We start from the raw sequence: 57671 nt of genomic DNA, 5'->3' as shown, positions 1-57671 counted from the left end.
GTATATTATTTAAGCTTAATGCACCTAAAACAACAGACTGTGAGATTCCCTCTATAAGATAAAATAACGGGTTCAACATTAAAATATGAGAAATTACTGTTGAATTACTGGACGGAATATACACAATTGGTACGAGAAAAAACATAATGACTGATAATATATAAAATATGATATCTACATTATTTTTGGTAATAGTTAGTAAACCAAATACTGTAGAAATAACTACGACAAAGATAATTGACATTATAACAAAGTATATTGTCGATGGAATGGAACTCTCTATATTAACTGGTGTCATTAATATAATCATCATTAACGCAATAAACATTAATAAATTAGAAATAATAGCTATCATAATCGTTTGAAAAATTGGATTCAAATTAAAAACTTTAGCAGTAAAATACTCTTTTTTAAACAATTGATAACTTTGATAAATAGCTATCCAGATAAATGAAAAACTTATTAATGCTGCTAATCTAAAATAACCACGTGCTTGTTTTATTTCTTCTGTACCATTCACATTAAATATGAACATTAGCAGACATAATAACAGGATGCTAATAATAAATGGTATTACAAACCATTTCCATTGCCCCTTTAATCGATGGTACAAGTGTTTACTTAAAAATGGTGCATTCTTATAAAAATTAATTAAATTATCTATCATTTACTACACCTACAATTCAATATATATCCATTTATCATTTTTAAAATCTGCCATGAAATAACCATCACCTGATTTAGTAATCCAGAAGTTATTATCAATATTAAATTTCTCTTTTAACTTCGCTTTATCTTTCATCGGAATTGTAAACCCGGAAAGTTTATTTTGATCATTAAATATCATTGCAATCGGTTGTTGAACGATAGGTACAATAAAGCGATCATTTTTCCCTTCTTCTGGAACTAGTGAATCTGTCACAGTACCATGCTTTTTATGTAAGTGACTATTAAAAAATTCAAAATAATTACTATAATTTTTACTCATAAATGGCGCGAGTGCATCCCCACTATGTTCTTCAAATAAACCTGCTGGATCAAAATAACGAATATCTTTTTTTCCGACTTTATAAGACTGATTATCGACACTAACACGATAATTTTTTGTGTTTTCACCAGTAATGGTAAGCAAAGCGTACTTGTTAGGACTTAACTCTTTTCCTTTTTTTAGGTTCTTTAATTTAACTGAATCATCTAATACGATTCCGTATGATAGTTTAACTTCGTAAGGATTTTTAGGTTGGTTTTGAATAGTGGCTTGGTCTTCATTTTGTCCTATGTTAATTTTACCAATATCATTAAATATTAACACTGCTGTTAAAAGCACACCTAGCATACAAATAGTTATAAATGTCCAGAATCTAACTAGTACAACCGGTGGTTTAACGTGGTTATATCTTTCAATTCGTTTGAAATTATAAGTTAACTCAGGCGTACGCGCTCTACTTTTTTTCCAATCTAAATCAAAATTTCGTTTTTCTTCATCACTTTCTAAAGATGCTCTATCTCTCTCATGTTCATTAAATACAGGAATGACTTGTTTAATAGAACCTTCCATTCTAAGTTGACCATGCGAAACCCACGCTATATAATTACTTGCCTTACTAACTCTTTCAACATTGTCATCTATCATAACAATGGTTAAATTATTATTTATGTATTCATCTGATAGTTCAATTGCTTTTTCAAAATATTCATCCGTTAAATTTTGCAGTATTTTATTAAAAATAATAATACTTGCTTTAGATGTTCTGGCAAGTGAAAAAAGTATGCGGGCATATACTTCATCTGGTAATTCACATATAGGCTTATCACTTTGCGCTTCGACATGTGCATATTTTAGAACTTGTTCAACTTTATGCGTATTGACTTTGTATGGGAATAATGTAACTGCATTAGATATGTAATCTTCAACCGATATATTTTGAGCATATTTATCGTCTATATCTGCATAAAACAAATCTGTTTTGCGCACAACTCTTCCCTTATCAGGTTTAATTTCACCACTTAATATCCGACCTACAAGAGATTTTGAAGACGCAGGCTCACCGATGATGCCAAGTGATTCACCTTGATAGATATGTAGATTAATATTATTTAACTCTATGTTATCTGCATCATAACCAAAAGGCTGATACCACTTTTTTGATTTTTTATTTCTATAGTAATGTGTTACATTAAGTAACTTTAAAATAATTGAACTACCCATACTATCTTCATCCTTCTACAGTTTTAATAATGCTAAGGGCAAACCTTCTTCTGGCTCTGAACTATTGATTCTGAATCCCCATGCAAAAATACCTTTAAGTCGTTCTACCTTAAAATAACTTTTTGTACCATCATTCAGTTGATAAATTTTGCCAAGTTCTACTTTATTTCTATCTACTAAATAGCTTTCTGCTATGATTGCTTTACTTGCATATACGTCATACTCGTTATAAATACCATTCATTTCTGCTTTGCGCATTTGTTCTTTATACCCTTGAATTTCATGACGTAATTCTATTTCACTCATTTCACTCAATTTCTTCCGTTCCATTCTCAATTCCACTCTCTTCTAGTTTAGATTTTATTTTATCATATTGATAGCCTTTTCTCATAAGTGTTTCAATCGTTTTATTGACTAATTTTCTACCTGTATACTTTTTCGAACTCTTAGTATACGCTTTTTCTAAATCGTTTTGTAATAACATGTCTAATGATTCTTCTGATTGTGAAAAATCTAATTCTTCCATCACAATGTTAATCGTTTCAAATGTATAACCTTTTTGCATCAAAGATTGTTTCAACTTTTCTTCACGCTTTATTTGTGGTCCTTTTTTTTGTTTCAATATTTTATTTGCTAATTTTATAATCTTGTCTAAAGGTTGTTCTTCATTATATAAAAGCGCATATTCATCAATGATATTTTGCTCTATACCAGCTTCGCGTAATTTTTGTTTGAAAATTTCAGGTCCTTTATCCGTAGTTAAAATCATTGTGTTTTTTAAACTATTCGCGTAGTCTTTATGATCTATTAAATTTTGCTTATGGCAATAATCTAATACATCTGCAATAACACTTTCTGAAATATCTTTCTTTGCTAGATGCTGTGCCACTTCGTGCTCAGTTCTTTTTCTATATGACAGATATTGAATCGCTATATTAATCGCTTGTCTATATTGCTCATACTTTTGAATTTTTTCCATTTCAGCTGCTTCAACAAGTTGTCCCTTTTTAAGATTGAAATAGACAAAAGTATCAATATCAATACCCATCTCAAATTCATCATCTAAATATAAATTAAAACGTTCTTTATTGTTTTTTTGAACTTCTATTTTTGTGATTTTCGGCATTATCTTCACTCCACTTATAAGAATAACTTATATTGTTTATGAATGGAATTATAGTGATTTTTATTTGCAAACTTCAACTTCATTATTTTTATATACAAATTATATCATGGTTCAAGGTTTATTCCTTTCACAAAATGACATTGTTAATCTACAAATTTCAATATATTTTATAGTACTTAACAAGCATTTAAAAAAACTTCATTGCACAGTTGAAATTAATGTATTTTGTATTTTTAAAATATTTAAAAAAGCCCCTTCCAAGCATTCATTTTTTCATGACTACTAAGGCAGGGACTTCTCTTTGACAACTTATCTTATACTTCTCGTGATACTTGCTGATATTACTATAATCATACGCCTAATTCTAATAATGCATTTTTGTATTGTTCATCTGAAATAAATTCTTGTTGTTTCATTTTTTCTAAATCAGTTTTCACTCGATTTATGAAATTATCCGACATATCATCGATGTTATAAACACTAGGTGCATTAATTTTGCTTGCTAAAATGGCACTCTGTAAAACTGAAATTTGTGGCAACTCTTGATTATTTTTATCTGTCGTAACCCCAAAGTAATAATTTGCAGCTGATTCTACTGAATAATTATCACTACCGTAATAAATGTTATTCATATAAAAACTAAGTATTTCATCTTTACTGTAGTTTTTTTCAACGCGATGAGCTACAAACAATTCTTTAACTTTACGTGTAATAGACTGTTCATTATCATAAAAATAATTTTTTACTACCTGTTGCGTGATTGTACTTCCACCTTGTACATTTTTATCACTTAATGTCGAAAAAAGTGCCCTTGACGTTCCTTTTATATCAAATCCGTGATGCCTATAATAGCGTTCATCTTCCATAGCTATAAATGCACCTTTAGTATATTCTGGCATGTTTGAGACAGATACAAACGAATTCTTATTTTCTATTTTTTTTAATTCATCAATATCTGCGCGCGTACTCAAAGCATACATTATAGCAATAAATATTCCTAAAACAATTAAAATAGGAATAAGTAATTTGAAGAAAAGTCCTTTTCCTTTTTTCTGTTTTTTTGTTTTTGTTACTGGCTGAAAATAAGTATTATATTGAGGTTCGTTTACAGTATCAGCTTGAGATTTTTTGGTTGTTTGCTTATAACGATCGCTTCTTTTCATGCGGTAGCTCCTTTATATTGCTCTCATATCATTATAAGTGAGTTTATCAATTGTTGGAATTTTTATCTATAGTAAATCATAAAAATCGGTCCAAGGGTGTATATGTAACTCCTATCATGGCATTATGATCAAAGCTTTTAAAATTTATAATATCTCAATACCAAAATACGGTTTGAATTTAAAATTCAATGCTAATAAGAAACAAAAAAGTTGCCTATATTTTATAATGAACCACTTTAGCACATTCAAAGTAAATTCATCTAAAACATAGACAACTATTTCATTAATACCATTTTTTAAAATTGACGTACCACAAATGATTAGGCATTTAATTGATCTACGATTGCTTTATTAAAGTCATCTAAATCATCAGGTGTACGACTAGTTACAATATTCTTATCAACAACTACAGATTCGTCAACAACTTGTGCACCAGCGTTCGCTAAATCTTTACGAACATTTAGTACTGCAGTTACTGTTCTACCTGATAAGTCGTCTGTATCTATTAAAATTTGTGGTCCATGGCAAATTGCAAACGTTGGGACATCATTTTTGGTAAAGTATTTAGCAAATGTGCCGTATCTGCCTTCAGAATCACCACGTAGATGATCAGGTGAGAAACCACCTGGAATTAATAATCCATCATAATCTTCTGGTTTTGCATCAGCAATACTTACATCCACAGAAACTTTTTCACCATGTTTCCCAACAACTTCACTATTGGCTTCATCTCCAATAACAACAGTTTCGTGTCCTGCTTCTTCAATTGCTTCTTTAGGACTTGTTAATTCTACATCTTCAAATTCATTCGTTACAATAATTGCTACTTTTTTAGCCATGAATTATCACCTTTCCATATTTATGTTATATACTCTGTATAGACGAAACTAGAGTTTTTTAAACATAAAAACTTTCAATACTCCGAAATTTAATCTGATGATTTCGAAACTGATTTAACTTTTTCTTCTAATTGATCTAATAAGCCAATCCATTCGTCTATGTCTTCTACTTTAACTTCATTTGGGTTCACATGATCGATATCATTCATAAATTTTTCTAATCTCTTTTTTATTTGATCTATTGTTTGATTGTCATCCATTGTATTAGTAACTCCTTTTTTTCAGATATTATTATACTAACATGGATTTGACAAATTTTGCTAAAGTCTTAATAATTATAAACTGAAATAATTTAACAAAATTAGAATAATTTCTATATGTTTAACCATTTCATATATTTAAACCTAAACCAAGCTTTAATAAAAGGATGTTTTAAATGACATATCAAAAATCTATATTATCTAGTATTAAAAAAACTATATCTATATTTAATGATCCATGGGAAACCTATAATGATATTCAAGAACATAATGCATTAACTTTAAGTAATATTGAATTCACCACGACGAATCTCTGTAATATGCGTTGCAGTCATTGCGCGGTAGGATACACACTTCAAACTGCAGACCCTTCTCCTTTACCAATAGATTTAATTTATCGACGTTTGGATGAAATCCCAAATTTAAAAACGATGTCCATCACTGGTGGTGAACCTATGTTTTCAAAGAAATCTATTAAAAATGTTGTGAAACCACTATTGAAATACGCCTATGAACGCGGGATTTATGTTCAAATGAATTCAAATCTTACATTACCTATCGACAGATATTTAGATATAGCTGAATATATTGATGTAATGCATATTTCACATAATTGGGGAACGATAGATGAATTTACAGAAGTTGGATTTGGAGCAATGGAAAAACAGCCACCATTGAAAGCAAAATTGAGACTTTATGATCAAATGTTATCAAACGCTCAAACACTTTCTGAACAAGGCATGTTCATTTCTGCTGAAACAATGTTAAACAAAAGTACAAGACCTTATCTGAATAAAATACATAATGAAATTGTTAATGATATGAAATGTCAAAGACATGAAATTCATCCGATGTATCCTTCTGACTTTGCTAGTCAATTAGAGGTGTTATCATTAGCTGAAATCAAAGAAGCAATTCATCACTTACTAGATATTCGACATCCAGATATATGGATGCTTTTTGGAACATTACCCATTTACCCATGTATTTCCAACGAAGATGATCAAGCATTACTACATAGATTAAGAAATTCCAAAAATGTTACGATGCGAAATGATCCAGATGGTAGAAATAGATTAAATGTGAATGTGTTCTCTGGAAACATTATAGTGACTGATTTTGGTGATGAAAATGGTACTTTATCAAATATTAAAAATGATAAACTCACAGATGTTTTTGATGCATGGTTAAAGACACCTTTAGCACAATCATTAAACTGCCATTGCCCTAAGTTTAATTGCTTAGGACCAAATGTACTTGTGAAAAATATGTATTATCCTGATACAAATTTCAAACAAAATGAAATAGATATGCATCGACGTTATCCTATGCATTGATCATCTCTATTAAATTTGATAATTCAATCAAAAAGGAATGTCATTTTCAAATAAGATGAATATCCTTAGTCAAAACTAAGATTTCAATCATCATATTCGGAATAGACATTCCTTATCTTTATTCAATATGCTGCACACTAGCTAAAAACTCAATTGTTTCTTTACTTTCTTGTCTTCTTTCTTTACGGCGTTTAACCCTCGCTAATGCTGTTTCATGAAACCAGTTTTCAGTTTTTGATTCTGGATACACTTGTGGTACATTTGATGGTTTACCTTCATTGTCCAGTGCAACAAAAGTCAAAAAACTCAGTGCTGCTAGGTGCCTTTCATTTTTCAAAACATCCTCAATTGTAATTTGTACACATACTTCCATTGATGATGTACCTGCATATGACACCATTGCCTCATATGATACGATATCGCCCGTTTTAATTGGCTTTAAAAAATCAACAGAATCTGTAGATGCCGTAACAACTTGTGCGTTACTATGCTTCATTGCTGTAATTGCTGCTATTTCATCAATGTTAGCCATCAACATTCCACCGAACATCGTATGATGATGATTCGTATCTTGCGGAAATACTTGTCTTGCTTTAACACTTCTCGATTCAGACATCGATTTCATTTTAGTAGTTCCCATAATATATTCCTTCCCTTTTTTAAACTTAAGTAAATATAAATTAGGAGTGGGACAGAAACCTATTTTTATTAAAAAGATTTCGCCGTCCCACCCCGAAAATGATGATTTTAATTGGAAAATATCTAATGATTAAACTATTTTTATTTTAAAATGATTAATTAGCCCAATTACCATTTTCAAAAATCAGTTCTTGCTCGCCACTTGCTGTGATTCCATAAATCGTTAAATCAGAACTACCAATCATAAAGTCGACATGAACCAGTGAATCGTTTAATCCATGTGCTAATTTTTCTTCAGTAGTCATCGTTGTGCCACCCTCAATATTAAAGCCATAAGCTGAACCTAATGCAATATGACAAGAGGCATTTTCATCAAATAACGTGTTATAAAATATTGTATTCCGATTAGAAATTGGGGAATCGTCTGGTACTAAAGCCACTTCACCCAAGTGTTTGGCTCCTTCGTCTGTATTCAGTAAATCACGTAGCACTTCTTCACCTTGTTCGGCTTTAAAGTCTACTACTTCACCGTCTTTAAATGTAAGTGTAAATCCATCAATAATATTACCGTTATGGCTTAATGGTAATTTATTCGTTACATATCCATTCACTTTCAATCGATGCGGTGCGGTGAATACTTCTTCTGTCGGAATATTAGCAACAAATGCTTGACCATTCTCTGTATAACTCGTTGCATCTTCCCAAATATGCCCTTTTGGAAGTCCAATTTTTAAATCAGTTCCTTCAGAGATATAATGCAAAGCCTCATAGCTTTTATGTTGCAATTTATCTGCATGTTTACTTAAATTTGCAATATGCTTTTCCCAATTTACCACTGGATCATTTCCGTCTACACGTACAATGTCTAGGACTTCATCAATAAATTTTTCATATGCTGCTTCTACAGTTAATTCTGGGTATACACGTGCTGCCCACGCTTTTGATGGAAATGCAGCTACACACCAAGGAAATTGATTTTTCTGACTTGCTTCCATATAACCTTTATATGCTGTAGCGTATTGTCTTTGGAACGTGGCTAATTTATCACTATCTATACCATTTAATAAATCTGGATCCTGAGTAATTAATGCTAGATTTGCTGCACCACGGTTAACATAATCCATGCGTTTAGCTACCTCGTATGTCTTAACTTCATTTTTTTCAAAATGTTCAACTGTTTCATTTTCAAATTTAAGACGTGCTAAACGATCATCACTATACTCTACTTTCACATCTGAAGCCCCTCTTTTATATGCTGCTTCAACTATGTAATGTGTCAATTCTAAAGCATCTACGCTTGAACGGATGAATACTGGTTGGCCTTCTTGTACGTTCATGCCAATGCCTGCTAATAATTCAGCGTACTGTTTCATTTTATGTTGTAATTGCCCCATATTTAAACTCTCCCTTATTTACGAATTTGTCCAAGCGCATCTGCAATTGCTGAAGCTTCACTTGGCGTAAATGAGGCTTTCGAAGTTACATAATCATATACCTCTTTTACTTCTTGCGCATCAGCAGATTTATATTTTTCGGGATTGATTAAACTTTGATTAACTAGATTTAAACGATCACGAATTTCTTCAATCATTTCTTCGTTATTTTTAGTCACAACTCTCACCTCTTTTTAATTTATTTTATCAAATTTGCTAACCTTGTAAAACTTTTATCATAATTCCTCTTTAGAAATGATTAAAAAAACATTAAAATGGGAAATAGGATTATATAATTTGGAGGTCAATATATGATTACAGTTGCATTTGTTTGTTTAGGAAATATTTGTCGCTCACCTATGGCAGAAGCTATAATGCGCCAAAGATTAAAAGATAGAAGTATCGATGGTATAGAAGTCACTTCAAGAGGTACAGGTAAATGGAATCTTGGTCAATCACCTCACGAAGGGACACAAAAAATATTAACTGAACATCATATTCCATTTGATGGGATGATTAGTGAACTATTTGATTCTAACGACGACTTTGATTATATTATTGCTATGGATCAAAGCAACGTTGATGATATTCAAAGTATTAATCCAAATATTAAAGGAAAATTATTTAAATTGTTAGATTTCAGTGATATGACTGAAACTGATGTACCAGATCCTTATTATACAAACAATTTCGAAGGCGTGTATAAAATGGTACAATCGTCTTGTGATAATTTAATTGATTTCATTATTAAAGATGCTAATTTAAGAGAGGGGTAACAACATCATGCAAAACAAATTAATTCCAGGTATATTATTAGGTGCTGTAATAGGAGGCGCAGCAACACTTGCTGACAAATCTACACGCCAATCATTAAAACAATCAATTAAAGATATTAAAGAAGGTAATCGTTCACAAAAGCCTTCAGCATTTTCTAACATTAAAGATGAAGTTTCATATTGGAAAGATGCAATTGAAGAAATTAGACGTAATAATCCTGAGTTAGAACGTTCTTTAAAAGATGCAAAGGATACATTTGTTGAACGCAAAAATAATCGTTTGAAAAATTAAGGAACAGCTTTACTAATGAACATTATAAATGTTTATCTATTTCATATTTATAAATTGAAGTGAATCGTCAAAGATGACTAGCAGAAATATAACATAGTCAACTTAGCGGGGGTGGGAATTGGAAATCAACTTGTTAGTTATGATTTCTTTCCTACCCTCTTTATTTTTGATTTATTATCTGATATTTTATTTCTCAAAAGATACTTTATTTCAAAAGAATATGGCAACACATATTTACCTTTAATAGATTTTACAGTATATTAAACTGTATACGTAAAATATCAGTACACAAGGAGATTTGATATGTCTAAAAATGAAAAAACATCTTCTAATTTTCTGAATGAAACTAAAGAAGTTGAAGAACAAAAGAACAAAAAAGATAAGCACGAACAAATTGAACGTGATCGCATATACATAACACCAAATGAATTCAAATCGAAATCACCAAAAAAAGATAATCAAGAATTTTTTGTCTCACGTATCAATAAACCAGCAAAATATACTAAAGATTCAAATTTTTTCTCTTATTTAGTATATAGAATAGGAAAAGACGATGCATCAGGATTATCAGCACAATTATCCTATTATTTTATGCTATCACTATTTCCTATGTTACTTTTCTTGTTATCTATTGTGCCATATCTCGGTATTAAACAAGGTTCAATTAGAAGCATGATTAAGGAACATGTACCACAAGATTACGCACCACAAGTATCATCTATTATCGGTGATATTATGGACAATGCTAGTGGTGGCTTACTATCTATTGGGTTAATCGCAGCATTATGGTCTGCATCCAACGGTATGACTGCATTAATGAATTCGTTCAATGTCGCATATGATGTTGAAGATAGTAGAAACTTTGTAGTTTCTAAACTATATAGCGTGTTATTCACACTAGCAATGATAATCGTAATGCCAGTTGCGCTTGTTTTACCTACATTTGGTCAACAAATTGGCGATTTATTATTTGGGCCTATTGGACTTGGTGAACAAGTGAAATGGGTATTTGATACAGTACGTTTTGTATTGCCCGTTATTGTCGTTCTAATTGCATTTATGGTTTTATACACATTAGCGCCAAATGTTAAAATTAAAATGCTTTCAGTTATACCCGGTGCTATTTTTGCAACTATCGTATTTTTAGGCGGCTCTTATTTATTTGGTATTTATATTTCAAACTTTTCTAATTATTCTAAAACATATGGTAGTATTGCCGGTATCATTATATTAATGCTATGGCTTTATATCACTGGTTTTATCATCATCATTGGTGCTGAAATCAATGCTATTATGCATCAAAGAAAAGTTGTTGCAGGTAAGACACCAGAAGAAATTACCATTGATCAACTTGAAGAAGAAAAAAATAACGATGTAAATGAAACGACTTAATTTTCTATATATATAAATTTAAAAAGCTAAAACCTAGGCACACATTATTTGCTTAGGTTTTAGCTTTTTTTATTGTATTAAATTATGTTGAAATGCATAAATTACAGCTTGAGTTCTATCTTGTACTTCTAATTTACTCAACACGTTACTAACATGTGTTTTAACTGTTTTGATTGTAATATGTGAAGCACTAGCAATTTCCTGATTTGAGTAACCTTTAGCGATTAATAATAATATCTCCATCTCACGTTCAGTTAACATCTCATATAATTCAGCGCGTTGTTTCATACGATTCCTCATCTTAACCAACACTTCTGCTTCAAACACAGATTCATCACGATATGTTTTACGTATCGCTTCGGCGATATCGCTGGCGCTTGTCGTTTTTAAAATATAACTATCTACACCAGAATCTAAAGCACGGTATACTTCATTATCTTCAATATAACTGGTTAGCATAACAACTTTAATGTGTGGCAAATCTTTCTTGATTTGTTCTGTAGCTTCTACCCCATCCATATCATCCATGAGTAAGTCCATTAAAATTAAATCAGGCTTAAGTTCATGTGCTTTTTCAATTGCATCTTTCCCCGATTGCCCTTCTCCGACTACTTCTATATCTGGTTGAGTAGATAAATAACTAGAAATACCAATTCTGACCATTTCATGATCATCAACAAATAATACTTTAATCGGCATACGAATCCTCCTTATTTAATGGGGCTTTGACTTCAATCCGTGTTCCTGAATCTGGCAGTGATACTATATGAAATGTTGCGCCAATTTCAAGTGCTCGTTCACGCATATTTTTTAACCCATAGCTTTGTTCTACCTTATCATCAACGTTAAAGCCTTTACCATCATCTTGTATACGTAATAATAAATATTCTTCTCTATTAAACAATTCAATTGTAACTTTTGTACCTTTTGAATGTCTTAATGTATTTGAAATTGCTTCTTGTGTAATTCTAAACAAATGATCTTCAATGCCTTTAGGAACGTCGAAATCCTCAATATCATGTACGACTTTCATTGGCACTTTTTTCTGTAGATCAACTACTAAATCTTTGATACCTTGGCCAAGTGATTTATCCTTCAAGCCAATTGGTCTTAAATGTAATAGCAAGGCACGCATTTCTAATTGTGAATCTTGGACCATTTTTTCCAATACTGGAATTTGTTGATCTAAAGGTGCTTTCAAATCAGTTTCTTTAATGGCAGAGAGCATCATGCTTGCTGCAAATAGTTGCTGGCTAACGGAATCATGTAACTCACGAGCCAGTCTTTGCCTTTCATCTTCAATTATTTTTTTAACTTTCACATCGTTCATATTATATGATTCATTCGTTAAATTTTGTGTTTTTAAACGTAATTTATGAACTTCTTGATTGAGCGGTACAAGTGTCTGATATAATTCAATTGTTTCATTATATAATTCTATATTCTGGTCGTTGATACCAACTGTTTGTCCTTCAATAGAACGTTCAATTTGATCTTGTAACCAATGATTTTGTTGGTTGATTTTATATGCTAATACTGAGCCAACTATGATGCATAGTAATATAACTAATAAATTAATAAATAGTAAAACTGGAATACCAAAGATTTGTGTATAAATCATACCTTGAAAATATATAATATTCACAAATACTTTATCTATAAAAAACATAGCGAAAAATGTACTATAAACTAATATCAACATCGACCCTATTGCTCTTATGTAGTGATTCATTTATAAATCACCTCAACATCTCCTATGAATGTTGACAAATAGACATTAACAGCATAATTATCTTCTTTTGTTTCTTCAATAACTTTAATATTGTTGTTTTCAACTTTATATGATGTTTCATTGACGTATGCATTGCCATAAAGTGCTGAAAAATGTAATTTTATATTGTAATTTAAAGGCACAATAATTTGCACTTTACCTAAAAAATGTCTGATTACTACCGTATTATGTTCTCTAATATTAGCAGCTTTAGACATATCTATATGAATATCACCAATACCATGCTGTATTTGTAAATCTTCCCATTTATAAACATAAATAGGTGTACGTTGCTCACCAAACCACTTTTGTTTAATAAATTCTGGAGATTCTACTGCCTCTTCTGTCGCAATAATTTTCAACGGTTTAAATCTATAAAAGATATATCTCACTATTAACACAATTAAAAATATAAATAATATAATAATCGTGTATTTATTAGATAATAAGGTAAAAGCAATAAGTAATACCCCTATCCAAAATGATAATAAACCTCGTATTTTATGAAAATATAAATATCCTACATAAACCAATATACAGCCTAATAATAATACAAAAATAAAGCCAATTTTTTCAAAGAAAATATAGTAGAAATTAGCTATTATCATTAATGCTGTAAACACAATCAACATCTCAGTTGATATATATTTATGAGTCATGTTTCGCCACCTTTCTTCAAGCGACTAAACTAATTTGTTCGATTAAATCACATTCTGTTTCAACATTTACTTTTTCTTTAGCTTGTTGTGATAAATCGGCTACAATACGTGCGTAGTCTGCTTCCATTTCATTCAAATCATTTTTAATTTTTTCTATATCATAGTGCTCAATTTCCTGTGCACATTCAATATCAGATTCATCTAAAATGTCGATATATTTATTTTCTAAAGATAATGTTAAATGATCTATTAGCCTAGCTACATAAGTTTTTCTTTCAAACAGATAATTTATGTACATTTCTATACTTCTTAATTTTTTATCAAGATATTGTCTATACTCAATTAAGCTTGAATAAAAGGTTTGTTTGGTCATTTTTTCTAAATAAGTCGTAATATAATTCATAGAATCACCTCATGATTGATTAGATTCTATTATAAAAAATATCCGGAACCATTAGTATAGGCTCCGGAACCATCTTATATTAGGACTTTAGACCGAAACTTATTCTAATCTATTTTAGTAGTTAAAACTGGTCCTTCTTTCGTTACTATAACGGTATGTTCAATTTGAGCAACAAAGCTTTTATCTTGCGTTTCAAAAGCCCATTCATTTTTACCTTCTGTGACAAATGTTGCTTTTGAAGAAATAAATGGCTCAACAGCAATTACAGTGCCTTCTTTAAGCAATGTTTTATCTTTTGGATCATAATAATTCATCACATGACTTGGAGATTCATGTAATGACTGACCTACACCATGACCTGTTAAATTTTTAATCACAGTTAAATCATTTTTACGTGCCGTCGCGTGGACTGCTTTACCAATTTGACTTAGCTTCGCACCAGGCTTGATTTTGGTCATAGCTGCATCAAATGCTTCTAATGCAACATCACAAACTTTTTGTTTCAATGGATTATCCGCTTCACCAACTACAAATGAAATTCCTGTGTCCGCATAATAGCCATTTTTCAAGGCAGAAACATCAATATTTACTAAGTCGCCTTCACGAATTTTTCGTTTTCCAGGAATACCATGTGCCACTTCTTCATTTACGCTGATACAAGTTTGGCCTGGAAAGTTTTCGTCATGAATTGGCGCTGAAATAGCTCCATGTGCTTCAAATAAATCTTTTGCAATATCATCAAGTTCTTTTGTAGTAATACCAGGTTTAGTAGCTTCTTGCATTTTGTCTCTGACAAGTGCACAAATGTATCCAATATCTTTTAGTGCTGTTAATTCTTCTTCTGTTTTTACAATCATTTTATCCCGTTCCTTTTTGTAAATTATATTCCTTCTTATTATAGCAGACTTTTTTTGATATAATAAATTAGAAAATTTTTATCATATATAGTTTAACATTTTAACGAAGTAATGACATAACCAGTTTTACAATTCTGGTTAAATCATTAAACGTTTATTTATATAGGAGTTTTAATATGAATGATTCTTGGTATAAAAATATTGTTGGTGCACGTACAATAAAAACAGGTTTAGCTACATTTTTAACTGCTCTTTTTTGTTTAGCCTTAAATTTAAACCCAATTTTCGCTATATTAACAGCTATAGTCACAATTGAACCAACCGCTAAGGCTTCATTAATAAAAGGGTATAGAAGACTTCCTGCTACAATTATTGGTGCATTATTTGCCGTGATTTTCACTTTTATTTTTGGTGATCAATCTGCTTTTGCCTATGCATTTAGTGCAACATTCACCATTATTTTATGTACAAAATTGAACTTACAAGTTGGTACTACTGTAGCAACATTAACCGCAATGGCTATGATTCCTGGTATACATGATGCTTATTATTTTAATTTCTTTTCCAGACTATTAACAGCTATTATTGGATTAGTAACAGCTGGATTAGTAAACTTTATTGTCTTACCACCCAAATATTATGATCAACTGGATGATGCTATTAATTTAACAGAAGAAAAAATGTATGCACTATTTCATAAGCGTATACGCCAACTAGTTGTTGGTAAATTTTATAATGGATCGACCAATCAACAACTTGCCACTTTATTAAATTTAAATCAAAAAGTCGAAACGTTGCTTTCTTATCAAAAAGACGAACTCAGTTATCATAAACATCATCATTCAGAATGGATTCGTTTAAAGTCTTTAACTACACGTACACATACAAATCGATTATTCATAACACACCTATCTAACTTAGTTTATTTGCCAAAAGACACGCAGGTTACTTTTACTAAAGAAGAGCAACTTGCTATGCTGAATATTGCTGACAGTATAAATAATATACATAGTACCGGACATTTTGAACGTCATCCTGAATCAGCGTCATTACTTAAATCCACGGTCAAAGGTTTAGATGAGTTTGATAAAAACCAATTAAAAAGTCATATTGTCTATGAAATACTATTAATTTATAGAATTTTAAATAGTCGATTTGCTTAAAGAATAACATTAAATACGTAACATAAAAAATAGCCTAGGACCTTTGTCCTAGGCTATTTTTTATGTTTTAATAAAGTCGAAATTCTATTTTTTCTGTTGAGAAACGCGTTCAATAATGACTTTCTTAGCTGCTTCTTCCTCAGTATTATCTAATTCTTTCGGTTCGAATACAATGCCTTTGCGTTCACACGCTTTTTCTAATAGATAGTCTGTAATTTCATGGTTTTTAGGTAGTATGGGTCCATGTAAATACGTACCTAATAAATTCTTGTAATGAATACCTTCTTTGGCATCGTCATCATTATTACCAAAACCATGCGTAACTTCTCCCAAAGTCCCGAAATTATGATAAGTACGTCCCCCATGATTTTCAAATCCAACTATTGTACCAAAAGTATTACTTTCGATTACAATATCTCCTGTCAAACGATCTTTTTTAGATTCTGTATAAAAATCTAAAATATTTAAACCGTCTAATTCTGTACCATCTGGCGTAACGTATTTACGTCCTAAAAATTGGTAACCACCGCACACAGTTAGACCGGGTAAGCCATCTTCAATCGCATCTTTCAACTTGCTTTTAATTTTAGTTAATTCTTGTGTAGCTAATGCTTGTTCTCTGTCACTACCGCCACCAATAAAAAAGATATCACATTCATCGAAAGTAACATTTTCTGTCTGATTAATATCTACTACCTTTAGTTCGATATTACGGCGTTTAGCACGTTGTTTAAGTGCAATGATATTTCCTATATCACTATATAAATTTAATTTATCGGGCATAAAGTGATAGACCGTCAACTCATTCATTTTACTTTGTCCTCCTCAAAAGAGTGGTTCAATTGCTTTAACATAGGGGAAAGTGAAGTATAGTTAGGTATTGCTACAGTAAAGCTATTTGTATATTCCATTGTTTTCGCAGTCGCTTTGTAGATATCACTTTCTAATAAGATCGGTACATTAATCTCTGCAAGTTTTAATCTTAATTGTAGCTCTTCCGCTCGTGAACCTGTAACTATAATAGCTTCTATTTGTTGATTCACTAATTTTTCAAAATCAGCATCGTAAATCCAAGATGTGTCACGTCCGTCCGCAGCATAATCATTTAAACTGATAACATAAACTTTATTCCCTTCTATTCGATCACCGACCGAGAGACTTGCATTCATACCGGCAGGGTTTTTTGCTAGATTGATCATAGCTTCTTTGGTACCCTTTTTAAAATACTGCATTCTGCCATTATCAGAAGTATAAGTTTCAAACCCTTTTCGAATTGACGCATCATTTAATCCAAGTTCTCTGAGCACGGTATAAGCAGCAATTGCATTATATGCATTAAAATCGCCTGCAATTTTCATATTAAATGTTGTAGTACCAACATTTAAGTTAAGAAATGGAGTTAAATCAAATTGAGATACTTCATATTTTGTTTTTTCTCGTTTAAAACCACATTCACAATAATAATGGCCTAATTGGTTATAATGAATATAATCATAATGTAATAAACGACCACAATTAGGACAATATCTACTTTCATTCATAGAACTTTGTTCAAAATCATGCGCATGCTTTTTCATACCATAATAAGTAACAGTATCACTTGCTATCTTTAATCTACTAACAAAAGGATCGTCGGCATTTAATAATAATTTTATACCTTTATTATCAATTGCTTTTGCAATATTATTTACCATAATATCGATTTCCCCAAATCGATCCATTTGGTCACGAAAGAAATTAGTGACGACCATCATTGTAGGTGTAACTTCGTTTAGTACTCTTGGTATAGAACCTTCATCAATTTCAATAACTGCAACTTTAGTATTTTTTTTAAGTTGCAAAATAAAAGCTGATGTAATTCCAGCAGCCATATTTGCACCTTCATTATTATGTATGATTTCAATTTGGTTTGCTTTTAACGTATGACCTATTAAATTTGATGTAGTCGTTTTCCCATTTGTACCACTTATAAATACAATCTCATCAACATGAGATGCTAATTCTCTTAAAATATTTTTATCCACTCTTCTAGCGACTTGACCTGGTAAGTCTGTTCCTTTTTTTCCAACAGTACGACTTACTTGTCTTGCCAATCTCGCTAGGCGTGTTGCAGTCCATTGTCTCATCTACTTCCTCCTCTACTATTCACTCAAATATTATAACACGATTAAGTTGTATTCCAAACAATTCTCAATGCAAATATATATATCAACCTCCCAGATTAGAATAATTATTATTTACGAATGAGAATAAATTTGCTATACTTATAAAAAATGATACATGGAGGCTTTGACTTATGTTGAATAAAGAATTATTAGATGCATTAAATGAACAAATGAATCACGAATATTTTGCTGCACACGCCTATATGGCAATGGCTGCATATTGTGATAGCAAATCCTACGAAGGCTTTGCTAATTTCTATATCCAGCAAGCAAAAGAAGAAAGATTTCATGGTAAGAAAATTTATGATTACATCAATGATCGTGGTGAACAAGCAATCTTTAATTCGATACCAGCACCTAAATCTGAATTCACAAGTATCTTAGAAACCTTTGAAGATGGCTTAGCTCAAGAACAAGACGTAACACGCAGATTTTATAACTTATCTGATTTAGCTAATAAAGATAAAGATTATGCTACGATTTCATTTTTAAATTGGTTCCTAGATGAACAAGTCGAAGAAGAATCAATGTTTGATACACATATTGATTACTTAAAACGTATCGGTGATGATAGTAATACTCTATATTTATATGAGAAAGAATTAGCATCACGTTCATTTAATGAAGATGAAGCATAGAGTTAGTGTAGTAACTCACTACTTATTTCTATATAATTATTAATGACTATACAAAAGCATGCCAATAATGTTGGCATGCTTTTTAAGTATTTATGAGTCAGCAAGACTAGCAGATGCAACTATTTGTTTCATTGAGTTTTACTCACTTGACTTCGAAAAGAGAATTATATAAAGTCATAACATATTCTATAAGAGAAAGGATTCTTGCTTGATGACAGCCAATGCTTATATTGCTTTAGATTTTGAAACTGCAAATGGAAAAAGAACGAGTATATGTTCAGTGGGAATGGTCAAAGTGATCAATCATCAAATTACAGAATCTTTTTACACACTAGTTAATCCAAATGACTATTTTTCAAAACAAAACATTGCAGTTCATGGTATTAATCCAAATGATGTGAAAGATGCGCCGACATTTGAATCAGTATATCCATATATGATGCAATTCATTGATGGTTTACCAGTAGTTGCTCATAACGCAGCCTTTGATATGAATGTGTTGTATGACAGCATTAAACAAATTGGACAAGAAACACCAACAATTACTTATTTTTGTTCACTACAACTGTCTAGAAAAACAATAAATAGTCATCGTTATGGGTTGAGCCACATGATGCATTATTACAATCTAGATTTTCATGGTCATCACGATGCTTTAAATGATGCGAAAGCATGTGCAATGATTACCTTTCGACTATTACAACACTATGATGATTTAAACAGTATGTTATCAATATTTGGTAAACAGTTAAAAGATAAAGATTAACGGATTTAAAATCAGTCTATATTTCCTTTGTATTTCACTTAAATATAGTCGTAAATTGTCATATTTTCATAGGTCGCCTTTTCTAGGTTACCCACTGTCACACCGACCAATCTAATTGGTGTTTCTGAATCTTTTAATTCAGTATATAAACTATAGGCGATGTTATAAATATCCGTCTCATTTCTTACTGGATCTCTCAAACTTCTTTGTTTTGACAAAGTTTCAAATTTAAAAGTTTTAATTTTAACAGTAACGGTTTTGCCAGATTTTTGAATTCTGGCTAAGCGTTCAGCTGTTTTATGACTTAATTCCCATATTTTTTGCAGAATTTGATCATCATCGTTAATATCAGTTGCAAAAGTACGTTCTGTGCCGACGGATTTTCTAATTCTTGTAGCTTTCACTTCATTATTGTCTATACCTCTTGCCTTATTGTACAATCCATAACCGCGTTTTCCAAAAAGACGAATTAATTCACGTTCACTTTGATTATACAAATCTTGACCATTATAAATTTTATGTTCATGCATTTTTTCTTTTGAAGCTTTACCCACCCCTGGAAAATCTCCAATATCTAATCCCATTAATATATTGTGTACATTTTTGTAATCAATAATAGTTAGACCATTAGGCTTATTCATACCACTCGCTAACTTCGCCAAAAATTTATTGTATGAGACACCTGCAGAGGATGTTAACTTAGTTGCTTCGTATATATCTCTGCGAATATATTGTGCAATCATAGACGCCGGTAAATCAGGTCGCACTAAATGCGTAATATCTAAATAAGCCTCATCTAATGACAATGGTTCGACAATTTCAGTATAACTTTTAAAAATATTCATAATTGTATTTGAAGCTTCTTTATAGGCTTCAAATCTAGGTGATACATAAAAACCATTCGGACATAATTTATGAGCTTGTGCGGTGGGCATTGCAGAATGAACACCATATTTTCTTGCCTCATAAGAAGCTGTTGACACCACGCCTCTACCACTTGCCTTTCCACCGACGATGACTGGCTTCCCTTCCAAATTTGGATTATCTCTTATTTCTACTTGAGCAAAGAAATAGTCCATATCTATATGAATAATCCTTCTTTCTGACAATGCACACACCTCCCTTTTAAAATTCATATTATGATGCTTTTATATTTATCTTACAATCTAAATGATTTTGTTACATAATATATGCTCATAACAAAAAGCATATAAAAAAAAGAGTTAGCTAACCACTTTTTTAACACGCAATGATCCATAAAAACAACTGCGTATATAGTAGTAATACTAACTCAGATTAATTATTTTTTATGATTTTGGTTCAGTTTGCAATTCATTTGAAGGGTTTTTTGTATAATATTTAATACCATCCTCAGTGTCTTCTATCACTTCAACTTTGTCATTTAATACGCCGGAAAGTAAATATAAATCCATAATACAATAGCCAATATGGAAACTTGCTATAAATATGATAGATGAATAAGGCGTAATAAAAAATACGATAAATAAAATGGATGATATAACAATTAAAGGGGCTAACATAATCAAGCTATATTGCCATTTTTTAAAATAAACTTGTGGCATATGTGACTTTACCAAACCATATTTAACTCGATAAATTGGTTTTTGACCTTTTGATAAAATGCGAAACATCAAGTTATGAATCAATTCATGTATGAAATAAACAATTGTAAAACCTAAAATACCATATATTAAATTAAATAAGATATTTTGCTCTATAACTGAAGCAAATAAATAAGCAAATTTATACGATAGCAATATACTGATCATTACTATTGTCAATTGGAATAGTAAAAATCCTTCTAATAACTTTTTATTAGAAAACAACTCAATTTTAAACATTAGCAACCCTCCAAATGCTTTGTTGTTACCTAGAGTATACAATGATTTTATCCACTTAGAAAGAGCTATTGAACAAAGTTAATGACTTGTAATTGAATTTTAACAAATCTTCTTAGAATGAAATAAACTGCAATACTGAGTAAATAACAAGTTAATTAACTTTACACAATGTTTATTGAATAACACTTATCTATTAAGCTATTTTTAAATACGGTTGAATTGTGCAACCGTTTCAACATGTGTTGTATGTGGAAACATATCTACTGGTGTAATTTTCGTTAGTTTGTAATGTTGCGCTAAATATTGCGCATCACGTTGCTGTGTAGATGGATTACATGAAATATAGACAATTTTTCTTGGATTTAATTCTAATAATGTTTGTAAAAATGTTTCATCACAGCCTTTTCTAGGTGGATCAACCATCACTACATCTGGTTTAATTCCTTGTGATTTCCATTTTAATATAACCTCTTCTGCCTTACCACAGACAAAAGTAGTATTTTCAAATTGGTTTATAGTCGCATTTTGTTGTGCATCTTCAATGGCTTCTGGCACGACTTCTACTCCATAAACATGTTTTGCTTTTGGTGCCATATATAAACCTATTGTTCCAATACCACAATATGTATCCAGGACAATATCATCTTGATTTAAGTTTGCATATTCAATCGCAAGCTGATACAATTTTTCAGTTTGTATCGAATTAATTTGATAAAAAGATTGATCGCTTATTTTAAAAGTAACGTCTGATAGTTTATCATTAATTGTTGTCTCACCATATAAGGTATTAGACTCGGCTCCTAATATCACATTGGAATGTGTATTGTTGATATTATGTTTAATACTCGTGATTTCAGGAAATGTATCAATTAATTTTTGTACAAGTAAATCACTTTGTTTAAACTTCCTGCCATTTGTCACAAAAATAACCATTAATTCTCTTGAATGGTGTCCAGTACGTATAACAACATGTCTCATAAGCCCTTGTTTTTTTTGTTCATTATAAACACTAATATTTAATTCGTTAAACCAAACTTTAAGTCGGTTCATAACTTTTTGATGCAATTGATCTTGAATTAAACATGTTTCCATATCTATAATATCGTGACTTCTTTGTCTATAAAAACCTGAGATAATCTCTCCTTCTTTATTCTTTCCAACGGGTATTTGTGATTTATTTCGATAATACCAGGGGTTTTCCATACCAACTGTTTCATTAATTATCGTTTCTTTAAAATCTGCTTTTCGATGAAACAAATTAACCACTTGTTCTTTCTTCATATTCAATTGAGCTTGGTATGTCATATGTTGTAATTGACAGCCCCCGCATTTGTAATAATATACACAGGGTGGCTCGACACGTTCACTACTTTGTTCTTTAACTTCTATTAATTTACCTATCGCAAAATTCTTTTTTACTTTGATCACTTTAAATTTAATCGTTTCATCTATTAAACTATTAGGAACAAACACAGGATAACGGTCTAACTTTACAACGCCATGTCCTTCATGTGTTAAATCAATTACGCGTCCTTCTATAATTTCATTTTTTTGTATTATGCTCATTTTGTCACCCCATATAAAAGAGGTTAGGCTATATGTAGTTTTACCTAACCTCGTTGTCTATTAACATTTTGGAAGATTCATTTTATCTTATTCATTAATCTCGTTCACGATGATGCTTTATTTTAATATATTGTCTATTATTGCTCAACTAACTCCTCGTTTTTAATATCGTTTGGTGTATAGACTTCAATATGCTGTTTTAAATTCAAAAAGTTACCAGGCAACTTGCCACCATATTCACCATCCACATTTAATTGCAAATCTATAAATGAAGAAATATTAATCGATTTGGCTTTTTTATAATGTACTTTAGGATGTTTAATATGTTCACCTCGAGATGCAAGCGTCATAATATGTCCTAATTCTGCTAAATTAGCTTTTTCAACTATAATCAAGGTAAAATAGCCATCATCTAATTTGGCATCAGGCACTAACTTTTCAAATCCTGCCATAGAGTTGGTCAAACCTAATAAAAATAAGAGCGCCTCTCCTTGGAAAACCTCATCATCATATTCGATACGTAAATCAACAGCTTTCATCTGAGGCAACATTTCAAATCCTTTAATATAATATGCAAAAGGGCCGACAATTGATTTTAATCTACTTGGTGTCTCATAAGATACCTGTGTTAATTGTCCACCTGCAGCTAAATTAATGAAGTATCTACTGTTCATTTTCCCGATATCAACGCGTGTTGAATGACCTTCAATAATGACATCTATCGCGCTCATAATATCATTAGGTAAGTGCAAAGCACGCCCAAAATCATTTACAGTTCCCATTGGGATAATGCCAATCTTAGGTCTATTCGGATGTTCTGCTATGCCATTGATGACTTCATTGAGTGTCCCATCTCCACCTGCAGCTATTAAAACATCATAATCTTGTGTTAAACAACGCTTCGCCTCAGTGGTAGCATCTCCAATTTTTTCAGTCGCATAGGCACTCGTTTCAAAACCGGCCTTTTCTAATTTTATTAACACATCTGGTAATGTTCGCTTAAACAATTCTTTACCAGATGTTGGGTTATAAATGATTCTAGCTCGTTTTCTCATATTTTATCCCTCAACTTTTTATACTCAGTATATATATTAAATGATTTAGTTAAATGATAAAAGCATTTAGGCTATTTTTAAAAAGAAAATATAATATACTACTCAATATTAAAGTTCTTGAAACATCCATACCTATGCTTAAAACATAAGCATTAATCCATAATTAAGAATTGCTATCACATTAAAATTTTAAAGTTTTGATTGTGCTACATTTTACATGAATATACCTTATCCTCATTTGCTCCTTTTAAATGATCCTCTTGGCGTCAATAATTGCCAAAATCGCTGAAAAAAGATGATAATGATATATTCCTGAATGTTACACCAACAAAAAACGCCAATTCCTATATTTGTAATAGAAATTGACGTTTATTTTTTAATTTAAGATGCTTCAGTCTCAGGTTTTTCTTTAATTAGATTAAAACTGTTTAAAAATGAATGATGATGTTATCTTTTATCTAATTCTTGTTTTAATAATTGGTTCACTAATTGTGGGTTAGCTTGACCTTTGGAAGCTTTCATAATTTGACCAACTAAGAAGCCCATAGCTTTACCCTTACCATTTTGATAATCTTCAACGGATTGTGGATTGTTGTCTAACGCTTCATTTACAAATTTAAGCAGTGTTGCTTCATCAGAGATTTGAACTAAACCTTTATCTTCCATAATTTGTTTGGCATCTCCACCATTTTCAGCTAGTTCTGGGAAAACTTTTTTAGCGATTTTACTACTCATTGTGCCATCTTCAATCAACTTAATCATACCTGCAAGATTTTGTGGTGTAAGTTTAGTATCTAATAATTCTATTTGATGTTTATTTAAATACTCATTAACGCCACCCATTAACCAGTTTGAAGTTAATTTTACATCTGCACCTTCAGCTACTGCACCTTCAAAGAAATCAGACATTTCTTTTGTCAATGTAATCACATGTGCATCATATGCTGGTAAACCAAATTGATTGACGTATTTATCTTTTCTTTCATCAGGTAATTCAGGTATTGTTTGACGTACGCGTTCTTTCCATTCATCGTCAACATATAAAGGCACAATATCTGGTTCTGGGAAGTAACGGTAATCATCAGAACCTTCTTTTACACGCATAAGATTCGTTTTACCTGTAGCTTCATCAAAACGTCTCGTTTCTTGTAAAATCTCTCCGCCGTTCAATAATTCTTCTTCTTGACGTTTTTCTTCATATTCTAACCCTTTACGTACATAAGTAAATGAGTTTAAATTTTTCAATTCTGCTTTTGTTCCAAATTCTTCTTGACCATATGGTCGTAAAGAAATATTAGCATCACAACGCAATGATCCTTCTTCCATTTTACAATCAGAGACACCAGTATATTGTATGATTGAACGCAATTTTTCTAAGTATGCATACGCTTCTTGTGGTGAGCGAATATCTGGTTCAGATACAATTTCAATCAATGGTGTACCTTGTCTATTTAAGTCAACTAGTGAATAACCATCCTTATGTGTTGACTTACCAGCATCTTCTTCCATGTGTAAACGTGTGATACCTATACGTTTCGTTTCACCATCTACTTCAATATCAATATAACCATTTTCACCAATTGGCTGATCAAATTGTGAAATTTGATATGCTTTAGGATTATCTGGATAGAAATAGTTTTTACGATCAAATTTTGATTCTGTTGCAATATCCATATTTAATGCCATTGATGCTCTCATCGCCCAATCAACCGCACGTCTATTGACAACCGGTAATACACCAGGGTAAGCCAAATCAATGACGTTTGTGTTTGAGTTAGGTTTTGCTCCGAAATGTGCTGGTGATGGAGAAAACATTTTAGATTCTGTTTTTAACTCAACATGGACCTCTAGTCCAATAACTGTTTCAAAATGCATGATTTCCACTCCTTATAAATTTTCGTATTCATTATGCAAATTAAATTTTGTTTCATATTGGAAAGCGACACGATATAATGTTTTCTCATCAAATGGTTTACCAATAAATTGCAAACCAATTGGACGTCCATTCGCTTTTCCGCAAGGAATAGATATACCTGGCAAACCAGCTAAGTTAACTGGTGTTGTTAGTAAGTCATTCGCATACATTGTAAGTGGATCATCGATTTCTTCACCTATATTAAATGCAGTTGTTGGTGTTGTTGGTCCTACTACAACATCATAGTTATCAAAAATACGATCGAAATCATTTTTAATTAATGTTCTAACTTTTTGTGATTTTTTGTAGAACGCATCATAGTAACCCGAACTTAACGCAAATGTACCAAGGAAAATACGACGCTTAACTTCTTCACCAAATCCTTCACTTCTTGACATTTTATATAATTCTTCAAGTGAATTTGCTTCTGGTGAATGATAACCGTATCTGATACCATCAAAACGCGATAAATTTGATGATGCTTCAGATGATGCGATTACATAATAAGAAGGAATGCCATATTTTGTGTTTGGTAATGAAACTTCTTCTACTGTAGCACCTAGTTCTTTCAATGTTTCAACAGCGTTTTTCACAGATGCTTTCACTTCGTCAGATATACCTTCGCCAAGATATTCTTTTGGTAATGCTACTTTAAGTCCTTGAATATCTTTACCAATATCAGATGTAAAGTCTGCATCTTCTACTGGTGCACTTGTACTATCATTTTCATCTAAACCAGTGATTGCTTCTAATACTAAAGCATTGTCCTTAACATTGCGTGTTAACGGTCCGATTTGGTCTAATGAAGACGCAAATGCTACCAAACCAAAACGTGATACACGACCATAAGTTGGTTTTAAGCCTACGATTCCACAATAAGCTGCAGGTTGACGAATTGAACCACCAGTATCAGAGCCTAAACTAAAAGGAACTAATCCTGCTGCAACTGCTGCTGCAGAACCACCAGATGAACCACCAGGAACAGCTGTGTGATCAAATGGATTTAACGTTTTTTTAAAATAAGAAGTTTCTGTAGAACCTCCCATTGCAAATTCATCCATGTTTAATTTTCCAATTAAAACCGCTTGTTCGTTGCGTAATTTATTCATAACTGTGGATTCATAGATAGGTACAAATCCTTCTAGCATTTTACTAGCACATGTTGTTTCTACACCTTCAGTAATAATATTATCTTTAATTCCCATTGGAATACCAAAAAGTTTGCCTTCCATTTGGTCCTTGGCTTGTAACTCATCTAATTCTTGTGCTTTTTTAATAGCATTATCTTTATCTAATGCAAGAAATGATTTGATTGTTGGATCAGTTTCTTCAATTGCATCGTAGATATCGTTTACTACTTGTGAAGGTTTAATTTCTTTGTTTTTTATTAATGTAATTAAATTTTCCACAGATTCATAACGGATGGTCATCTTAAGCGTCCTCCTCATTCATGATAGATGGCACCTTGAATTGTCCATCTTCCGTCTCTTTAGCATTTTTTAATGCAAGCTCTTGAGGAATGCCCTCGATTGCTTTGTCTTCTCTTAACACGTTTTGTAAATCTAATACATGATAAGTTGGCTCAATTGAGCTAGTGTCTGCTGTATCTATATGATTAGCAAAATTTAAAATACTTTCTAATGTATCTTGCATTTCAATTGTTTCTTCTTCTGATATTTGAAGTCTAGCTAAATTAGCAATATGCTCTACCTCTTCACGTGTAACTTTAGCCATTAAATAAAAGCCTCCTTTTTACTCATTCATTATAAAATTGTATCAAAATTCCAAGCAAAAATCTAAACTTTTCACCAATAACAATAAATAACCCTGTTTATTTTAATTCCTTTTGCTCAACCTTTTGGAATTATGTGACTTAAATATATTTTGAATATAATCTACTTAAGTATCACAGCATTTATATCAATCATTGCATAATAAACCATATTTTTATAAATAGTGTAATATTAGTTCATTATATGTAAGCATTTTCATTTTTGTCATTGAGATAAACATTTTGAAAAACCAAAAAATATTTCTACTCTATTTATAAATTTCATTGTATAATAATTCATGTAACACAATTTAATATTCTGGGAATAAGGGAGTTGAAGTATTATGTTTATTCTAGGCACATCTTTAGCGAATCAAGTTCACGCTACTTGGCAAACGTATATCATGATTATTATTTATTTTATCATTTTATTAGTTATTGGCTATTACGGTTATAAGCAATCCACAGGTAATTTAAGTGAATTTATGCTTGGAGGTAGAAGTATTGGCCCTTATGTAACTGCCCTATCAGCAGGTGCATCTGATATGAGTGGATGGATGATTATGGGGCTTCCTGGATCTGTATATAGTACTGGATTATCTGCAATGTGGATTACAATTGGTTTATCGCTTGGCGCTTATGTTAACTATTTTGTAGTCGCACCTCGACTTCGTATTTATACTGAAATTGCAGGAGATGCTATTACCTTACCAGATTTTTTTAAAAATCGACTCAACGACCGCAAAAATTACATAAAAATAATTTCAGGTCTAATCATCGTTGTGTTTTTCACTTTATATACACATTCTGGGTTTGTATCTGGTGGTAAATTATTTGAAAGTGCTTTTGGCTTGAACTATCATTGGGGGCTTATCATTGTTGCAGCAATCGTTATTTTTTATACGTTTTTTGGTGGATATTTAGCTGTATCGATTACAGATTTCTTTCAAGGTGTAATTATGTTAATTGCTATGGTCATGGTCCCTATCGTAGCACTTATAAAACTCAACGGTTTGGATACATTTAGTGAGGTAGCAGCTATGAAACCTACCAATATGGACTTGTTTAAAGGGACTACATTTTTAGGTATTATTTCGTTATTTGCCTGGGGTTTAGGTTATTTTGGACAACCACATATCATCGTTCGTTTTATGTCCATTAAAACACATAAACTTTTACCAAAAGCTAGACGTTTAGGTATAAGCTGGATGGTTGTAGGGCTCTTAGGTGCAGTTGCTGTAGGGTTAACAGGTATCGCATTTATACCTCAATACCATATTAAAATGGAAGATCCAGAGACACTATTTATCATTATGAGCCAAATTTTATTCCATCCACTCGTTGGTGGATTCTTATTAGCAGCTATATTGGCAGCTATCATGAGCACAATTTCATCTCAGTTATTAGTAACTTCTAGTTCACTGACTGAAGATTTTTATAAACTTATTCGCGGTGAATCGAAAGCAAAAACACACGAAAAAGAGTTTGTAATGATAGGAAGACTATCTGTTTTACTAGTAGCAATTATTGCAATTTGGATTGCTTGGTCTCCAAATGATACAATTTTAAACCTTGTAGGTAATGCTTGGGCAGGGTTTGGCGCGGCATTTAGTCCGTTAGTAATCTTCTCACTTTACTGGAAGGGTTTGTCTCAGGCTGGTGCTTTGAGCGGTATGATTACCGGTGCTTTAGTCGTTATTGTATGGATTGCTTGGATTAAACCATTAGCATCAATAAATGAAATCTTCGGTATGTATGAAATAATTCCTGGTTTCCTAGCTAGTGTGATCGTTACTTATCTAGTAAGTAAAATTACGAAAAAGCCCGGTGAGTTTGTAAATAACGATTTAAATAAAGTAAAAGAGATTGTCAAAGAATAATCGTATAATAACTCTCTCACTATAAATTAACACATTAAAAGCCACACTTGTAATACATATCTTGATTACAAGTGTGGCTTTTAATGTGTATATGCTTATTAATTATTGTTTTTATAAATATGGACTTGTGGGTCTTTGTCATCTTTAGTTTTACTGATTAAAGCTTTTGCCTTGTTACCATCTTTTATACGAATTTCATATTCGTCAATATCATCAAAGTATTTCTCTGCTTGTTCAGTGATATATTGTGTGATACCAATTGTTTCTGCTTCGCCATAATAATCAATCGGTACATCAACAGTTAGTTGCTTCGCTTTTTTATTATCAAATTTAACTGTCCCTACTGCTTGAGTAAAGTTATTAAAATACGTCTGTAAATCATCATTAAATTGTTTGAAATTATTATTTAAATTTTCATCAATTTTACTTGCTTCATCAGAAGGTAACAATGCTGTTGTTTGATTAATATCTTTCCATTCATTAATACGTGTCTTACCATCTTCAACTGTCGTACCAGCAATAAACTCTCCTGGTACAATTGAATTTTCGCCAGTTTGTTTATAAATTGCAAAGTGTATAGGTATGTCTTTCAAAGCTTTATTTTCTCTGACTCTTGACAAAATTTCGCCTGCCATTTGCTTTCCTTGTTTCTTAATTTCTTTATCATCTAAATCTTTACTATAGGTCTCGCCATCTTTTTCTTTTTGATAGTAATACGTACTATTCATTGCTAGCCCAATGGTCATACCTTTAATTTTCTTCCCTTTAGTATCACCACTCGCATAAAAATCCTGTTCCAAAATATTAGAAAGATATGCAGGTGAATCTTCCGCAATTTTTTCTGGATCTGTTTCACCATTATGTGATGGATTTAAACCTAAATTCTCATTTGCTTTCTTTTCTTTTCGTTCATCTTCATCCATTGCATCTACTTCTGATTTGGTATATTTCGGGTCTAAATAAGCGTTAATCGTATCTTTATCTAAGTATTGACCATCTTGATATAAATAATCGTCAGTTGGAAAAACTTCTTTACTCAATTCTAAAAGCCCGTTTTCAAAATCTTCACCGTTATAACTATTTGCCATATTATCTTGTAATAAACCACGTGCTTGACTTTCTTTAAATGGTAAAATCGTTCTATAATTATTGCCTTGAACATTTTTATCGGTGGCAATTTCTTTAACTGAACCTGATTTTTCTTGCTGCTTATTGTCATTAGATTGTTCTTTACTTTTTTCATTATCCTCATTTCCACATGCTGATAATAGAAAAATTGCTGAGATGAATAGTATAATCGTTCTTTTCATGCATTATCTCCTCTATCCCTCTATTTCTTTTTGTTTCTGGACAAAGTCATCTTCTGTCCAAACTTCTGTACCAAATTGTTCAGCCTTTGTAAGTTTTGAACCAGCGTCTTCTCCAGCAATTACTAAATCTGTCTTTTTTGTAACACTGTTTGTAACTTTAGCACCTTGAATCTCTAACCATTTTGAAGCTTCATTTCTTGTCATTTGATATAACTTTCCAGTTAAAACAATGGTCTTATTAATAAATTCTGGATGCCCTTCTAACTCTGTTGTTTTGACACCTTTATAAGTCATATTAACATGTTTTTTCTTTAATTTATTAATAAGTGCACGGATATCTTCATTTTCTAAATAAGTGACTAATGATTGTGCTAATTTTTGACCCACATCATAGATTTCAATCAATGACTCTTCTGTAACATTAAATAAATCATCCATGGTTCCATATTTTTCAGCAATGACTTGGCTCGCTTTGACACCTAAGTGTCTAATCCCTAAACCAAATAGCAAATGTTCTAATGAGTTTGATTTAGCATCTTCAATCGCATTTAATAGATTGTTTACTTTCTTTTCACCCATTCGCTCTAATGGTAGCAAATCGTCTTTAGTTAAGTAAAATATATCAGCAACATCTTTTATTTTTTCATTTTCATAAAGTTGTTGAATAATTTTAGTACCTAAACCATCTATATTCATTGCTTGTCGTGATACAAAATGAATCATACCTTCAACAAGTTGTGCTTGGCATTTTGGATTGATACATCTTAAAGCCACTTCTCCTTCAATTCTTACAAGTTCATGACTACAGCTAGGGCAATGTGTAGGCATGTGATAAACTTCAGCATTTTGTGGTCGACGATCTAATACGCTTTTTATGACTTCTGGTATAATGTCTCCCGCCTTCTTAATTACAACACTATCACCAATTCGAATATCTTTTTCATGTATTAGATCTTCATTATGTAAAGAAGCTCTAGAAACTGTAGTGCCCGCAACTTTAACTGGTTCAAGTATAGCCGTAGGTGTAACGACGCCTGTTCTACCAATACTCAGTTCAATATCTAATAAATCTGTTATGACTTCTTCAGCAGGAAACTTATACGCAATTGCCCAACGAGGAGATTTTTGTGTATAGCCAAGCTCATCTTGCTGGTCTAAATCATTTACTTTGATAACAATGCCGTCGATATCATAAGGTAACTGTTCACGTGCTTCAGTCCATTTTTCAATATAATCGAATACTTCTTCTATAGTTTGGACACGTTCTCTTTCTTTATTTGTTTTAAAACCTAATTTATCTAATTCATCTAAAGCTTCGCTTTGTGTATGTGCATGAAATTGTGTAAAGTCATTTACGCTATATAAGAAAACACTTAACTTTCTCTTTGCTGCAAGTTTGGAGTCTAATTGTCGAAGTGAACCAGCAGCTGCATTTCTTGGATTGGCAAAAGGTTGCTCATCATTTTGTGCTTTAGCTTCATTTAAATCAAAAAATGATTTTCTGGGCATGTATGCTTCACCACGAACTTCAAATGTTCTAGCTTCATTAATCTTTAATGGTATTGCATGTATCGTTCTTAAGTTTTCGGTGATATCTTCACCCGTAGTACCGTCACCACGTGTCAAACCTTGTACGAATTTACCATTCTCGTATTTGAGAGAAACTGCTAAACCATCTATTTTCAATTCGCACATGTATTCCACATGATTAATTTGTTCACGTATACGCTGATCAAATTTTTTTAAATCTTCTTTATTAAAAGCATTCCCTAAACTTAGCATCGGTGTATCATGATTCACTTTTTCAAAAGTTGATTGAGCTGAGCCACCCACTCTTACTGTAGGTGAATCAGCTGTTCGATATTCTGGATTGTTCGCCTCAATATCTATCAATTCATGTAAAAGTTTATCGTATTCACTGTCTGGTACTGAAGGGTTGTCTTGTACATAATATTCATAACTATATTGATTTAGTAATTGATGTAATACATCGACACGCGATTGTAAGTCAGCCACGCTTTATTCCCCTTTCTTTTCAATAGGTGCAAATTGAGCAAGCAAACGTTTAGGTCCTTCAGATTTAAAGATAATATCTAATTCAACCGAACCATTTTTTTCATTAACATTACTTACCATACCTTCACCCCATGATTTATGAATAACTTTGTCACCAACATGCCAATCCGTCGATTGTTGTGCTTTTTTCGAGGATGTCACACGTTTACTATATCCTCTTTTTTCAGGTTGTTTGGTTGCAGATTTAAATCGATTTCCTTGTGTAGTTGCTCGTGATTTATTTTCGTTTTCTAATAAATCTTCAGGTATTTCATTTAAGAATCTTGAAGCCATATTGGACTGCGGTCTTCCAAAAAGCATTCTTGATGTCGCATGCGTTAAATATAACGTTTCTTCAGCACGTGTAATCGCTACATAACAAATTCTTCTTTCTTCTTGCATTTCATGATCATCATCACTTTTTATCGCCCTTATATGTGGAAATAATGATTCTTCCATGCCCATAATAAATACAATAGGAAACTCTAATCCTTTGGCTGAGTGCATTGTCATCAACGTTATGCCATCATCTATTTGCGCTTCGTCTATATCAGCAACTAAAGATAAGTCTGTTAAAAAATTGATTAACGACTGTTCTTCTAATGGCGTGTTTTCTTCGTAGTCTTTAGGGACTGACATAAATTCATCTATATTTTCTAATCTACTTCTTGATTCTAATGTTTGTTCTCGTTCCAACATCTCACGGTAACCTGATTTCACCAATACTTCTTCAACGATTTCTGTAATCTCTAAAAATTCTTGTTGTTTAATTAAGTTCTGTATCATGTCATAAAATGAAATACATGCTTGTGTTACTTTTTTAGATAAGCCTATAAAGTCTACTTCTGCTAGTGCATCAAACATACTTATCTCGTTTTGAGCAGCATATGCCTGAATTTTATCTACTGTCGATGGACCTACGCCACGTTTTGGTACATTGATTACACGACGTAAACTGATATCATCATTGCTATTGGCTATTATTCTCAAATAGCTAAGTAGATCTTTAATTTCTTTACGATCATAGAATTTTTGACCACCAACCATTGTGTATGGAATATTAGATTTCATAAATGTCTCTTCCAACACACGAGACTGAGCATTGGTACGGTATAAGATAGCCATATCTTTATATTTTTTTCCATTACGTTGTTGTTTCATAATTTCCTTAACTACATATTCCGCTTCGTCTCTCTCAGTAGTAGCTTCATAATAGTGAATTTTTTCTCCAGATGTATTACCTGTCCATAATCCTTTAGGTTTACGCTCTGAATTATTTTTGATTACTTCGTTAGCTGCATTTAATATATTTTTAGTTGAGCGATAATTTTGTTCTAAAAATATCGTTTTAGCTTCAGGATAATCTTCTTCAAAGGAAAGTATGTTTTGAATATCAGCACCACGCCAACCATAAATAGATTGATCAGAATCACCAACTACACATAAATTTTTAAATTTAGATGCTAAAAGATTTACTAATGTATATTGTGCTTTGTTTGTATCTTGGTACTCATCGACATGAATGTATTGGAATTTATTTTGATAAAATTCTAACACATCTGGCACACGTTCAAATAATCGAATTGTAACCATGATTAAATCATCAAAATCTAACGCTTCATTTCTTGATAACTGTCTTTGATATCCTTTATACACTGTAGCAACCATTTGTTCATGATATGTTTCAGCATCTTTTTGTGCATCCTCTGGTGTTTTCAATTCATTTTTCAAATTACTTATAGCACCTATAAACATTCTTGGTTCAAACTTTTTACTATCTATATTTTCATTTTTCAATACATCTTTGATAACTGATTTTTGGTCAGTAGGATCAATTATAGTAAAATTACGTTCAATACCAATTCTATCCGCATCTCTTCTCAGTATTCTTACACACATTGAGTGAAATGTTGACATCCATATAACTTGAGCCGGTTCTCCTACTAAAGCTTCCACACGTGCTTTCATTTCTTTTGCTGCCTTGTTTGTAAAAGTAATCGCTAGAATGTTGTATGGGGATACGTCCTTTTCATCAAGCAAGTAAGCTATACGATGAGTTAAAACACGTGTTTTGCCTGAACCCGCACCCGCCATAATAAGTAGTGGCCCTTCTGTAGTGCGTACTGCTAAACTTTGTTCATCATTCATCTTATTTACTAATGCATTCATTTATGTGACTCCTTTATCTTAACTGTTTTTAATGCGTTTTTAATATCTTTATAAACAATATCACCAACGATAATCGTATCAGCAATCGAAGCCATTTCTTCAGCATCTTCTTGATTACTAATGCCACCACCATAAAATAATTGTGTATCACTTAACATATTTGCAGCTGTCTTTACCTTTTCAACTTCTCCGTATGCACCACTATATTCAAGGTACATAACTGGTAATTTATACATTTCATTAATCATTTGAGCATATGCTTCGATATCTTCATCTGTTAAATTTGTTTCAGCTTGTGTAACTTGTGCTACTTTGCTTTCAGGATTCATGACAACATATCCTTCAAAAACAACTTCTTCAAAATCTATGACATGTCCAAATGATTTCAATGCTTCTAAAAGTACACCGTTATGATATTTTACATCTGTACTATTCAATACAGTCGGTACAAAATAAAAGTCAAAACCAGGCATAACACTTTCGATATTGGAAATTTCGAAAACGAGAGGTAAAGGATATCTTCTCACCCTACTCATCAATTGAATAACATTATCTTCAGTAACATCATCTGTGCCACCTATCATAATTGCATCGGTTTGAGACATACATACCGCATCTAAATCATCGTCAGAAATCGACTTAGCAGGATCTAATTTAAAAATATGTTTCCATTTTTTAATGTCATACATGATATGTTACTCCTTTTTTTAGCATACTTTTGATTATATCATTTTTAACCACTGAGTTCTAAAACGATATAGGATTTTATATTGAATTCTAACATGACATATCAATGGTAGATTAATCATGTTTCTCATTAAATATATTCAAAATTTTTCAGAAAAATAATCGCTTCGTATCTATTTTATCAATACACTTTAAATTAACAACATAAAAAGCTGTCAGCAAAGAAAGTTTCTTTACTAACAGCTTTACTAATGAAATCATTAAAATTACACTTCGCTACAGTATATAGAATTGTTAATTAATCGGCCGTTTCAATATTCATGCGGTCTAGAATCATTGTGTAAGCATCATTTCCCCATTGTAAAGATCTCTTAACACGAGAAATCGTTGCAGTTGAAGCACCAGACTCTTGTTCAATCGTCGCATAAGTATATCCTTGCTTAATCATTTTTGCGACTTGCAATCGTTGAGATAACGATTGAATCTCATTTACTGTACATAAATCGTCAAAGAATTGGTAACATTCTTCTCTGTTTTCTAATGTAAGAATTGCATCAAATAATTCATCTAATGCTTTTCCTCTTAATTTTTCTATTTGCATTAAAAACAACCCCTGTACTTTCATTTTAATCTTAATTCAACGTGCTAATACATTAAAGTGTAACGATTTCATAAGTAAATTTCAATTATTCTAATCCTGCACGTTTAAAAATCGTATCAACTTGGTTTAAATGGTGTTTTGGATTGAAACATTCATCTAATTCTTCAGTGCTCAATAAATCTGTAATAGATGAATCTTGTTCAATTAATGTTCTAAATGGTGTTTTTGTTTCCCAAGACTCCATCGCTTTTGGCTGTACTTTATCATATGCTGCTTCACGTGCTAAACCTTTATTTATCAACGCTAATAATACACGTTGCGAATAAATAAGACCAAAAGTTTTATCGATATTTGCTAACATATTATCTTCAAATACAGTAAGTCTTTCTACAATATTTGTAAATCTATTTAACCCGTAATCTAAAGCTATCGTTACATCTGGCAGCATGATTCTTTCTGCAGATGAATGTGAAATATCTCTTTCATGCCATAAAGCTACATTTTCATATGCAGTTGTAATGTATCCTCTGATAACACGAGCAATACCAGTAATATTTTCTGAGCCAATTGGATTACGTTTGTGTGGCATCGCTGACGAACCTTTTTGGCCTTTAGCAAAAGCTTCTTCAACTTCTCTTGTTTCAGTTTTTTGTAAGTTGCGTATTTCCACTGCAAATTTTTCCATAGAAGTACTTATCAACGCTAAAGTAGCTATATAATATGCGTGTCGGTCACGTTGTAACGTCTGAGTAGAAACAGCGGCTGTATCTAAACCTAAATTTTCACAGACATGCGCTTCAATTTCAGGTGGGATGTTTGCAAAAGTCCCTACTGCACCACTCATTTTACCAACTTCTATTTCTTTTCTCACACGCTTAAATCGCTCTAAATTACGTTTCATTTCTGTATACCATAATGCCATTTTAACACCAAATGTTGTTGGTTCCGCATGTACACCATGAGTTCGTCCCATCATTAAAGTATATTTATAATTTTTAGCTTTTTGTGCTAAAACATCAATAAATCTTTCTAAATCTTTTTCAATAATATCGTTTGCTTGTTTAATGACATAACTTAATGCCGTATCAACTACATCAGTTGATGTTAACCCGTAGTGTACCCATTTACGCTCTTCACCTAATGTCTCTGATACTTGTCTTGTAAATGCAACGACATCGTGTCGTGTTTCTTCCTCAATTTCTTTTGCGCGGTTAACATCAACCTTTGCATTCTGACGAATTTTCAATACATCTTCAGCAGGTATATCTCCTAATTTACTCCAAGCTTCACATGCTAGTATTTCTACTTCTAACCAAGCTTCATAGCGATTTTGATCCGTCCAAATATTAGACATTTCTTCTCTAGAATAACGTTCTATCATTAAAATAAGCTCCTATCTTGCGTAAGTTTTAGTTCACAAACTCCAAAAACATGTACATTCTATCAAAAAATACAATTAAAGTTCGTGTTTATTCTTGTCATTATTAGTTTAACAGAATTGATCATAAATGTATAAGTCTTTTCTATCTTCTTTATAGAAATTTTAACACGTTTTATCAAAAGCCGTGCATAAAAACCTTATTCTCCTCAAGATTTATCATTTTATATTAATTTGCGATTATATGATAAAAAAATCGTTGACCTGAGATTTCTATCTCTGCCAACGATTACATTTATATATCTAACACTAAGTATCTGTTTTAAACGATTATTCTATTAATTTTCCAACAAATTGAATTTCTTGCCTGTATACTTCATATTTACCATCTTTATTTTCTTTATAAATTGGTTTTTCAAAGCGTTTAATAGGCATATATCCAGCATCTCGCATACGTTGCAAACAAGCTTGTATCGTTTCGTTTTCTTCTACTTTAAACTTTTGCTGCTTTTTCATATACTTTCCACTTTATCTGGATCATATTGTTTAAGTTTCTTGCTACGCACACCTTTAACCCAAAAACCACCGTGAATTGTTCTTGGTTCATATGCGATGATAAACGCTTTTTCATCAATTTGCTTAATGGTTTCTATCAATTTCAGCTCAAAACGTCTTGGTGTTAATATTTGTAAAATTAACCTCGTACCATCTCTACCATAAGCAGTATTATGTGTAACGCCATAACCTAAATCCCTCAATTGCTTTGGTAAATCTAATTCATATTCAGATGAAGTAACATTCACAACTGTATAGCCAAGCGCTAATTTCTCTTCAATTTTCATTCCTACAATAATACCGATTGAAAACCCAAATGCATATGCAAAGACATTTTGAATTTGATCTAAACTAGACATAACCATTCCCAAACCGATAACGTATACTAAAACTTCTAAGAAACTTACCACTGCTGCAACATAACGATAACCTTTGAGTGTTAAAATCGTTCTCATTGTCAAACAAGTTACATAAGCAACATTAATAATAAAAATAGCTAAAACCATTAACCATGGATTAGAAGTAATTACTGACATGTTCATTTCCCTTTCTTTCTCATTAAATTCAAATTATTTTATCAGTAACTTATTATTTTGTCACTAAAATCATTCGAAATCTGTTTGATTTTTCGGCCATGTATATCTTGTGTAAGCTAATTCTCTTTTATGTGCATTTTTAATATAATGATTTTCTATGATAGCTTTTGCTTCTTTTGGCACTTGTTTTCCTTCTAAATAATCATCTATATGAGCATAACTAACACCAAGTGCATCTTCATCTGGTAATTGTGGTTTGTTTTCTTCTAAATCAGCAGTTGGTACTTTTTCATATAAATGTGCTGGAGCATCTAAATATGCTAATATTTGTCGCCCTTGACGTTTATTTAAACCAAATAACGGTGCGATATCTGCTGCACCATCGCCATATTTTGTAAAAAATCCAGTCAAGTTTTCCGCTGAGTGATCAGTACCCACAACAATTCCTTGTTGATTGGATGCAATCGAAAATTGTGCTTTCATACGTTCACGCGCTTTTTCATTCCCTTTTTGGAAATCCGTCAACACAATTCCAGCTTCTTTTAGCGATTCTACACTTTGATCTACTGAAGGTTTAATGTTGACTGTAATTGTTCGATCCGGTTGTATAAACTTCAAAGCATCTTCAACTTCATCGGCATCTTTTTGTTCGCCACATGGTAATTTAACTGCAATAAATTGACAATCAATATCTTTTTCTTTTAATTCATTTATCGCAATTTGACATAGCTTGCCAGCTAAAGTCGAATCTTGCCCACCTGAAATACCTAAAACCAATGATTTAATAAATGAATGAGATTGGATATAATTTTTAATAAATTGAATAATATTACGCGTTTCTAATTTGCTATCAATGCTGGGCTTGACTTTCATTTCTCTTACGATAATATCTTGAATTTCACTCATTTTCCTCTTCCATCTCCTTCACATGTTCTGCCACTTCAAATATACGTTTATGTTTATTTTCCCAACATTCTGTACTTAAATCAACTGGGTACTCCTGAGGATTAAGATGACGCTTGTTCTCATCCCATAAGTACGAAAGACTTTTTGTCAAATAATTTTGTGCTTCCTTTTCATTTGGTAAATCATAAACGAGTTCACCTTCTTTAAAAATATCATGGTGTAACGGCTTGGCTATAAAGGATTTTATAAATTTCATCTTATACGTATGTACAGGATGGAACAATTTAAGTGGAGACTCATCATAAGGATCTTCGTGCGCTAACGTGATATAGTCACCCTCAGCTTTGTTTGTTTTCTTATTAATAATACGATAGACGTTTTTCTTTCCTGGTGTAGTTACCTTTTCTGCATTGTTTGATAGCTTTATTCGGTCTACATAATTGCCTGAAGCATCTTCTACTGCCACAAGTTTGTATACTGCACCTAAGGCAGGCTGATCGTAACCAGTAATTAATTTAGTACCAACACCCCATGAATCAACCTTTGCACCTTGCGATTTCAAGCTTGTAATCGTTTGTTCATCTAAATCATTTGATGCAATAATTTTAGTTTCAGTAAATCCTGCATCATCTAACATGCGACGTGCTTCTTTTGATAAATAAGCGATATCACCAGAATCTAAACGTATACCAACAAAGTTAATTTCATCACCAAGCTCTTTAGCAACTTTTATCGCTGTTGGTACACCAGATTTCAAAGTATGAAAAGTATCAACTAAGAACACGCAATCTTTATGGCGTTCTGCATATTTTTTAAATGCAATATATTCATCACCATAAGTTTGAACCATTGCATGCGCATGCGTTCCTGATACTGGTATGCCAAAAAGTTTTCCAGCGCGCACATTACTCGTTGAATCAAATCCACCAATATATGCTGCTCTTGCACCCCACAAAGCAGCATCTGCTTCTTGTCCACGTCTTGTTCCAAATTCCATTAATGTGTCATTTGGCGCTACTTGTTTTATTCTACTTGCTTTCGTAGTAATTAGCGTGTGAAAATTCACGATATTTAACAACATCGTTTCAATTAATTGTGCTTGGATAAGTGGTGCTTCTACGCTTAATAAAGGTTCATTACCAAAACATAATTCTCCTTCTTGCATAGAACGAATATTACCAGTAAATTTCATATCTTTTAAATATTCTAAAAAGTCTTCTTGATAACCAATGGATTTTAAATATTTAATATCCGATTCTGAAAAATGAAAGTTATTGATATAAGCAATCACTCGTTTCAATCCATTAAACACTGCATATCCGCTGTTGAAAGGCATATTTCTAAAATATAAATCAAATACAGCATTTCTTTCATGAATCCCGTCATTCCAATAACTCTCCGCCATATTTATTTGATATAAATCATTATGTAATACTAATGTATCATCCTCAAATTGGTACACCGCTATCTCTCCTATCGGCTTTTTCATTAGTTTAACACAAAAAATTAAACGTTTATATCTGAAATGAATTTATCCATATTACTTCAAACATAACGCATCATAATATTAAATATAATTTTGTTATTTAATTATTATTTAGTTAGTAGTAAATTCAAAATAGTAGCGACAAAATCATGACAATTCTATAATTAAACATTAAAAATAGAAAAAATACCGTATAATGTGTGCGAGGTGTTTTATATGTTAAATGAAGCTAAATCATTTATTCAAACAATGTATAAAGAATTAAATTATAACGAAAATACTATTTTAAAACGAATTAATCAGATAGAAACACAAATAAACTTAACTGGTACGTATAAACATACTAACGAGGAACTTGTATATGGTGCTAAGATGGCTTGGAGAAATTCAAATCGTTGTATAGGCCGTGCATTCTGGGACTCATTAACCGTCAATGATGCAAGACATATCCAGACTGAACAAGAATTTTTAGATGCAATAGAAAATCATATTCAATTCGCTACAAATGGAGGGAAAATAAAACCATGTATCACTATTTTTGATGCTCAACATCCTCCAAAAATATATAATAATCAACTTATCAGATATGCAGGTTATGAAGACGTAGGTGACCCTTCCGAACTAAAAATCACACAATTAGCCGAACATTTAGGTTGGCAAGGCAAACATACAGATTTTGACATTTTACCTTTAATTTATAAAATTCCTGGTGAATCGTTAAAGTTTTACAATTATCAACCTGAAATGATAAAAGAAGTGCCTATTACCCATGATCGTTTTCCAAAATTAGAAAAGCTTGGGCTAAAATGGTATGCCGTACCAATTATATCTAACATGGACTTAAAAATTGGTGGAATCACATATCCAACCGCGCCGTTCAACGGCTGGTACATGGTAAATGAAATTGCGGTGCGAAATTTTACTGATTCATATCGCTACAATTTACTGGAAACCGTTGCAGAAGCTTTTGAATTTGATACACTAAAGAATAATTCTTTTAACAAAGATAGAACGTTAGTGGAATTGAATTATGCAGTATATCATTCTTTTAAAAATGAAGGCGTATCAATGGTTGATCATCTAACTGCGTCAAAACAATTTGAAAGATTTGAAAAAAACGAACGGAAAAATGGAAGAGATGTAACCGGAAAATGGTCTTGGTTGGCACCATCTTTATCTCCAACTTTAGTATCTAATTACCATCACGGGTATAAAAATGAGATGAAAGAACCGAATTTCTTTTATAAAAAACAATCATCTGTTTCTGGGTGTCCTTTCCATTAATTTTTAACACATATATACAAGGGGTAACGTCACATGAAATTATATTATTTAGGTCCAAAAGGAACATTTTCATATTTAGCGGCAAAACAATATCTATCAGAATCTGAGTTCGAATATACGTCTAAATCTAATTTGTATGAAGTCGTTACTGCTGTCTCAGAAGATAATCATAGTATTGCTGTCGTGCCCATCGAAAATTCAATTGAAGGTACAATCAATATTGTTGCCGATGCCTTAACACAACAAAATATTTATGCACAGGGAGAAATACATTTAGATATACAATTTGCTTTATATGGCCCTGAAAATGCAACAGTCAATGATATATCAAAAGTTTATTCAATAAGCCCAGCAATTAGTCAAACGAGCCAATATATACAACAACATAAGTTCACATATGATTATGTAGATAGCACGATACAAAGTTTAGAAAAAATAACCAACCAAGTGGGTGCAATCGCACCTTTAGGTAGTGGGGAAACTTATGGCTTTCAACCTATAGAACAAAACATTCAAGACTTCCCTCACAATGTCACACGTTTTTTAGTCGTAAGTAACCAGCCACAACATTCGGACAATGCTAGTGACACAATGTTACTCATTACACCACAATTTGATAAACCAGGCTTACTTGCAAGTATTTTAAACACTTTTGTGCTTTTTAACATCAACTTATCTTGGATTGAGTCTAGACCTTTAAAAACACAGCTGGGCATGTATCATTTTTTCGTCCAAGCAGATACTGGTTTAACAGAAGCGTTATCGAAAGTCATTAAAATCTTGAACACTTTAGATTTTCAAGTTACAATCATTGGATCTTTCAATAAGTTAAATCACGATTAATCAGAAAGTAAAATTCAAAAACTTATCATGATATGATACTTCAAAAATAATAGAGCCTGAGACATTTAATTGTCTCGGGCTCTATTATTTTTGATTTATTTTAATGGTAATGGTTTGGTAATATCTATACCTAATACTGGTGGTACTAAGAAATAAACTACTAACACAATAACAATAATACTCAACAGGTTAACCCAAAATCCAACTGACGCCATTTTTTTAATGCTAATCCTTCCAGTTCCAAATACAATAGCATTTGGTGGTGTGCCAACTGGTAACATATAAGCACAATTAGCGGCCATAGCAGCAGGTACCATGAGTAGTAGCGGATGTACATTAACTGCAACTGAAAGTGTTGCAAGTATAGGTAAAATCATAGTCGCAGTAGCTGTATTCGAAGTTATTTCTGTTAAAAACAACACAAATATTGTAATGACAAGAACGATAATTAATGGACTAACGCCTTCAATCAACTTTAATTGTTCACCTAACCATTTCGCTAAGCCACTCTCTGAGATACCTTTAGCAAGTGCCAAACCTCCACCAAATAAAATGAGTACGCCCCATGGCAAGTCTTTGGCAACATTCCAATCAATAATTCGCGTATGTTGTTCTTTATTTTTAGCCGGTATTAAAAATAATAATACAGCTATAAACATGGCAATTGTACCGTCTGCCACTTCTGAGGTGAACGACCAATTTTTCAATAAGAATTCTCTACTAATCCATAACAAACTTGCTAATATAAAAATTGCTTGTACCACTTTTTCTTCGTATTTCATCTTTCCTAATTCATCTAATTTTTTCCTAATTAAGTTCTGACCGCCTGGCAGTTCTTTCATATCATGTTTAAATGCAACATAACGTAGATACAACCATACTAAAATCAATAGTACAATGACTGTAGATACGCCAATGACCATCCATTTAGCAAAGCTTATTTCCTCACCAAATGCAGATTGATATTGGCCTTTAAGGATAATAAGTGGAGGCGTTCCAATCAAAGTTCCTAAACCACCAATGGTTCCTGCATACCCAATGGCTAACACTAGCGATTGTTCAAATTTACTGATGCTTGTAGCATTCATTTCTTCCCCTTTTAAATCATTTGCTTCTTTAATAATCGCTAAACCTATCGGTATCATAATCATCACAGCTGCAGTATTAGAAACAAACATAGATAAGAATCCTGTCGCTATCATAAAACCTAATAAAATCTTTCCAGTACTTGTACCTAGAATACTAATGATTGTTAAGGCAACACGTGTATGTAAATTCCATCTTTCCATAGCAATAGCTAATATAAATCCACCTAAAAATAGAAAAATAATATCATTACCATATTGAGCAGATACTTCTTCTGGGCTAAGTACATGTCCAACAGGCAATAAAATTAATGGCAACAAACTAGTTGCAGCAATTGGTATTGCTTCAGTAATCCACCAAATAGCGATCCAAATAGTAATCGCTAATACAAAAACGCCTTTATACGATAAATTTTCAGGTTCAAAAGTTAACAATGTCAAAATAAATAGTAGTGGCCCTAAAATCAACCCTGTAAGCTGTCCTGCATTATAAGATTTATTTTTTTTAGAAAAAAATGTTAAATACTGCGAACGCCTATATTCCCCTTTGTTTATATTATTCATAATGATTCCCCCCGATTTCAATTATTTTCTGAATTTTCTTACTTTATTACTCTTTAACATAATATAATTTCTATTAAATTACAATATGTTTTATATTGTGTTTTAATTCAGAACTACTAAAATAAAGAATCATTATTTTATATTTATTTTTTTAACGCTTATATTTTCCTGATTTGAGAGATACAAATCTTCTATATCTTTTAAATAAAGTCTTTGCTGCTTATTGTCATAATAATTCTGTGCTATAAATATATTGTTGTGTTTTACGTTATTATAGCTTTGCACTCGAATGGCATCTTTAGACATATGACCTATAAAGTGATTATGATAAATATTTAAATTACTTCCAGATTGCGTTGGTCTTGCCTTACCTGTGAGATCTTGTGCATTTTTTCCATCTTTCACTGCTAAAAATCGAATCCCTCCTCCACAATTTTTAAATATATTATCATGGATAAAAGTATCTTTTGATTTTAAAGGTGTCAGTGCGTATTGGTTGATACCTTCAAATGTATTAAAACGAATGTGTATATTTTCGTAAAATTGATTAAATCTACTCGCATGAGATCCAATTGCTCTATTCCAAGCCCCCATCGTTGGTGTCTTTGAATTTCCAAAATAACAATTTTCAATTATTACATTTTTAGTTATCGTACCATCCGTGGCACCAAATTTTGGGAAAGCGCCTTTTACTTGTATATCAATTTGTACCGCTTCTGAAAATAACCTTTCTCCTTTATCGTCTTTAAATCCTAAAAATTCGCAACCATTTATATATAGGCCATTAATGCCGCATGCATCTATTGCATGACCTCCAACAACATCTTTAAATGTTACGCCTAAAATTTGAATATTTTGAGCATGCCCCATGCACATTGCTGTATTGTTATATGGATACTCATAACCATTCATATCCAATGTTCCACCAGCAATGCAGATTTCACTATTACCTTCATATCCATAATAAGATTTCAGCCATCTACCATTTTTCAATAAAGTATCTTTGCCTACTCTTTTTAATACTGCTTCGTCGTCCATTATCAAAGTAGTTGAATCATATATTACCAACGGTCTACAAATATGATACTCTCCCTTAGGAATATAAATTGTTGTGTTTTTGTGTTTTCTAGCGTATTTTAACGCTTTTTGAATCGCGCGTGTATCTGCCCATCTATGCTTACCTTTTAGGCCGAACTGCATTGCATTAATTATCATTAGTAATTCTTCCTCCTCACTTAATACTTTACAATAAACTAATAGTTCGTTTTTCAAACGCTTTAAATGCACCTTTAATGATTTATGTACTTAGTATATAATAACTATAATCTTAATTTTGGGAGTGTTACATTAGATGAAAAATAGCGCGCTTATTATTGTTGACTATTCAAATGATTTTGTTGCTGGTAATGGTAAATTAACTTGTGGCCTTCCGGGTCAACAAATTGAAAGTTATATTGTTGAAAGAATTGAAGCATATAATAAGAAACAGGCTAATATCTTTTTTCTTATGGATTTACATTATGAAGAAAATAGCTATCATCCAGAAAACAATCTTTTTCCACCTCATAATATAATTGATACCACTGGAAGAGAACTTTATGGTAAAGTAAATGATATTTATCAAAATATCTTATTTAATGATCATGTGCATTATTTAGATAAAACACGTTATGATTCATTTTGTGGTACGCCCTTAGACATTATGTTACGTGAACGCAACATTACGCATTTAGAAATTGTTGGTGTATGTACAGATATTTGCGTGCTGCACACCGCAATCTCTGCTTACAATTTGGGATATGCTATTTCAATTTCTCATAAGGGTGTCGCTTCTTTTAATCCAACAGGGCATCAATGGGCATTAGATCATTTTAAAAATTCATTAGGTGCTGAAGTAGAATAACAATAGAAAATCATGATAAAATAAAATTAAATAAAAAATTAAGGAGAATTAAAACATGGCAAAAACTTATATTTTCGGTCATAAAAATCCAGATACAGATGCAATCTCATCAGCTATTATTATGGCAGATTTTGAACAACAAACAGGAAATACAGACGCAACACCTTATCGTTTAGGCGAAGTAGGACCTGAAACTCAATATGCATTAAATCATTTTAATGTAGACACACCAGAATTACTTAGTGATGATTTAAATAATCAAAATGTTATCTTAGTTGACCATAATGAATTCCAACAAAGTGCTGATACAATTGATAAGTCATCAATTCAACATGTCGTTGACCATCATAGAATTTCAAACTTTGAAACTGCAGGACCATTATATTACCGTGCTGAGCCAGTAGGTTGTACTGCAACAATCTTATACAAAATGTACAAAGAACGTGGTTTTGAAATCAAACCTGAAATTGCTGGTTTAATGATTTCTGCTATCATTTCAGATAGCTTACTATTTAAATCACCAACTTGTACACAAGAAGATATTGACGCTGCTGAAGCTTTAAAATCAATTGCAGATGTTGACTTAGAATCTTATGGCTTAGAAATGTTAAAAGCAGGTGCTTCAACAACTGACAAAACTGCATCTGAGCTATTAAATATGGATGCAAAATCATTTAATATGGGTGACTATATTACACGTATCGGTCAAGTTAATACTGTAGATATTGATGAAGTATTCCAACGTCAAGAAGAGTTAGAAAAAGCAATGTTAGAAGTAAGTACAAATGAAAAATATGATTTATTTGTACTGCTTGTAACTGATATCATCAACAGTGATTCTAAAATTTTAGTTGTTGGTGCTGAAAAAGATAAAGTAGGCAACGCATTCAACGTTAAACTAGACAATAATACTGCATTTTTACCAGGTGTTGTATCTCGTAAAAAACAAGTTGTACCACAAATTACAGAAGCTTTAAGCTAATCTCATACTTTATCAATATATAACACTATATAGTAAAAACTTAAATAGTTTACTATATAGAAAAACTGGGACATAATAATAATTATGTTCCAGTTTTTTATCCATCTTTTTAAACTATCTAAATCATCAATATACTAGGAGGAATAATATTTGAATTCAATAGAACAATCTTTCCACAATAGTAAACAATATTTTAATACTCATGAAACCAAATCACTTAAATTTAGAAAAAAACAACTCAAACAGTTAAGTAAGAGTATTAAAAATTATGAAAATGACTTACTTGAAGCTTTTCAAAAAGATTTAGGTAAAAATAAAGTAGAAGCCTACGCAACTGAGATTGGCTTTACATTAAAAAATATTAAATCAGCTCGTAAAGAACTAAAAAATTGGGCCAAAACCAAACAAGTCAATACACCCTTATTTATGTTTCCTACCAAAAGTTACATTATGAAAGAACCTTATGGCACAGTGCTAATTATTGGACCTTTTAATTATCCATTCCAATTGTTAATAGAACCGTTGATTGGTGCAATTGCTGCAGGGAACACTATAATACTAAAACCCTCTGAATTCACACCGAATGTATCTGATGTCATACAGCAAATCATTTCCGACGCCTTTGATCCTGAGTATATTAATATCATTCAAGGAAATGCTGATACAACTCAGTCTTTACTTCATTTACCTTTTGATTATATTTTCTTCACAGGTAGTGAGCAAGTTGGACGCATCGTATATAGTGCTGCAAGCAAAAACTTAACGCCTGTAACTTTAGAATTAGGTGGAAAGTCACCTGCAATCATTGACGAAAGTGCAAATATTAAAGTTGCAAGTGAACGCATTTGTTTTGGTAAGTTTACAAATGCTGGACAAACTTGTGTTGCACCGGATTACTTACTGGTAAATCGTAAAGTAAAAGATGAGCTCATCAGTGCATTAAAAAAGACAATAACTGAATTTTATGGTACAAATATTCAAGATAGTCCAGACTTTGGACGTATTGTAAACAAAAAACATTATCACCGTTTAAATGAATTGTTAAATATTCATCACCCTGAGATTACTTTTGGTGGTCAAACTGATATTGATGAAAATTTTATTGCACCTACTATCTTAGACGGTACTACTTTCGATTCAAAAATTATGGAAAATGAAATTTTCGGACCAATTTTACCTATTATAGCTTACGATGATTTTGACGAAGCAATTGATTTAATACGTACTAAACCTAAACCACTTAGCCTTTATTTATTTAGTGAAGATGAAAACAGTTCAGAGAGAATACTAAATGAATTATCCTTTGGTGGTGGTGCAATCAATGATACCTTAATGCATTTAGCAAACCCTAATTTACCTTTTGGTGGTGTTGGTGCTTCTGGTATAGGAAAATACCATGGAAAATATTCTTTTGATACTTTTAGTCATGATAAATCATATATTTTTAAATCTACAAGGTTGGAATCAAGCCTATTGTTCCCTCCTTACAAAGGAAAATTTAAATATATTAAAGCATTCTTCAACAAATAATATTTTAATATAGTAAATCCCGAAAACTAAGCTAAGTTTTCGGGATTTTTATCATTTATTTTAAAAACTGAACACAAACACCTTCTGGTGCATTTTTATGGTCATCTGCTTTCTCTAATTTTCCAGTAACTTTGTCTCTCTTAAATACAACAACTTCATAATCACCCTCTTGATGGGCGCAAACTAAGAAGTCATCTGATTCAGTAATATTAAAATCACGAGGAAATGCTCCTCCACTTGCCACTATATCTACGAGTGAAATTGTTGAGCCATTGTCTCCAAGTTTGAAGATAGCAATACTATCATGTCCTCTATTACTAATATATAAGAACTTTTGATCGTGAGATAATCTTACTGCAGCTAACTTGGTTGCACCTTCAAAATTTTCGGGTATTGTTGCATGGCGCTCAATTTCTGAGAATTCACCATTTTCGTATTCCATAACACTTACAATATTTGATAATTCGTGTACAACATAAGCGATTTTCCCATTTTCATGGAAAGCAATATGCCGTGGTCCATCTCCTGGCTCAAAGTCATATACTGCATATTCACTGTATCCATTATCTCCAAATTCATACGTTACAATCTTATCTGTCCCTAAATCCATAGCCACCACATATTTTTCATCTGGTGTTATACCAAGGTAATGGACATGAGGTTGTTCTTGTCTTTCTAAAGGACCTGTTGGGTAATCATGTGTTAACTCTTGAATTAAACGAATAACTTCACCAGTAGTCGGATTCGCTTCATAAATACGAGCCAGTCCTGCACCATAAACTGCTTCAAAAATGTATTTTCCATTTGGCGAAACTGAAACATAACATCCGCTACCTTTTGTTGAAGCTAAACATTTATTAATAAAGCTAATTTTGCCATCTTGGTCTATTTTAAAACTTGCGATACCACAGTCTTCGCCTTCACGTGTGACAGCATATAAAAATGAGTCATGCTGATTCACGTATGTTGATGCTTCTAATTCATAACCTGTTTCTACCTCAACAATCGTTCCTGTTTGTTCATCTAATTCGAAACGGTAAATGCCCTTCCCCTCTTTTTTCGTATATGAACCGATATATCCTACTGTAGTCATGTAAACCCCTCCATATAATGATACTTTCATTTTAATAAATATTAATGCTAAATGACAATATAATGGTTTTAGTGCTAATACGCGATTATACATCATCTCATTGTAACCTATATGACAAAAATAACTTTTACTTTTATTAAACTAATTTATCTTAATTAAACATATCATTTTCTAGCTTTCACTTTAATTATTATCTGCTTTCTTTTATAAATCAGGTCAGTTTTCAGACGTTACGCTAACATTTTATTAAATATTGAAAAATAACTTGCAATAATACGAACAAATGTTCTATTATTGAATTGAGGTGATTAGATGCTTTCAAATGAATATAATAATAAAGAAACTGATTATAGAAAAATACCTAGGGAAAAATTAAATCCTAATATTCCACAAGGACGCGGAATGGTTAAGTGGGCACCATTTGCAACGTTACCCGAACAATTTGAGGCAGTACAACAACATATCATTGATCAAAATAAAATTGACCGTCCTATTTTATCAGACGATCAATTAAATGAACTTAATATTCAACTACATCAAGCACTACATGCAAATATACCAGTGGATATCGAATATTATAAGAATGGTTGGCTAGAATATATCACATTGGAAATTAAAAATATTGATATGCTTCATATGTACTTAGAGGGATATCCACTTGCCAATTCAAACACAATAAAGCTATCACTTTTTGATATCACAAACATAAACCTAAAGCATCAACCAACATCGTACTAAAAGTCAGTTATTGCACACATGTCATTCGCAGTCCTTCGACTGCATAAGCCTCCGTAGCATCTGCTTTCGGCAGCTCTTTTACTTTGGTTCGCAGTCTTTCGACTGCATAAGCCTCCGTAGCATCTGCTTTCGGCAGATGAACGGAGGCTAAAAAAATAGAACACTTAAAAGTGTTCTATCAGTAATTAATTATTAGATTCGATGTCTGAAACGATTTCTTTTGTTTTATTTTCGATATCTTCAAAGTCTTTTTTGAAGATATAAGCGAATACAACAGCACCTATTCCTGCTGCTAACGATACAGTAAGAATTGTACCGAATACAAATTTAAATAAACCTTTAATAAAATTCCACATTCTGTTTCACCTCAATAATTTATTAACATGTCTAACAATTATGATAGCATACTTAAAGACATCAATAAATATATACCCTTTTTCAAATAAATTATTCTAAGGATTCATAATATAAAATTACATTATAAATATACTAAATAACCATTATAACTTAAATAGTTTGAAAAGAATTGGAATTTAATAACCATTTGAAGTAAACATGATACTACTATAAAATAATCATTAGATATTAATTACCCCACCAAGTTGATAGAGCATCTCTTAATTGTCCATAGTAATTTAACATAATCATCACCTCATTCAACTAAATTAAGATTTAGTTTTAAAAGTTAATTTTATGATAACTTCCACAGAACAGTAATACAATTAACATGACGTTACAATGAGATAACATTATTGTAAGGTTACACTTAACATAGGAGTTTTTTTATGCAAAAAGTACAATCAGATATTTTAACGCACCGAGGATCACATTTTGATTTAGGCGTCAAAACTGCTAAATGGATGCAGCAAACACCAATGCTAAAAAATAGAGAAAAAGAATGGAAAAAACGCATGCCTAGATTTGATATAAATATTAAAGAAACATATGAAATTTTCCAAATATATGCCCCACAAATTTGGGAAGAAATAAAAGGTATGCAAGAAGTTTTGAATCTCCCTACCAAACAAATGATATTAAACTTCGGACATTACCGTTTTACACCATTAAAAAATAGCGGTTGCACTGTCTTTTTAGGAAATGATTACATGGTACGCAATTACGACTACCATCCTGCCACTTATGATGGACGATATTTATTATTTCAACCAAATGATGGTGGTTTAGCACAGGTTGGGCCAACTTCGCGTGTAACTGGAAGAATGGATGGAATGAACGAAGCTGGGCTGTCTATGGGTTACAATTTCATGCACCGTAAACATCCTGGAGACGGTTTTGTATGTTATATGATAGGTAGAATTATTCTACAGTATTGTAAAACTGTACCAGAAGCAATACAACTATTAAAGGAAATCCCACATAGAAGTTCATTTAGCTACATTGTTATGGATAAAAATCTAGATCATGCAATTATTGAAGTTACACCCCGTTCAATTAACGTGCGCTATGACCAAACTTGTACGAATCACTTTAAATTATTAACACATGAAAATAGAAATTATACAGCAGAATCAGAGGCGCGTTTAGAACGGCTTATTAAACATAAACCAGCACACCTAAATAAAGCAGAAGCTTTTAAATTATTTAATAACCCTCAATATAACATTTATAGCAAGCTTTTTAGAAGTTGGTCAGGAACAATACATACGAGTATGTATGAACCACAGACTTTAACTGCATATATTGCAATCGGTGAAAATAAACATCCGACCAAAATAAACTTTGCAAACTGGCTTAATGGACAAGCTTTATCTGCAGACACACTTTTTGGTCAATTAGATACCGAATTAACCTTTGCAACTTATTAGACTATACAAAAGGAGTGAAACAGAGATCTAATTTTATTAAAAAGATTTTATTGTCTCTCTCCTAGCAATGATGATTAAAATCGAAAAAAGTACAAAATGAGTACCTGGGCTGAATCTTATACATAAGGCTCACTAACAATATGAAAAAATCTGGGACGAGTCAATGATGTCCCAGATTCTATAAAAGTAATTAATCAATCACTATATCTCCGTCAGTGGTATATAACTCTAAAATATTATCCCCATTTCCTATTTTTTGATTCACAAAATGCTTATTGTTAACTTTTTCATCTCCATGAAATGGATATAACTTTAGAAGTGTATTTTTCGGCGTCTCTTTATAACTAATATTAATATCACCTTTTTTAGCAGAAGCCTTAAAATTTGAATCAATTTCTGTATTAGATAAGTTTATGCTTCCATTATTTACTAATAACACAGACGCTTGGATAAGAGTATTTTCACTATTTATTCTGGCATTTTCAGTTTTAATATTAGCATTATTTATTTCACTATTTTTAAACGTTATAGCTGAATTTAGTCCTTTATACCTTAACTTTTCAAACTTAGATTCATTTACAAACACCTTACCTCCATTTTTATGCTTTTTTGAAAAATCTGCATCATTTACATTTAATTGTTTAACCGTTATAGTGTTATATTTACTTGAAACATGCAGTTCATTTAATTTTTCTTCAGGTAAAGTGATAATTAAGTTATCCTCAAAGTTTCTAAAAGGATTGTAATTTAAACCATAATGGTTTTCTAGTTTTTCAGTCTCTTTAACTTTCAACGTTTTATCATGATTGCTAATATCAAGATTTCTTTTACCTTTATATCTCACTGACGTTTTATCTCCAGCTTTAATTAAAACTTTACAATTTTCAGTTAAAACATCTAAATTTTTAATATCTTTAGAATCTAATACTTTATTAACACTATTTAATTTTTCATTTTGCTTTTCAAAACCGAACCATGTAACACTTCCTAAAAGAAAGCACGTTATAAATAAAGTTAATCCACCTAAAAATAACCGCTTCATAAATCTACACTTCCTTTAATTGTTCGGATATTCCATCTTAAGTATTTTAAAATTAAACGATAAACAAGTTGAGCTAGTTTAGCTATAATTACAAATAAAACAATACCTAACCCTGTAAAAGAAAAAGCAAAAAAATAATTACTTATCGCAAGACTAATCATGTGATTCAATAATCCATGAACAATTAACAATATAGGGCTAATAGTTAAGAAAAACGCAACGAGTAATAAGCCACACATAAATACAGCTAATATTACCATAGGTATCAAAATAATAATTAATGACAAAATCCCCATACCTAGAGAAGCCATTATTGCTCTGACAATATTTTTAGTACTTGGTCTATATTCGGCAGATACAATAGCATTTTTTGCCATTATCTGTTTACCAATCTGCTTTGGCGATTCTAAAGCTCCAATGATTTGGTATTCATTTTTCCCATTGTTTTCTTGTTCAAAAAAATACTGCTCATATTCATACATCACTTTATCTCGTTCATTTCGAGGTAGGTTTTCTAATTCTTGTTCTAACGCATTTAAAAATGTGATTTTATCCAAGTTATCTACCGCCATTCAAATTGTAAGATTTCATCGATTTCTATTTCAATTCAAAACATGGCAAACCGATAAGGCATGTCATTACCAAATTTAATAATACAAATTTCAACGCTCTAATTTCATCATTTCTATGTATAACAAACACTTTAATATATTCATCATCTAAATGTTGCGTTAAGATTATTAAGTAAACATAATCTAACATATCAAAGATTCAATGATTAAATATAATAAATTTAATGTTTAAATATTATTAGTTAAAAACTAATATCAAAAAGTTATGTAATCCAATGTTGTTTTACACTATTCATACTAAATTAATATAGCATAATCATTTAGTATTTTCATTTAAAACAAATATTAAAACTTATTACTTTTCTAAGTATTAAAAATTTTCTTTCATTAAAAATTGTTGCTATAATAATAGCTAATAAATTAAAGGGGGAAAAATAATGACAAGTTTAGAAACTTATTTCAAAAACAGTCAGCCACTTGATCAGTACATTGAGGATATGACTGAAAACCAAGAAAATTTACTTACAATTTATAAATCATTCTCACTTCCTCAAGATGATGAACGTCTTGAAAAAATCAAATCTTTACCTTACAGCAAAGTGCTTGTAATAACAGAAGATTGGTGCGGAGATGCTATGATGAATCTTCCTATTCTAAAACATATTAGTGAAGCATTACACTTGGAAGTCAGAGTATTCCATCGCGATGAAAATACTGATTTAATAGATCAATACTTAACAAATGGCACGGCTAGATCTATTCCAATATTTGTCTTTCTAAATGATGATTTTGAACAACAAACTGTTTGGGGCCCTCGTGCTAGACAAGTCCAAAACTTTGTAGATGACACGCGCTCAAAATTACCTGAAAAAGACGACCCTACATTTAAAGATAAATCAGCAGAAACACACACAATTATTGCAAATCGTTACAAAACAGACTCACAAATGTGGAAACATGTTTACGATTCAATCTTAGATAAATTAATCACTAAATAATTAAACACGTATGAATTGGATGAGCTTTACTACAATTCATACGTGTTTTTATTGAAGTTTAATTTTTACTATTAAATATCTTTTTTAGATGCATAGAATAGATTAATAATAAATAAAATAACAATTGAAGCTGAGGTAATAAACCATTGCCAATTACTGAATGTATAATCTCCAGAAGTCGTTTTCGATGTTAAATAACTAAATGGAATATATTTTAATGAGTCTTGTATGTTATCTCCAATTTTTGGAATCATTGGTAAGAAAGGCTCTGCAAAAGGCACAATCAATACTAAGAAAATTCCTAATGTGAAAATAAGCGCTGTTTTAGGCACTACTAATGCAAATAAATATAATAGTAATCCAAAGAATAAATGGAACATTAGGAAAAACCATAGTAATTCAAAAATTTTATCCATTTTAATATTTTTACCATCTACAATACCTTGAACAATTAAAACAAATGCAACAAGAATAGCTGTTATTAATATAGCAATTAGTATAATAGAAACAACTTTTGCAACAACATAACCCACACGACTCGATGTTTTATTCATATATAATTGAATCGTACCTTGAGAAATATCACGTGTAATTGTTTTAATTACAAAAAGTAGACCCATAATAGAAAAAAACCAACTACCAATTGAAAGTAATGTATTACCATTCATTTCATCAGATTGTTGAACAAATAAAATTGTAAATCCAATCATTGGTAAAATCGTCAATAATAATGCTAAGTAAGTTAAAGGACTTTTAAATATACTAATCAAGTCATATTTTACGAGTTGTATACTGTTCATTATTGGCCACCTTTCTGATTGATATTAAAGTACGTATCACGTAACGAACTTTTACGTGTTTCAATAAATTCAGGAAAAATTTCTTTACTTGCTAACCCTCGTAATATGTCTTTATAGCTTTTTTGAGCCTTTAATATAACTTCTCCTGTTTCTTTTTGAGACTGTATAACATCAAAATGTTCATTTAAATAAGCTAATCCTGCCTCAAAGTCACCTGCTTCAAGATTCAATACCGTAGAATCTGTTGGAGCACCTTCTTTCATATCAACATCTTGTACAAATGTTCCATCTCTTAAAAAGACTGCTCTATCACAAATTAACTCTATGTCTTCAAGTTTATGACTTGAAATCAAGATTTTCATATCTAGTTCTTGAACAAGTGATTGTATCGTTTTTAAAACATCAATTGAACCGTCAGGATCCATTCCATTTGTTGGTTCATCTAAAATTAAATATTTGGGCTTATTCATTAAAGACACTGCAATAGCTAACTTTTGTTTCATACCCATTGAATATTTTTTAATTTTCTTTTTTATATAACCGCGCATTCCAAATGCATCGATAATTTGATCAGCATACTTTTTATCAAATCCTTTTCCTAACACATTTGCAAAAAGCTTCAAGTTATATAAGCCAGATTTATTATCGTATAATTTAGGATGCTCAATTAAATAACCTACGTTTTCTTTATTACTTAGTTGAACTTCACCTTTATAATTTACAATGTTGCCATTCATCACTTTCATTAAAGTGGTTTTACCCACTCCATTTTTACCTATTAAACCAACAAT

General features: G+C 31.6%; 58 protein-coding genes (2 of these 58 cut by a window edge). 16 read left to right on the top strand and 42 right to left on the bottom strand.

The window, feature by feature from the left end:
* The 7 genes from AB1J10_RS10135 to AB1J10_RS10105 form a co-directional block, all read right to left on the bottom strand.
* Positions 1-667, bottom strand: partial view of a sugar ABC transporter permease gene (locus AB1J10_RS10135; protein WP_046207941.1) — the 5' portion only. Its footprint begins 182 nt before the window's first position; 667 of the gene's 849 nt are visible here — the first part of the coding sequence; the start codon lies at positions 665-667; its stop codon lies beyond the left edge, outside the window.
* Between the two features lie 9 nt (positions 668-676).
* Positions 677-2209 carry an ATP-binding cassette domain-containing protein gene (locus tag AB1J10_RS10130; RefSeq protein ID WP_107520837.1) on the bottom strand — a complete coding sequence of 511 codons (1533 nt, stop codon included), beginning with the start codon at positions 2207-2209 and terminating at the stop codon, positions 677-679.
* Positions 2210-2224: 15 nt separating this feature from the next.
* Positions 2225-2539, bottom strand: a complete 315-nt coding sequence (locus AB1J10_RS10125) for a YfhH family protein (RefSeq protein WP_046207943.1) — start codon at positions 2537-2539, stop codon at positions 2225-2227.
* Positions 2517-3335, bottom strand: coding sequence for a recombination regulator RecX (gene recX, locus AB1J10_RS10120; protein WP_046207944.1), 819 nt, complete (start codon positions 3333-3335; stop codon positions 2517-2519). The genes AB1J10_RS10125 and recX overlap by 23 nt, the downstream gene beginning before the upstream one ends.
* Positions 3336-3685: 350 nt before the next feature.
* Positions 3686-4498: a monofunctional peptidoglycan glycosyltransferase SgtB gene (sgtB, locus tag AB1J10_RS10115; RefSeq protein ID WP_046207945.1), complete on the bottom strand. Its 813-nt coding sequence runs from the start codon at positions 4496-4498 to the stop codon at positions 3686-3688.
* A gap of 320 nt (positions 4499-4818) precedes the next feature.
* A complete protein-coding gene (locus tag AB1J10_RS10110) occupies positions 4819-5337 on the bottom strand; it encodes a type 1 glutamine amidotransferase domain-containing protein (RefSeq protein WP_046207946.1) in 519 nt (172 codons plus the stop codon).
* An 89-nt stretch (positions 5338-5426) separates the two neighbouring features.
* Complete coding sequence (locus tag AB1J10_RS10105) at positions 5427-5597, bottom strand: SE1561 family protein (RefSeq protein WP_019469624.1); 171 nt, start codon at positions 5595-5597, stop codon at positions 5427-5429.
* A 176-nt stretch (positions 5598-5773) separates the two neighbouring features.
* Here AB1J10_RS10105 and yfkAB point away from each other — a divergent pair, with 176 nt between their 5' ends.
* Positions 5774-6934: a radical SAM/CxCxxxxC motif protein YfkAB gene (gene yfkAB / locus AB1J10_RS10100; protein ID WP_369003111.1), complete on the top strand. Its 1161-nt coding sequence runs from the start codon at positions 5774-5776 to the stop codon at positions 6932-6934.
* Positions 6935-7052: 118 nt separating this feature from the next.
* Here the strand turns inward: yfkAB and AB1J10_RS10095 are convergent, their stop codons facing one another.
* From AB1J10_RS10095 to AB1J10_RS10085, 3 genes are all read right to left on the bottom strand, one after another.
* A complete protein-coding gene (locus AB1J10_RS10095) occupies positions 7053-7574 on the bottom strand; it encodes an acyl-CoA thioesterase (protein ID WP_046207947.1) in 522 nt (173 codons plus the stop codon).
* Positions 7575-7728: 154 nt separating this feature from the next.
* Positions 7729-8967 carry an aminopeptidase gene (locus AB1J10_RS10090; RefSeq protein ID WP_064209715.1) on the bottom strand — a complete coding sequence of 413 codons (1239 nt, stop codon included), beginning with the start codon at positions 8965-8967 and terminating at the stop codon, positions 7729-7731.
* Positions 8968-8981: 14 nt separating this feature from the next.
* Positions 8982-9185, bottom strand: a complete 204-nt coding sequence (locus tag AB1J10_RS10085) for a DUF1128 family protein (RefSeq protein WP_046207949.1) — start codon at positions 9183-9185, stop codon at positions 8982-8984.
* Positions 9186-9317: 132 nt separating this feature from the next.
* Here AB1J10_RS10085 and AB1J10_RS10080 point away from each other — a divergent pair, with 132 nt between their 5' ends.
* The 3 genes from AB1J10_RS10080 (at position 9318) to AB1J10_RS10070 (ending at position 11466) form a co-directional block, all read left to right on the top strand.
* A complete protein-coding gene (locus AB1J10_RS10080) occupies positions 9318-9782 on the top strand; it encodes a low molecular weight protein-tyrosine-phosphatase (protein WP_046207950.1) in 465 nt (154 codons plus the stop codon).
* A gap of 7 nt (positions 9783-9789) precedes the next feature.
* Complete coding sequence (locus tag AB1J10_RS10075; RefSeq protein ID WP_046207951.1) at positions 9790-10074, top strand: YtxH domain-containing protein; 285 nt, start codon at positions 9790-9792, stop codon at positions 10072-10074.
* A gap of 303 nt (positions 10075-10377) precedes the next feature.
* Complete coding sequence (locus tag AB1J10_RS10070; RefSeq protein WP_107365826.1) at positions 10378-11466, top strand: YihY/virulence factor BrkB family protein; 1089 nt, start codon at positions 10378-10380, stop codon at positions 11464-11466.
* A gap of 69 nt (positions 11467-11535) precedes the next feature.
* On the opposite strand, the gene vraR is transcribed toward AB1J10_RS10070, so the two are convergent.
* From vraR to map, 5 genes are all read right to left on the bottom strand, one after another.
* Positions 11536-12165, bottom strand: a complete 630-nt coding sequence (gene vraR, locus AB1J10_RS10065; RefSeq protein ID WP_019469616.1) for a response regulator transcription factor VraR — start codon at positions 12163-12165, stop codon at positions 11536-11538.
* On the bottom strand, positions 12155-13198 hold the full coding sequence (gene vraS, locus AB1J10_RS10060; RefSeq protein WP_046207953.1) for a sensor histidine kinase VraS: 1044 nt from the start codon (positions 13196-13198) through the stop codon (positions 12155-12157). Before vraS ends, vraR begins: the two co-directional genes overlap by 11 nt.
* Positions 13195-13896 (bottom strand): cell wall-active antibiotics response protein VraT, encoded by a 702-nt coding sequence (gene vraT / locus AB1J10_RS10055; protein WP_064209716.1) that lies wholly within the window; start codon positions 13894-13896, stop codon positions 13195-13197. Before vraT ends, vraS begins: the two co-directional genes overlap by 4 nt.
* A gap of 16 nt (positions 13897-13912) precedes the next feature.
* The gene (locus AB1J10_RS10050) at positions 13913-14299 is read right to left on the bottom strand and encodes a hypothetical protein (RefSeq protein ID WP_019469613.1); all 387 of its coding nucleotides are present in this window, start codon (positions 14297-14299) and stop codon (positions 13913-13915) included.
* 104 nt (positions 14300-14403) lie between these two features.
* Positions 14404-15156 (bottom strand): type I methionyl aminopeptidase, encoded by a 753-nt coding sequence (gene map, locus AB1J10_RS10045; RefSeq protein ID WP_046207955.1) that lies wholly within the window; start codon positions 15154-15156, stop codon positions 14404-14406.
* Between the two features lie 176 nt (positions 15157-15332).
* Between map and AB1J10_RS10040 the strand changes: the two genes are divergently transcribed.
* Complete coding sequence (locus tag AB1J10_RS10040) at positions 15333-16319, top strand: FUSC family protein (protein ID WP_064209717.1); 987 nt, start codon at positions 15333-15335, stop codon at positions 16317-16319.
* An 84-nt stretch (positions 16320-16403) separates the two neighbouring features.
* Here the strand turns inward: AB1J10_RS10040 and AB1J10_RS10035 are convergent, their stop codons facing one another.
* The gene (locus AB1J10_RS10035; RefSeq protein ID WP_064209718.1) at positions 16404-17129 is read right to left on the bottom strand and encodes a type 1 glutamine amidotransferase; all 726 of its coding nucleotides are present in this window, start codon (positions 17127-17129) and stop codon (positions 16404-16406) included.
* Entirely contained in the window at positions 17126-18445 is a 1320-nt protein-coding gene (locus AB1J10_RS10030) for a Mur ligase family protein (RefSeq protein ID WP_107365338.1), read from the bottom strand. The genes AB1J10_RS10035 and AB1J10_RS10030 overlap by 4 nt, the downstream gene beginning before the upstream one ends.
* 170 nt (positions 18446-18615) lie before the next feature.
* On the opposite strand from AB1J10_RS10030, the gene AB1J10_RS10025 reads away from it, so the two are divergent.
* Positions 18616-19122 (top strand): ferritin, encoded by a 507-nt coding sequence (locus AB1J10_RS10025; protein ID WP_046207959.1) that lies wholly within the window; start codon positions 18616-18618, stop codon positions 19120-19122.
* A 211-nt stretch (positions 19123-19333) separates the two neighbouring features.
* Positions 19334-19888 (top strand): 3'-5' exonuclease, encoded by a 555-nt coding sequence (locus AB1J10_RS10020; protein WP_046207960.1) that lies wholly within the window; start codon positions 19334-19336, stop codon positions 19886-19888.
* A 38-nt stretch (positions 19889-19926) separates the two neighbouring features.
* Here AB1J10_RS10020 and dinB read toward each other — a convergent pair whose 3' ends face one another.
* The 7 genes from dinB to gatC all read right to left on the bottom strand — a co-directional run bounded on the left by dinB (position 19927) and on the right by gatC (position 28020).
* Positions 19927-20997, bottom strand: coding sequence for a DNA polymerase IV (gene dinB, locus AB1J10_RS10015; protein ID WP_064209720.1), 1071 nt, complete (start codon positions 20995-20997; stop codon positions 19927-19929).
* 198 nt (positions 20998-21195) lie between these two features.
* The gene (locus tag AB1J10_RS10010; protein ID WP_107365337.1) at positions 21196-21750 is read right to left on the bottom strand and encodes a DUF3267 domain-containing protein; all 555 of its coding nucleotides are present in this window, start codon (positions 21748-21750) and stop codon (positions 21196-21198) included.
* Positions 21751-21954: 204 nt separating this feature from the next.
* On the bottom strand, positions 21955-23316 hold the full coding sequence (gene rlmD, locus AB1J10_RS10005; RefSeq protein ID WP_107365336.1) for a 23S rRNA (uracil(1939)-C(5))-methyltransferase RlmD: 1362 nt from the start codon (positions 23314-23316) through the stop codon (positions 21955-21957).
* A gap of 137 nt (positions 23317-23453) precedes the next feature.
* A complete protein-coding gene (locus AB1J10_RS10000) occupies positions 23454-24371 on the bottom strand; it encodes a diacylglycerol kinase (RefSeq protein WP_046207964.1) in 918 nt (305 codons plus the stop codon).
* Between the two features lie 447 nt (positions 24372-24818).
* Positions 24819-26246 (bottom strand): Asp-tRNA(Asn)/Glu-tRNA(Gln) amidotransferase subunit GatB, encoded by a 1428-nt coding sequence (gene gatB, locus AB1J10_RS09995; protein WP_046207965.1) that lies wholly within the window; start codon positions 26244-26246, stop codon positions 24819-24821.
* A gap of 12 nt (positions 26247-26258) precedes the next feature.
* Complete coding sequence (gatA, locus tag AB1J10_RS09990) at positions 26259-27716, bottom strand: Asp-tRNA(Asn)/Glu-tRNA(Gln) amidotransferase subunit GatA (RefSeq protein ID WP_046207966.1); 1458 nt, start codon at positions 27714-27716, stop codon at positions 26259-26261.
* A 1-nt stretch (position 27717) separates the two neighbouring features.
* Positions 27718-28020 carry an Asp-tRNA(Asn)/Glu-tRNA(Gln) amidotransferase subunit GatC gene (gatC, locus tag AB1J10_RS09985; protein WP_019469599.1) on the bottom strand — a complete coding sequence of 101 codons (303 nt, stop codon included), beginning with the start codon at positions 28018-28020 and terminating at the stop codon, positions 27718-27720.
* A gap of 381 nt (positions 28021-28401) precedes the next feature.
* On the opposite strand from gatC, the gene putP reads away from it, so the two are divergent.
* A complete protein-coding gene (putP, locus tag AB1J10_RS09980) occupies positions 28402-29937 on the top strand; it encodes a sodium/proline symporter PutP (RefSeq protein ID WP_107365335.1) in 1536 nt (511 codons plus the stop codon).
* A gap of 98 nt (positions 29938-30035) precedes the next feature.
* On the opposite strand, the gene AB1J10_RS09975 is transcribed toward putP, so the two are convergent.
* The 10 genes from AB1J10_RS09975 to AB1J10_RS09930 form a co-directional block, all read right to left on the bottom strand.
* Positions 30036-31247 (bottom strand): CamS family sex pheromone protein, encoded by a 1212-nt coding sequence (locus AB1J10_RS09975; protein WP_064209724.1) that lies wholly within the window; start codon positions 31245-31247, stop codon positions 30036-30038.
* Positions 31248-31259: 12 nt separating this feature from the next.
* Positions 31260-33263, bottom strand: coding sequence for an NAD-dependent DNA ligase LigA (gene ligA / locus AB1J10_RS09970; protein ID WP_046207969.1), 2004 nt, complete (start codon positions 33261-33263; stop codon positions 31260-31262).
* A gap of 3 nt (positions 33264-33266) precedes the next feature.
* The gene (gene pcrA, locus AB1J10_RS09965; RefSeq protein ID WP_070039289.1) at positions 33267-35471 is read right to left on the bottom strand and encodes a DNA helicase PcrA; all 2205 of its coding nucleotides are present in this window, start codon (positions 35469-35471) and stop codon (positions 33267-33269) included.
* Positions 35468-36160 carry a heptaprenylglyceryl phosphate synthase gene (locus AB1J10_RS09960; protein ID WP_107365333.1) on the bottom strand — a complete coding sequence of 231 codons (693 nt, stop codon included), beginning with the start codon at positions 36158-36160 and terminating at the stop codon, positions 35468-35470. The genes pcrA and AB1J10_RS09960 overlap by 4 nt, the downstream gene beginning before the upstream one ends.
* Positions 36161-36456: 296 nt before the next feature.
* Positions 36457-36759 (bottom strand): YerC/YecD family TrpR-related protein, encoded by a 303-nt coding sequence (locus AB1J10_RS09955; protein ID WP_046207972.1) that lies wholly within the window; start codon positions 36757-36759, stop codon positions 36457-36459.
* An 85-nt stretch (positions 36760-36844) separates the two neighbouring features.
* A complete protein-coding gene (purB, locus tag AB1J10_RS09950; protein ID WP_064209727.1) occupies positions 36845-38140 on the bottom strand; it encodes an adenylosuccinate lyase in 1296 nt (431 codons plus the stop codon).
* A 327-nt stretch (positions 38141-38467) separates the two neighbouring features.
* Entirely contained in the window at positions 38468-38653 is a 186-nt protein-coding gene (locus tag AB1J10_RS09945) for an NETI motif-containing protein (RefSeq protein WP_046207974.1), read from the bottom strand.
* Entirely contained in the window at positions 38650-39228 is a 579-nt protein-coding gene (locus AB1J10_RS09940) for a DUF2179 domain-containing protein (protein ID WP_019469590.1), read from the bottom strand. The genes AB1J10_RS09945 and AB1J10_RS09940 overlap by 4 nt, the downstream gene beginning before the upstream one ends.
* A gap of 69 nt (positions 39229-39297) precedes the next feature.
* Complete coding sequence (nadE, locus tag AB1J10_RS09935) at positions 39298-40134, bottom strand: ammonia-dependent NAD(+) synthetase (RefSeq protein ID WP_369003110.1); 837 nt, start codon at positions 40132-40134, stop codon at positions 39298-39300.
* Positions 40127-41596, bottom strand: coding sequence for a nicotinate phosphoribosyltransferase (locus tag AB1J10_RS09930; protein ID WP_107365332.1), 1470 nt, complete (start codon positions 41594-41596; stop codon positions 40127-40129). Before AB1J10_RS09930 ends, nadE begins: the two co-directional genes overlap by 8 nt.
* 240 nt (positions 41597-41836) lie before the next feature.
* Here AB1J10_RS09930 and AB1J10_RS09925 point away from each other — a divergent pair, with 240 nt between their 5' ends.
* Positions 41837-42904, top strand: coding sequence for a nitric oxide synthase oxygenase (locus AB1J10_RS09925; RefSeq protein ID WP_046207977.1), 1068 nt, complete (start codon positions 41837-41839; stop codon positions 42902-42904).
* 33 nt (positions 42905-42937) lie between these two features.
* On the top strand, positions 42938-43747 hold the full coding sequence (locus tag AB1J10_RS09920; RefSeq protein WP_046207978.1) for a prephenate dehydratase: 810 nt from the start codon (positions 42938-42940) through the stop codon (positions 43745-43747).
* Positions 43748-43842: 95 nt separating this feature from the next.
* Here the strand turns inward: AB1J10_RS09920 and AB1J10_RS09915 are convergent, their stop codons facing one another.
* Together AB1J10_RS09915 and AB1J10_RS09910 are read right to left on the bottom strand one after the other, a co-directional pair.
* Positions 43843-45396 carry an SLC13 family permease gene (locus AB1J10_RS09915; RefSeq protein WP_369003109.1) on the bottom strand — a complete coding sequence of 518 codons (1554 nt, stop codon included), beginning with the start codon at positions 45394-45396 and terminating at the stop codon, positions 43843-43845.
* Positions 45397-45528: 132 nt separating this feature from the next.
* Positions 45529-46611 carry a glycosyl hydrolase family 28-related protein gene (locus AB1J10_RS09910; protein WP_107365330.1) on the bottom strand — a complete coding sequence of 361 codons (1083 nt, stop codon included), beginning with the start codon at positions 46609-46611 and terminating at the stop codon, positions 45529-45531.
* A gap of 136 nt (positions 46612-46747) precedes the next feature.
* On the opposite strand from AB1J10_RS09910, the gene AB1J10_RS09905 reads away from it, so the two are divergent.
* The 3 genes from AB1J10_RS09905 (at position 46748) to AB1J10_RS09895 (ending at position 49811) form a co-directional block, all read left to right on the top strand.
* Positions 46748-47299 (top strand): cysteine hydrolase family protein, encoded by a 552-nt coding sequence (locus tag AB1J10_RS09905; protein ID WP_107365329.1) that lies wholly within the window; start codon positions 46748-46750, stop codon positions 47297-47299.
* A 55-nt stretch (positions 47300-47354) separates the two neighbouring features.
* Positions 47355-48281 carry a manganese-dependent inorganic pyrophosphatase gene (locus AB1J10_RS09900; protein WP_046207982.1) on the top strand — a complete coding sequence of 309 codons (927 nt, stop codon included), beginning with the start codon at positions 47355-47357 and terminating at the stop codon, positions 48279-48281.
* Positions 48282-48431: 150 nt separating this feature from the next.
* Positions 48432-49811 (top strand): aldehyde dehydrogenase, encoded by a 1380-nt coding sequence (locus tag AB1J10_RS09895; protein ID WP_046207983.1) that lies wholly within the window; start codon positions 48432-48434, stop codon positions 49809-49811.
* Positions 49812-49866: 55 nt separating this feature from the next.
* On the opposite strand, the gene pglS is transcribed toward AB1J10_RS09895, so the two are convergent.
* Positions 49867-50904 (bottom strand): 6-phosphogluconolactonase, encoded by a 1038-nt coding sequence (gene pglS, locus AB1J10_RS09890; RefSeq protein WP_107365328.1) that lies wholly within the window; start codon positions 50902-50904, stop codon positions 49867-49869.
* A gap of 312 nt (positions 50905-51216) precedes the next feature.
* Here pglS and AB1J10_RS09885 point away from each other — a divergent pair, with 312 nt between their 5' ends.
* Positions 51217-51642 (top strand): YolD-like family protein, encoded by a 426-nt coding sequence (locus AB1J10_RS09885; RefSeq protein ID WP_064209731.1) that lies wholly within the window; start codon positions 51217-51219, stop codon positions 51640-51642.
* Between the two features lie 185 nt (positions 51643-51827).
* Here AB1J10_RS09885 and AB1J10_RS09880 read toward each other — a convergent pair whose 3' ends face one another.
* Entirely contained in the window at positions 51828-51998 is a 171-nt protein-coding gene (locus AB1J10_RS09880) for a hypothetical protein (protein ID WP_019469577.1), read from the bottom strand.
* A 429-nt stretch (positions 51999-52427) separates the two neighbouring features.
* On the opposite strand from AB1J10_RS09880, the gene AB1J10_RS09875 reads away from it, so the two are divergent.
* Positions 52428-53468 carry a C45 family autoproteolytic acyltransferase/hydolase gene (locus tag AB1J10_RS09875; protein ID WP_107365327.1) on the top strand — a complete coding sequence of 347 codons (1041 nt, stop codon included), beginning with the start codon at positions 52428-52430 and terminating at the stop codon, positions 53466-53468.
* Positions 53469-53658: 190 nt separating this feature from the next.
* On the opposite strand, the gene AB1J10_RS09870 is transcribed toward AB1J10_RS09875, so the two are convergent.
* Together AB1J10_RS09870 and AB1J10_RS09865 are read right to left on the bottom strand one after the other, a co-directional pair.
* Positions 53659-54510: a DUF4097 family beta strand repeat-containing protein gene (locus AB1J10_RS09870; RefSeq protein ID WP_107365326.1), complete on the bottom strand. Its 852-nt coding sequence runs from the start codon at positions 54508-54510 to the stop codon at positions 53659-53661.
* Complete coding sequence (locus tag AB1J10_RS09865; protein WP_064209733.1) at positions 54507-55067, bottom strand: HAAS signaling domain-containing protein; 561 nt, start codon at positions 55065-55067, stop codon at positions 54507-54509. Before AB1J10_RS09865 ends, AB1J10_RS09870 begins: the two co-directional genes overlap by 4 nt.
* A 452-nt stretch (positions 55068-55519) precedes the next feature.
* Between AB1J10_RS09865 and AB1J10_RS09860 the strand changes: the two genes are divergently transcribed.
* Positions 55520-56080 carry a thioredoxin family protein gene (locus AB1J10_RS09860; RefSeq protein ID WP_064209734.1) on the top strand — a complete coding sequence of 187 codons (561 nt, stop codon included), beginning with the start codon at positions 55520-55522 and terminating at the stop codon, positions 56078-56080.
* A 71-nt stretch (positions 56081-56151) separates the two neighbouring features.
* On the opposite strand, the gene pmtD is transcribed toward AB1J10_RS09860, so the two are convergent.
* Together pmtD and pmtC are read right to left on the bottom strand one after the other, a co-directional pair.
* Positions 56152-56880, bottom strand: a complete 729-nt coding sequence (gene pmtD, locus AB1J10_RS09855) for a phenol-soluble modulin export ABC transporter permease subunit PmtD (protein ID WP_046207990.1) — start codon at positions 56878-56880, stop codon at positions 56152-56154.
* Positions 56880-57671 carry the 3' portion of a phenol-soluble modulin export ABC transporter ATP-binding protein PmtC gene (gene pmtC / locus AB1J10_RS09850; RefSeq protein ID WP_046207991.1) on the bottom strand. Its footprint extends 81 nt past the window's final position, so the window shows 792 of its 873 coding nt (coding positions 82-873); its start codon lies off the right edge, out of view — the gene reads right to left on this strand; its stop codon occupies positions 56880-56882. The genes pmtD and pmtC overlap by 1 nt, the downstream gene beginning before the upstream one ends.

Source organism: Staphylococcus cohnii species complex 1663, from assembly GCF_041008415.1.
GTDB classification, from domain to species: domain Bacteria; phylum Bacillota; class Bacilli; order Staphylococcales; family Staphylococcaceae; genus Staphylococcus; species Staphylococcus ureilyticus.
Note: the sequence above shows the minus strand (reverse complement) of the source record. Positions and strands in the feature narration are given on the sequence as shown.

Excerpts from the sequence above, each read along its gene's own strand:
- AB1J10_RS10130 (WP_107520837.1), bottom strand. The coding sequence starts at position 2,209 with ATGGGTAGTTCAATTATTTTAAAGTTACTTAATGTAACACATTACTAT.
- AB1J10_RS10125 (WP_046207943.1), bottom strand. The coding sequence starts at position 2,539 with ATGGAACGGAAGAAATTGAGTGAAATGAGTGAAATAGAATTACGTCAT.
- recX (WP_046207944.1), bottom strand. The coding sequence starts at position 3,335 with ATGCCGAAAATCACAAAAATAGAAGTTCAAAAAAACAATAAAGAACGT.
- sgtB (WP_046207945.1), bottom strand. The coding sequence starts at position 4,498 with ATGAAAAGAAGCGATCGTTATAAGCAAACAACCAAAAAATCTCAAGCT.
- AB1J10_RS10110 (WP_046207946.1), bottom strand. The coding sequence starts at position 5,337 with ATGGCTAAAAAAGTAGCAATTATTGTAACGAATGAATTTGAAGATGTA.
- AB1J10_RS10105 (WP_019469624.1), bottom strand. The coding sequence starts at position 5,597 with ATGGATGACAATCAAACAATAGATCAAATAAAAAAGAGATTAGAAAAA.
- yfkAB (WP_369003111.1), top strand. The coding sequence starts at position 5,774 with ATGACATATCAAAAATCTATATTATCTAGTATTAAAAAAACTATATCT.
- AB1J10_RS10095 (WP_046207947.1), bottom strand. The coding sequence starts at position 7,574 with ATGGGAACTACTAAAATGAAATCGATGTCTGAATCGAGAAGTGTTAAA.
- AB1J10_RS10090 (WP_064209715.1), bottom strand. The coding sequence starts at position 8,967 with ATGGGGCAATTACAACATAAAATGAAACAGTACGCTGAATTATTAGCA.
- AB1J10_RS10080 (WP_046207950.1), top strand. The coding sequence starts at position 9,318 with ATGATTACAGTTGCATTTGTTTGTTTAGGAAATATTTGTCGCTCACCT.
- AB1J10_RS10075 (WP_046207951.1), top strand. The coding sequence starts at position 9,790 with ATGCAAAACAAATTAATTCCAGGTATATTATTAGGTGCTGTAATAGGA.
- AB1J10_RS10070 (WP_107365826.1), top strand. The coding sequence starts at position 10,378 with ATGTCTAAAAATGAAAAAACATCTTCTAATTTTCTGAATGAAACTAAA.
- vraR (WP_019469616.1), bottom strand. The coding sequence starts at position 12,165 with ATGCCGATTAAAGTATTATTTGTTGATGATCATGAAATGGTCAGAATT.
- vraS (WP_046207953.1), bottom strand. The coding sequence starts at position 13,198 with ATGAATCACTACATAAGAGCAATAGGGTCGATGTTGATATTAGTTTAT.
- vraT (WP_064209716.1), bottom strand. The coding sequence starts at position 13,896 with ATGACTCATAAATATATATCAACTGAGATGTTGATTGTGTTTACAGCA.
- AB1J10_RS10050 (WP_019469613.1), bottom strand. The coding sequence starts at position 14,299 with ATGAATTATATTACGACTTATTTAGAAAAAATGACCAAACAAACCTTT.
- map (WP_046207955.1), bottom strand. The coding sequence starts at position 15,156 with ATGATTGTAAAAACAGAAGAAGAATTAACAGCACTAAAAGATATTGGA.
- AB1J10_RS10040 (WP_064209717.1), top strand. The coding sequence starts at position 15,333 with ATGAATGATTCTTGGTATAAAAATATTGTTGGTGCACGTACAATAAAA.
- AB1J10_RS10035 (WP_064209718.1), bottom strand. The coding sequence starts at position 17,129 with ATGAATGAGTTGACGGTCTATCACTTTATGCCCGATAAATTAAATTTA.
- AB1J10_RS10030 (WP_107365338.1), bottom strand. The coding sequence starts at position 18,445 with ATGAGACAATGGACTGCAACACGCCTAGCGAGATTGGCAAGACAAGTA.
- AB1J10_RS10025 (WP_046207959.1), top strand. The coding sequence starts at position 18,616 with ATGTTGAATAAAGAATTATTAGATGCATTAAATGAACAAATGAATCAC.
- AB1J10_RS10020 (WP_046207960.1), top strand. The coding sequence starts at position 19,334 with ATGACAGCCAATGCTTATATTGCTTTAGATTTTGAAACTGCAAATGGA.
- AB1J10_RS10010 (WP_107365337.1), bottom strand. The coding sequence starts at position 21,750 with ATGTTTAAAATTGAGTTGTTTTCTAATAAAAAGTTATTAGAAGGATTT.
- rlmD (WP_107365336.1), bottom strand. The coding sequence starts at position 23,316 with ATGAGCATAATACAAAAAAATGAAATTATAGAAGGACGCGTAATTGAT.
- AB1J10_RS10000 (WP_046207964.1), bottom strand. The coding sequence starts at position 24,371 with ATGAGAAAACGAGCTAGAATCATTTATAACCCAACATCTGGTAAAGAA.
- gatB (WP_046207965.1), bottom strand. The coding sequence starts at position 26,246 with ATGCATTTTGAAACAGTTATTGGACTAGAGGTCCATGTTGAGTTAAAA.
- gatA (WP_046207966.1), bottom strand. The coding sequence starts at position 27,716 with ATGACCATCCGTTATGAATCTGTGGAAAATTTAATTACATTAATAAAA.
- gatC (WP_019469599.1), bottom strand. The coding sequence starts at position 28,020 with ATGGCTAAAGTTACACGTGAAGAGGTAGAGCATATTGCTAATTTAGCT.
- putP (WP_107365335.1), top strand. The coding sequence starts at position 28,402 with ATGTTTATTCTAGGCACATCTTTAGCGAATCAAGTTCACGCTACTTGG.
- AB1J10_RS09975 (WP_064209724.1), bottom strand. The coding sequence starts at position 31,247 with ATGAAAAGAACGATTATACTATTCATCTCAGCAATTTTTCTATTATCA.
- pcrA (WP_070039289.1), bottom strand. The coding sequence starts at position 35,471 with ATGAATGCATTAGTAAATAAGATGAATGATGAACAAAGTTTAGCAGTA.
- AB1J10_RS09960 (WP_107365333.1), bottom strand. The coding sequence starts at position 36,160 with ATGTATGACATTAAAAAATGGAAACATATTTTTAAATTAGATCCTGCT.
- AB1J10_RS09955 (WP_046207972.1), bottom strand. The coding sequence starts at position 36,759 with ATGCAAATAGAAAAATTAAGAGGAAAAGCATTAGATGAATTATTTGAT.
- purB (WP_064209727.1), bottom strand. The coding sequence starts at position 38,140 with ATGATAGAACGTTATTCTAGAGAAGAAATGTCTAATATTTGGACGGAT.
- AB1J10_RS09945 (WP_046207974.1), bottom strand. The coding sequence starts at position 38,653 with ATGAAAAAGCAGCAAAAGTTTAAAGTAGAAGAAAACGAAACGATACAA.
- AB1J10_RS09940 (WP_019469590.1), bottom strand. The coding sequence starts at position 39,228 with ATGTCAGTAATTACTTCTAATCCATGGTTAATGGTTTTAGCTATTTTT.
- nadE (WP_369003110.1), bottom strand. The coding sequence starts at position 40,134 with ATGAGTGAAATTCAAGATATTATCGTAAGAGAAATGAAAGTCAAGCCC.
- AB1J10_RS09925 (WP_046207977.1), top strand. The coding sequence starts at position 41,837 with ATGTTAAATGAAGCTAAATCATTTATTCAAACAATGTATAAAGAATTA.
- AB1J10_RS09920 (WP_046207978.1), top strand. The coding sequence starts at position 42,938 with ATGAAATTATATTATTTAGGTCCAAAAGGAACATTTTCATATTTAGCG.
- AB1J10_RS09915 (WP_369003109.1), bottom strand. The coding sequence starts at position 45,396 with ATGAATAATATAAACAAAGGGGAATATAGGCGTTCGCAGTATTTAACA.
- AB1J10_RS09910 (WP_107365330.1), bottom strand. The coding sequence starts at position 46,611 with ATGATAATTAATGCAATGCAGTTCGGCCTAAAAGGTAAGCATAGATGG.
- AB1J10_RS09905 (WP_107365329.1), top strand. The coding sequence starts at position 46,748 with ATGAAAAATAGCGCGCTTATTATTGTTGACTATTCAAATGATTTTGTT.
- AB1J10_RS09900 (WP_046207982.1), top strand. The coding sequence starts at position 47,355 with ATGGCAAAAACTTATATTTTCGGTCATAAAAATCCAGATACAGATGCA.
- pglS (WP_107365328.1), bottom strand. The coding sequence starts at position 50,904 with ATGACTACAGTAGGATATATCGGTTCATATACGAAAAAAGAGGGGAAG.
- AB1J10_RS09885 (WP_064209731.1), top strand. The coding sequence starts at position 51,217 with ATGCTTTCAAATGAATATAATAATAAAGAAACTGATTATAGAAAAATA.
- AB1J10_RS09880 (WP_019469577.1), bottom strand. The coding sequence starts at position 51,998 with ATGTGGAATTTTATTAAAGGTTTATTTAAATTTGTATTCGGTACAATT.
- AB1J10_RS09875 (WP_107365327.1), top strand. The coding sequence starts at position 52,428 with ATGCAAAAAGTACAATCAGATATTTTAACGCACCGAGGATCACATTTT.
- AB1J10_RS09870 (WP_107365326.1), bottom strand. The coding sequence starts at position 54,510 with ATGAAGCGGTTATTTTTAGGTGGATTAACTTTATTTATAACGTGCTTT.
- AB1J10_RS09860 (WP_064209734.1), top strand. The coding sequence starts at position 55,520 with ATGACAAGTTTAGAAACTTATTTCAAAAACAGTCAGCCACTTGATCAG.
- pmtD (WP_046207990.1), bottom strand. The coding sequence starts at position 56,880 with ATGAACAGTATACAACTCGTAAAATATGACTTGATTAGTATATTTAAA.